The following is a 57,671-nucleotide window of genomic DNA, read 5'->3' as shown; positions in this document are numbered from 1 at the left end:
TGCTACCTGGTGCGCCGGATACTTTTCTTTACACCATTTTATAAATCTTTCGTCGCGGGTTTCGGTTTGTACATTGGCTCGATAATGCTCGTTGGTATTAAAATATACCGTTTCACATTGAGTCATTACTTCAAAGAAAATTTTTTCAAAATCCTGAAGCCAGTAAACCGTTTCAATACCGCTAACTTCTAAAGCCTTTTTCTTATCTAATTTTGCACCTTCCCACACGGCAATATGCGCATTGGTTTCGGTTAAAAATAAAATTTCTCGATGTTCCGGTTTTGGAGCATCTGGGAAAAGCACTAAAATTGCTTCTTCCTGGTCTACACCGCTTAAGTAAAATAAGTCCCTGTTCTGTTGAAAAGGCATGGTGCTATCTGCCCCAATAGGGTAAATATCGTTTGCATTAAAAACCGCCAGACTGTTAGGTTTCATCCCTGCCATAAAGCTTTTGCGGTTTTTTATAAATAACTTACTGTCTATTTGATCGTATCTCATATTTATTAATTTAAAACCTTTAGGTTTATATTTGGTTTTCTTAGTTAAAAAAGTATTTTGTAACGTCATCCTGAATTTATTTCAGAGCCTGCCCCGATTATTTTCTCGGGGATCTAAGTTTTAGTATTAAAAACATATTAGAAGCTAAAACAAGTTCAACTTGACGGGAAATAATTTATTTAGTTTTTTGTTGTGTTTGCAAAGTTATCAATATAATACAGAGGAAAAAACCTCTCAATAAGCCCATAAATTCTTATCTAAAGACTATAATTTGATTTTGTGTCAAGTTTTGGTGTGTTTAATTTCGATTATTGGATGAACAGTTCCTTGCTTATTCAAATATATTCAGCCTGTTTTTAAGCGCTAAATTTTCCTTTTGTAGTTTTCTTACCTGTCCTAATAAATGCTGAATAGCTTCCAGTCCCTCTAAGTTTATGTCCAGATCGTAATGCAATCTTCGCAAGCTTTCAAATTCTGAAATAGTATCACAATGCACATATTGGGTTTCTTCCACGGTAATAATTTCTATAAGTCCGCTTTCGTGTAATGAACGCACAAAAGTGCTTTCTACCCGGTACTTTGCGCAAATCTCATTGGTGGGTATTAAATCTTCTAAATTCATGAGCGTAATTTTTGAAGTTCTTTAAATAATTCTTTTTCACGAGTACTTAAATTATCGGGCATTTTTACATTGTAGGTAATTATTAAGTCTCCAAACTGATTCTCTTTTTTGTACTTAGGAAAACCTTTGCCTTTTAATTTCACTTTGGTTCCGGTTTGGGTCTCGGGTTTCACTTTTAATTTCACTTTTCCATTAAAAGTATCCACGGTAATTTCTCCCCCCAGTAAGGCGGTATATAAATCCAGGTCTACCTGGCTAAACAAATGCTCTTTTTCACGTTTAAATTTGGTGTTATTTATAATATTAAAAGTAATATAGAGATCGCCTTTTGGCCCGCCCTGAACGCCGGGACCGCCGTGTCCTTTAATTTTAATGGTTTGTCCGTTTTCAACACCTGCAGGAATTGTAAGCCTAATGCTCTTTCCGTTTACACTAAGAGTTTGTTTGTGGCTGGTGTATACGTCGCTTATTTTTAGTTGAAGCTCGGCATTAAAATCCTGACCTTTAAAATGATGGCCGCGACCTGAACCATGGGCCCTCGCCCTGCTGCCAAACATTTCCTCAAAAAAATCTGAAAAAGTATCTTCGTCAAAATTTCCCGAATAGGAATAACTTCCATGGCTGCCTCCAAATCCGGTATTTCCAAACCCGCCGCCGGTATAGGTTCTGCCGCCGGAGGCTTGTTGCTGTTTTCGGGCTTCTTCATAGGCATCGGCGTGTTGCCAATCTTTTCCGTATTGGTCGTATTTTTTTCGTTTTTCAGGATCGCTCAACACCTCGTTGGCTTCATTTATCTGCTGAAACCTTAGCTGTGCTTCTTTATTATTGGGGTTGAGGTCTGGATGATACTTTCGGGCCAGTTTACGATAAGCTTTTTTAATATCGGCCTGGCTGGCAGATTTGTCTAATTCCAATAATTTGTAATAGTCTATAAAATCCATAAAATTTTATGTTGAAATTATATCTCCTGAAATTACTAAAAAGCTGGCTTACTTTCCATTAAGTTTTCGTGAAATAAGGTGTGTCGTATTAGCAAGGGAAATGCTGGGATTATTCTTTCTTTTGTAAATCTTTTGTGATTTTTATAAGAAATAATATTCGAAAACACAGGATTTAATGGCTGAAAAAGAGTTGGTTATTGGTTTTTGGGCTTCAATTTTACAGGTGATTTATTAAGCGTTTTCTAAAATTTTTACTGTTGAAATTAAATTGTAGCTATTGCTGGGTTTAATTTTTAATATGAAGTTAATTTGTGTTTTTTAATTTTCATTTGTAATCAAATGTGATTTATTAGCTTTTTTTATGAAATATTAGTTCAATATTTGTTTCAACATTAATACTTAAAACTTTAAAATTGTGTGTGGAATTGTTTGTGCTTTCGATTTAAAAGAAAGGTCTGAAGATTTAAGACCTCAGATATTAGAAATGGCTAAAAGTTTAAGGCATCGTGGCCCGGACTGGAGTGGAATTTATAGTGATGAAAAAGCTATTTTGGCGCATGAGCGACTGGCCATTGTAGATCCAATTTCTGGAGGACAGCCTTTACTGTCTGAGGATAAGCAGCTTGTACTTGCTGCGAATGGGGAAATCTATAACCATAAAGATTTAAGAAGTCAATTTCCAAATTATAATTTTCAAACAGAATCTGATTGCGAGGTTATTCTTGCGCTTTATAAAGATAAAGGCGATAGCTTTTTAGATGAATTAAACGGGATCTTTGGTTTTGCTATCTATGATGCCGAAAATGATGAGTATCTTATTGCTCGCGACCATATGGGGATTATTCCTTTATATATAGGTTGGGATCAAAATGGAACTTTTTATGTGGCTTCAGAATTAAAAGCTTTGGAAGGGAAATGTGCTAAGATTGAATTATTTCCTCCGGGGCATTATCTATCAAGTAAGAAAGAAGGTTTTCAAAAGTGGTATGAGCGTGACTGGATGGAGTATGATGCCGTAAAGGACAATGAAACCAGTATTGAAGATTTAAAGGAGGCTCTTGAAAGAGCAGTGCACCGTCAATTAATGAGTGATGTACCGTATGGTGTATTGCTTTCGGGTGGCTTAGATTCTTCAATTACTTCAGCAGTTGCTAAACTGTATGCTGAAAAAAGGATAGAGAGCGACGATAAAGATGCGGCCTGGTACCCAAGATTACACTCTTTTGCCATTGGCTTAGAGGGATCGCCAGACCTTGCTGCTGCTCAAAAAGTAGCCGATCATTTAGATACAGTACATCATGAGGTGAAATTTACCATTCAAGAAGGTTTGGATGCTATTAAAGATGTTATTTATCATTTAGAAACTTATGATGTAACTACGATTAGAGCGTCTACGCCTATGTATTTAATGGCTAGAACTATTAAATCTTTGGGGATTAAGATGGTGCTTTCGGGTGAAGGATCTGATGAATTGTTTGGTGGGTATCTTTACTTCCATAAGGCCCCCAATGCCAAAGAATTTCACGAAGAGACCGTTAGGAAATTAGATAAATTACATCAATATGATTGTTTGCGGGCAAATAAATCTCTTTCTGCCTGGGGAATTGAAGGACGTGTTCCATTCCTAGACAAAGAGTTTATGGATGTGGCCATGAGAATAAACCCTAAGGATAAGATGATTACCGGCGAACGCATTGAAAAATGGGTGCTAAGAAAGGCATTTGAAGATTATTTGCCAGAAAGTGTAGCCTGGAGACAAAAAGAACAATTTTCTGACGGGGTTGGTTATAGTTGGATAGATACTCTTAAAGAATTGGTGAATGCAGAGGTAAGTGATGAACAGCTTGAAAATGCACACTTTAAATTCCCAATTCAGCCACCATCTAGCAAGGAAGAATATTATTACCGTACTATTTTTGCGAATCATTTTCCAAGCGATGCCGCAGCAAAATCTGTACCTTCTGTACCTTCTGTAGCTTGCAGTACTCCAACTGCCTTAGAGTGGGATGAGTCTTTTAAAAATATGAACGATCCATCGGGTAGAGCAGTAGCCAATGTTCACTCCGATAGTTATTAAAAGATTGGTAAATCCAATTGAAACTTAGGTTTTATTGGCACAGTCAAATAATATAATACCTCGAAGTTTGCCTCGAGATAGTTTACTAAAAAGCTACCTGAATCCAGGTAGCTTTTTTATTGGTACGCCTAAGAGTGTAATGTCCCTAAGTAGTTTACGAAGTTTTTTACCGGGTAGTTCAGATTTAAACATTACCGATCTTCGTTGGGTAATTTAATCTTAACATAGTTTGTGAATTGTGGAAGCGGCATCTCTTTGAATTCTACCAAAAAACTGCATTTACTTTATGAGACATATTGGTTAACTAAAGGTTTTAGCTCTTGGTAATATAGGAAATGCAAATAATGATATTCAACAAAATTATTGCTTACTTATATTTATTCTAAATAGCCCTATAAACAGGCTTGAAAGTTTGTCAGTAAGTGATTTGCAGTGTATTTTTGCTGTTAAATTTCTATAAAATTATCAAACCAATGGGTGGATTTCTAAATTCAACCATAGCAAGAAAATTTGCTATGGCCTTATCGGGACTATTTCTGGTCTTATTTTTAGCTCAGCATTTTAGCATCAATTTTATTTCGGTATTTAGTAAAGACGTATTTAATGAGGTTTCCCACTTTATGGGGACCAACTTCTTTGTGCAGGCTTTATTGCAACCCATATTGATTTTTGGGGTAATTTTCCATTTTATAATGGGTTTTATCCTGGAAGCGAAAAACCGTGGAGCAAGAAACGTTAAGTATATTAAGTTTGCCGGAAATGAAAACTCAAGTTGGGTATCAAGAAATATGATTTACTCAGGCCTTGTAGTTTTAGCTTTTTTAGCACTTCACTTCTACGATTTTTGGTTTCCGGAAATGATACACAAATACGTAGAGTCTCATCCCGAAGATGCTACTCGTTATTACGGTGAGTTGGTTGCGAAATTCGAAAGCCCGGTTAGAACAATATTATACGTGGTTTCATTTGTATTTTTGGCCCTACACCTTTATCATGGGTTTTCTTCTTCTTTTCAGTCTATGGGATGGAGAAATAAATATGCCAAAGGACTTAGAGGATTCACCAAAGCTTATGCAATCGTTATACCGCTAGGATTTATTTTTATAGCCCTTTTTCACTATATTAATAACCTTTAATAAGTAAGATTTATGTCAGTTTTAGATTCAAAAATACCTAAAGGGCCTCTAGCAGAGAAGTGGACCAATCATAAAAACAATATCGATCTTGTTAACCCTGCCAACAAGCGTAATATAGACGTTATTGTAGTAGGAACAGGACTTGCAGGAGGAGCTGCAGCTGCAACCCTTGCAGAGTTAGGTTATAATGTAAAAACATTTTGTTATCAGGATTCTCCAAGACGTGCACACTCTATTGCGGCTCAGGGAGGAATTAACGCCTCTAAGAATTACCAGGGCGATGGAGATTCAGATTATCGCTTGTTTTACGATACCGTAAAAGGTGGTGATTACCGCTCCCGTGAAGCAAACGTTTACCGTCTTGCTGAGGTGTCAGGAAATATTATAGATCAATGTGTGGCACAGGGAGTTCCTTTTGCCCGTGAATATGGTGGTTATCTTGACAACCGTTCTTTTGGAGGAGTATTGGTATCCCGTACTTTTTACGCAAAAGGGCAAACAGGACAACAGTTGTTGTTGGGAGCATATTCGGCAATGAACCGCCAAATTAACCGTGGGAAAATCAAGCCTTATAACCGTCACGAAATGATGGATTTGGTATTGGTAGGCGGTAAAGCGCGTGGAATAATTGCGAGAAATATGGTTACCGGCGAGATTGAGCGCCACTCGGCACACGCCGTGGTATTGGCTTCCGGTGGTTACGGAAATGTATTCTTCCTTTCTACAAATGCGATGGGAAGTAACGTAACAGCTGCCTGGAGAGCACACCGTAGAGGAGCTTATTTTGCCAACCCTTGTTATACACAAATTCACCCAACTTGTATTCCGGTTTCCGGAGATCATCAGTCTAAATTAACATTGATGTCTGAGTCTCTAAGGAATGATGGACGAATTTGGGTGCCTAAGAAAAAAGAAGATGCTGAGGCTATAAGGGCAGGGAAGAAAAAACCAACCGAGCTTTCAGAAGAAGAAAGAGATTACTATTTAGAGCGTCGCTATCCGGCTTTTGGTAACCTTGTACCACGTGATGTGGCTTCAAGAGCGGCTAAAGAGCGTTGTGATGCCGGTTTTGGAGTTAATAAAACCGGGCAGGCAGTATTTCTTGATTTCTCCAGTGCCATTGAACGCTACGGAAAAGAAAAAGCTTTTACTTCGGGACATAAAAACCCTTCGAAAGAAGAAGTTACAAAACTTGGAAAAGAAGTTGTGGCTGCAAAATATGGAAACCTCTTCGATATGTATAACAAGATCGTAGACCAGAACCCATATGAAACCCCAATGATGATATACCCGGCTGTGCACTATACTATGGGTGGTCTTTGGGTAGATTATAACCTGCAAACAACCATTCCCGGTTGCTATGCTGCAGGAGAAGCCAACTTCTCTGACCATGGTGCCAATAGGCTTGGTGCTTCGGCATTAATGCAAGGTTTGGCAGATGGTTATTTCGTGCTGCCTTATACTATTGGTAATTATTTATCGGATGATATTCGTACCGGAGCAATTTCTACAGATTCTCCAGAATTTGAGGAAACCGAAAAAGCCGTAAAAGAACGTATCGAGAAGTTAATGAATGCCAACGGAAACAAATCTGTAGATTCCTATCATAAGGAATTAGGTTTGATTATGTGGAACAAATGCGGAATGGCTCGTAATGAAAAGGGACTAAAGGAAGCTGTTGAAGAAATTGCGGCTTTAAGAGAAGATTTCTGGAAGAATGTAAAAGTTCCCGGAAGTGCTACTTCTAAGAACGCAGAGCTTGAGAAGGCCGGACGTGTAGCAGATTTTCTGGAGTTAGGTGAGTTATTTGCTAAAGATGCTTTGCATAGAAATGAATCATGTGGAGGGCATTTTAGGGAAGAATACCAAACCGAAGAGGGAGAAGCATTAAGGGACGATGAAAACTTTAAATATGTTGCTGCCTGGGAATATAAAGGAAAACCCGCAGATGCAGTTCTTCACAAAGAAGACCTGGTATTTGAAAATATAGAATTGAAAACAAGAAGTTACAAGTAAGTTCATAGTGAATGGTTAATTGTTAATGGAAAAGATAAAATCATTCGAAGATTTAGTCTGCTGGCAAAAAGGTAGGGCTATTCGAATGGAGATTTCTCAACTTATTAAACAATTTCCTGCTGAAGAAAAATTTGAATTGGTTTCCCAAATGAGAAGGGCTTCTCGATCGGTAACTCATAATTTAGCTGAAGGGTATGGAAGATTTCATTTTAAGGAAAATATCCAGTTCTGTAGAGTTTCCAGAGGCTCGCTTTATGAAATAAAGGATCAGTTAATCACTGCACTGGATGAACAGTATATTGACGAGAAAAAATTTGAAAAATTAAAGAAAAAAGTTGAAGAAGGAATAGTTGTTTTGAATGGCTATATTAATTATTTGAAAAAAGCAGATAAATCCTATTAACTTTTAACACTTAACTTTTAACGATTATGAAGTTAACACTTAAAATATGGCGTCAGGAAAGTGCCACGGCTAAAGGAAAAATGGTAGATTATCCTATAGATGGGATAGACGGGGATATGTCTTTTCTTGAAATGCTGGATATACTTAACGAGCAGTTGGTAGAGAAAGGAGAAGATACTATTCAGTTTGATCACGATTGTCGTGAAGGAATTTGTGGTTCTTGTTCACTCCAAATTAATGGAGAGCCTCACGGGCCTGATAAACTAATCGCTACCTGCCAGTTGCATATGCGTTCTTTTAAGGATGGAGATACTATTTATATAGAACCATTTAGAGCCAAGGCGTTTCCGGTAGTAAAAGATCTTATTGTAGACAGGAGTGCTTTTGACCGAATTCAGCAGGCCTGGGGTTATGTTTCGGTAAATACATCAGGAAACACCGTAGATGCCAACACGATTCCGGTAGAAAAAGAAAAAGCCGATGAGTCTTTTAACGCAGCAACCTGTATTGGCTGTGGAGCTTGTGTAGCGGCTTGTAAAAATGCAAGTGCTATGCTTTTCACTTCGGCAAAAGTTTCTCAATATGCCTTGCTACCTCAGGGTCAGGTAGAAGCTACTGAGCGTGTTCAGGCCATGGTTAGGCAAATGGACGAGGAAGGTTTTGGAAACTGTAGTAATACGGGAGCTTGTGAAATTGAATGTCCAAAAGGAATTTCTTTAGACAATATTGCACGTATGAACCGTGAATATCTTTCGGCCAGTACCAAAGGATAAAACTTCCTTAAATAAGAACAAATCAATCCCAAATTCTTTTCGAATTTGGGATTTTTTATGCAACTTATTTGAAAATTGACTACATGCCAAATTTTAAAAACCTTCCCTCAAAACTTCCAGCCGGGAAAACCAGTATATTTTCGGTAATGAGTGGGCTTGCAAGAAAGCATAAAGCCATAGATCTCTCTCAAGGCTTCCCAAATTTTGAAACCGATAATCATTTAAAAGACTTGGTTTGTAAAGCGATGAAAGATGGCTATAACCAATATCCGCCAATGAGTGGTATCCCGGAGCTGCGAGAGCAAATAGTTTCTAAAATTGAAAATCTCTACGGAAAGAAGTATAACGAAGCTTCTGAAATTGTTTTAACTGCTGGTGCAACCCAGGCTTTATATGGCGCTATAACTGCTTTTGTACACCCCGGTGATGAGGTGATTGTTTTTAAGCCGGCTTACGATTCTTATGAGCCCGATATTAAACTAGCCGGAGGAAAACCTGTTTTAGTAGAACTAAAAGGAAAAGATTTTAAAATAGACTGGCAGGAAGTTGAGGCAAAAATCACTTCCAAAACTAGGATGATCATAATTAATACTCCACATAACCCCACAGGTACGGTACTTTCAAAAGGTGATATGCAGCAACTGGAAGCATTGCTTAAAAAAACCAATATTATCTTATTAAGTGATGAAGTTTATGAGCACCTTATCTACGATGATGAAGTACATGAAAGTGCGTCAAAATTCCCTGGTTTAGCTGAAAGAGCTATTGTTTGTGCTTCTTTTGGGAAAACTTTTCATAATACCGGTTGGAAAATGGGCTACTGTGTTGCTCCCGAAGTTTTAATGAAAGAAATCATAAAACTTCACCAAGCTACCGTGTTTTGTGTAAATCATCCTATGCAGCGTGCTTTTGCAGAGTACCTGAAAAAACCAGAGCATTATCTGCAATTAGGTGATTTTTATCAGCAAAAACGGGATAAATTTTTCGACTTAATGCAAGGTTCAGGGTTTAAGGGAACTCCTTCTAAAGGAACTTATTTTCAGGTAATGGATTATTCAAAAATTACCGACGAGCCCGATGTTGATTTTGCAAAACGATTAATTACTGAACATGGACTTGCTACCATACCGGTTTCTGTATTTCATAAAAATGGGAAAGATCATAAACAGTTGCGTTTCTGCTTTGCCAAAACAGACGAAACCCTGGAAAAAGCAGCTGAGATTTTACATAAATTATAACACCAGGTTTGTCTGAAAAGCCTGGTTGCGTCAAGCTGAACTCGTTTCAACTTCTGTCTTGTTTTTAATTATCAACATCTTAGATCCCCGAAAAAATAATTGGGGCAGGCTCTGAGATAACTTCAGGATGCCGATTTTTTAATTACGTTACTCAAAAACCAATGACTATAAACCTCCAAAACCAAAGCTTTGAACTCCATCCAAGCGGTGCAGCTTTTTGGAAGGAGCAAGAAATCCTCCTTATTAGCGATGTTCATTTAGGGAAGATTTCGCATTTTAGGAAATTTGGAAGCGCTGTGCCTCATAAGGCAATTCATGCCAATTTTTTGAGATTAAGCGAGGTTGTAGGAAAGTTTCAGCCCAAAGTTGTTTGCTTTTTAGGCGATCTTTTTCATAGTGATCTTAATAGTGAATGGAAATTATTTGAAGACTGGCTTGGGTTTGTAGAAGCTAAGGTGATCCTAATAGCGGGTAATCACGATATAATTTCTCCTTTAAAATATGAAGAATTGGGGGTGGAAATTCATTCAGAATGGCAATTGAAAGATTTTTTACTTACGCATCACCCCGAAACCAGGGAAGGTTTCTTTAACCTGTGCGGTCATGTTCACCCGGCCTATAAACTTAACGGAAAAGGAAAGCAAAGCCTCAAACTGCCCTGTTTTTTCCGAAAAATAGATCAATTTATTTTTCCTGCTTTTGGCGAATTTACAGGGAATTTTTTGATGAAGCTAAATGATGGGGGAAAAGCATACGCGATTACACAAAATGAAGTAATTTTAATAGAAAACACCTAAAAATGGAAAAACGACTTGCAATATTGAACTTTATCTCGGTAATCCTAATCATTGCAGTGAGCTATATTTCCCAAACAGGAATTATTAATGGCAATACAATGGGAAGTCTTAGCGCCGAATATTACAACCTTTTTACTCCGGCAGGTTATGCTTTTGCTATTTGGGGAATAATCTTTCTTTCGCTTTTGGCCTTTTCCGGATATCAGGTTTATCAGGCCTTTTCAGCTAAAGAAGATTTAAAGTTTTTAAGGGATTCAGGTTATTGGTTTTTAACTGCCAACCTGGCCAATGCCGGCTGGGTACTTGTTTGGTTGTATGAGTTTACCGGAATCTCGGTCTTGTTCATGTTTTTAATCCTTTTTGCACTAATAAAGGTGATTTTGAACACCAATATGGAGCGTTGGGATGCTCCCCTAAAAATTCTGGCGTTTAGCTGGTGGCCTATTTGTCTTTATTCGGGTTGGATAGCTGTGGCCAGTATTGCTAATGTTTCAGCTTATTTAGCTAAAATTGAATGGACGGCACCTTTTTTTGGAGAGGAAATTTGGACGGTTGTGATGATTGTTGTGGCGACTTTTCTAAATATCGCAATCATTTGGCGAAGAAATATGCGTGAATTTGCCGCTGTTGGAGTTTGGGCATTGGTTGCAATCTATTTTAGGCATTTTGGGGATTTTCCCCTCATTGCTTATTCAGCTTTAATAGGTGCAATTGCCATTTTTTCGAATATTATTTACCACGGTTGGTTAAACAAGGAAACCAATCCCATGACCCGACTTTTGAAGAAAAATGAAGCTTAAAATTTGTATTCTTTCGACTTTTGTCTTAATTTAATAGTCAATTTTCTGAACTATGATAACTGAATATAAAATAGATAAAAGTGATAAGTTGGATGACGCCATCCGGGATTATTTGCAGAATTTAGAAGAAAGTCCTGAAATTAGGCTAATACATAAGGATTTGGATTTTCCCGAATTTCTGCAAAATAAAATTCTAGTAAGCCGCAGTATAAGAAAGGGCTTTCCATTTTCTTTATTTGAAGAAATAAAATCCCTAATTCCTTTTTCAGAAACCGATTGGGCAAAACTTTTCAATATTTCCCACAAATCCCTTCAGCGTTATAAAAATGAAAAAGATTTTTATTTTAAACCAATTCATACTGAAAAGATTATAGAAATCGCAGAAGTAGCTATTCTCGGAAATGAAATATTTGATAGCTCAAAGAAGTTCGAAAAATGGTTAAACACACCATCTTTGGCCCTTGGTAATTTGCCACCTTTGGACTTACTAATGGATTCCTACGGAAAAGAGTTGGTAATGGCCGAATTAAATAGAATTGATCACGGAATTTTTGTTTAAATGAAAGTTTATCGCCTCGCCAGAAAGAAGTATGCAGGTGAACTCAGTGGTGTTGGCGCGGCAAAATATGGAAACAGATGGAATACCAAAGGTGTTGAAATGATTTACACCGCCCAAAGCAGGGCCCTGGCAATGGCTGAGGTACTTGTACATTTAAGTCTGGAAACCCTGCCTTCCGATTTCCAGATGATCCAAATTGAAATACCCGATTCTATAAAGATTGAATCCTTATCTATAAGACAGCTTCAAACAAATTGGAATAGTTTTCCAACGTCTGTTGTAACTCAGCAACTTGGAGACGCTTTTATTGAAAACAATAAAAACCTTGTTTTAAAAGTACCATCTGCGGTTGTAAAAGGAGATTATAATTATCTAATAAACCCTAAGCATCCAAAGTTCAATCAAATTAAAATAACTGAAATTTCAGACTTTCCTTTTGATCACAGAATATTTAAATAGAAGGTCAAAATTGGGACTATCTAAAAAACTTCCTTCCTTCGGAGGGGGGCAGATTAATTTTTCCTAAACCATTCCCTTTATATCACTTCCCCAACTGGGATACGTGAAAATCATCTTTTTTAAAGTCTCGCAATCCAGTTTGCCACACATAGCCATAACAAACATATTGATGATTTCTGACGCTTCAGGGCCAACCAGGTGCGCCCCAATTACAAGTCCGGTTTTATTGTCTACTAATGTTTTGTAGGCATATATTTTTTCATTGATATGCTTGGGATTAAACCAATCTGGAACCAATTTATGCTCTAGAGTATAATCGTAGCCCTGTTCTTTTGCTTCTTTTTCTAAAAGCCCCACCGAAGCCAATTTGGGGAGGGTAAATACCACGGTAGGTTGAGGCGGAAAATCTGTTTTTTTAGATGCTTTTTCGTTTAGAAGATTTGCTGCGACAATCTTCGATTCCTGCGAAGAAAGTGGGGTTAGCGGTAAGCCGGGACTTGCCGAAACATCACCACAAGCATAAACATTTTCGTTGGTGGTATTTTGAAGAAATTCGTTCACAGTAATCCCTTTGTTGCTAAAAGCGACCTCGCCTTTTTCCAATGCTAAATCGTCTATAGATGGTACACGGCCCGCAGTATTAAAAACCATTTCGGCTTTTGCTGAAATTTCTTTTCCATCTTGCATTGCCTTCACCCTAAAATTCTTTTGTAGTTTTTCAATTTCATTTACTTCAGCATTAAAAATAAACTCGATGCCCAGGTCTTCTTCTGAAACCTGTTGAATATGGTTTACCATATCTTTATCGAAGTTGGAAAGTGGTCGCGGTGCAAAATCCATCATCGTAACTTTCACCCCAAATCTTGCAGCAATATGGGCAAATTCCATCCCAATATAGCCGGCGCCTATAAAAAGCATGGTTTCCGGTAATTTTTCTAATTTCAGAAAGTCTTCACTTAATAGCACATGTTCTTCCCCGGGTATTTTTAAAGGCATCGGTTTTTGGCCGGTGGCGATTACAATTTTATCGGCTGTTACCGTTTTTCCTTCTACCGAAAGTGTGTTTTTATCTAAAAATCTTGGGGACTGATGATACATTTTTATGCCCAAACCGGTAAGATCTTTTTCGGTAGCGGCAGGAATGGCATCTACAAAAGTTTCTTTAAATGTCATAAGTTCGCTCCAGCTTACCTGAGGTGTTTTTGTAATTCCCTTTCCTTTCATTTTTTGAGCCCTATCGATAATTTCGGTAAAGCCTACTAAAACTTTTTTAGGATCGCAACCCCTGTTAGGGCAGGTGCCGCCATATTCCCTATTATCGGCTATAGCTACTTTCCACCCGGCTTTTGTACAGTCTTTGGCCACGCCTTTGCCTGCAGTTCCTGTTCCTATTACAAATACATCAAAATGCTCAAATCCCATAATAATTATTTATCATAGCAAATTAGCCATCTTCAGTTGCATTTGCTGTTATGGAAATGGTAAAAGTGGAAAATGGGTGAAACTTTAAAAGTTCTAAAGTATAAAATTTGTAATTTTATATTATCAATAACATTCTGATTATGGAAACAATAGCGTTAAAAAAAACGGTCCTGAAATATGTTGAAGAAGCAGATGAACGTCTATTAGAAATGATGCTTTCTCTCGCCGAAAGTTATGAAAATAACGACTCTTCAGTTCTCTCCGAATCAGATTACCAGGAAATGGATAAGCGTAGGTTGAATCATCTAAAAGAGAAAAGTGAATCCTATTCCTGGGAAGAAGTGCAGCAAAGAGCTAAAGATTCTTTGAAGAAATGACTTTTAAACTTATAATTAAAGAGGAAGCTCAGTTAGAAGTAATGGAAGCTTTTCTTTATTATGAGCGAAAACAAAATGGGCTGGGCGATTTGTTTTTAGATCATCTTACTTCTTATTTTAGGTGGATTAGAAATTATCCGCTTCATTTTTCGCAAAAAAGAAAACCATTTAGGGAAGCTGTAGTTAAGCGTTTCCCGTATATTATTATCTACGAAGTTCTGGAAAGTGAGGTAATTGTTTATTCTGTGTTTAATACATGGCAAGATCCCGCAAAGAAAAAAGTATAAACCCACTAACGTTAAAAAAATGTTGAGAGGTTGCGGGACAATGTTTCTGCAATTATCTTTGCGCCAATGAGTACATCTATGATCGCCCAGAGCTTTGCACAATCCCCGCAACAGCAGGAATTGAGGAAATCCCTTGCCTCTTTCGACTCTGCTCAGGAGGACAAAAAAGAAAAAAATAGAACTAAAATTCAATTAAAAGGTCTTGTTGGTTCTGCCTTTTCTTTCGCTGCTGCTAATGCATTTAAAGAGGCAGAAAAACCCTTTTTGCTAATTTTTAATGATAAGGAAGAAGCCGCTTATTATCTTAACGATCTCGAGCAATTGGTTGGAGAAAAAAACGTGCTTTTTTATCCCGGCAGTTACCGGCGCCCATATCAAATTGAAGAAACCGATAATGCAAACGTACTTTTAAGGGCCGAGGTTTTAAACCGAATTAATTCACGAAAGAAACCGGCGATTGTTGTTACCTATCCTGACGCTTTATTTGAAAAAGTAGTAACCCGCAAAGAGCTGGATCGCAGTACCCTTAAAATATCTGTTGAAGACGAACTTTCTATAGATTTTGTAAATGAAGTACTTTTTGAATACAAATTTAAGCGAGTAGATTTTGTAACCGAACCGGGAGAATTCTCTGTGCGTGGAGGGATTATAGATGTTTTTTCCTTTAGTAACGACGAGCCCTACCGTATCGAGTTTTTTGGAGACGAGGTAGATAGCATTCGAAGTTTTGATGTAGAGACCCAACTTTCTACAGATAAAGTGAAGAAAATTTCGGTAATGCCTAATGTTGAAAACAAGCACCTGGACGAAATCAGGGAGAGTTTTCTAAAATATATTGCTGAAAATACAGTGGTTTTTGTGAAAAACCTTGATTTGCTTACAGCACAGGCCGATAAACTTTTTGGTAAGGCCGAAGAAGCTTTTCAAAAACTCTCTGAAGAAGTAAAACACAGCGAGCCCAAAGAGCTGTTCTGTAACGGACAGTTAATTAAAAGTCAGTTGGAGCTCTTTTCTGTGGTAGAATTGAGTAACCAGGCGTATCTAGAGCCTCAAAAAAGTATAGAATTTCAAACAACACCTCAGCCTTCGTTTAATAAGCAATTCGATTTACTCATTGATAACTTAATTGAAAACCAGGAAAACGGGTATACCAATTATATTTTCTGTGTAAGTGAACAGCAAGCCAAACGTTTTCATGATATCTTCGACGATCAGGACCGTATCGTGAAATATCAAACCGTCGCTTTGTCTTTGTTCCAGGGTTTTATAGATGAAACCGGAAAAAATATTTGCTATACAGATCACCAGATTTTTGAGCGCTATCATAAGTTTCATCTAAAGAATGGCTATGCCAAAAAACAGGCAATTACCATCAAGGAATTGAGTAATCTTGAAGTAGGCGATTATGTTACTCATATTGATCACGGAATTGGGAAGTTTGGAGGCCTGCAAAAAATTGATGTAGAAGGAAAGAAGCAGGAAGCCATTAAGCTTTTTTACGGTGAGCGTGATATTTTATATCTCAGCATCCATTCCTTACATAAAATCTCAAAGTATAACGGGAAGGATGGTAAGGAGCCCAAAATCTTTAAATTGGGAAGTAATGCCTGGAAGAAACTAAAGCAAAAGACCAAAGCCCGGGTAAAGCATATTGCTTATAATTTAATTGAATTGTATGCAAAACGCCGATTGCAAAAGGGATTTGCATTTGGCCCCGATTCTTATTTACAACACGAGCTGGAAGCCTCTTTTATGTATGAAGATACTCCAGACCAAAGTACTGCCACCCAGGCGGTGAAAGAAGATATGGAAAGCGAACGGCCCATGGATAGGTTGGTTTGTGGGGATGTTGGATTTGGAAAAACAGAGGTGGCCATTCGGGCAGCTTTTAAAGCCGTAGACAACGGCAAGCAAGTGGCGGTTTTAGTACCCACCACCATATTGGCTTTTCAACACCATGAAACTTTTTCTGAACGTTTAAAAGATTTTCCGGTCACTGTAGATTATTTAAATAGGTTTAGAACGGCCAAAGAACGTAGGGAAACCCTCGCAGATCTCGAAAATGGTAAAGTAGATATTATAATTGGTACGCACCAATTAGTAAACAAAGCTGTAAAATTTAAGGATCTCGGACTTTTAATTGTAGATGAAGAACAGAAATTCGGGGTTTCGGTAAAAGATAAACTAAAAACCATAAAGGAAAACGTAGATACCTTAACTTTAACGGCAACTCCTATTCCACGAACGCTTCAGTTTAGTTTGATGGCCGCAAGAGATTTATCTACCATAACTACGCCACCACCCAACAGATACCCAATAGAAACCAATGTGATACGGTTTTCTGAAGAAACTATTCGGGATGCTGTTTCTTATGAAATTCAGCGGGGAGGGCAGGTTTTCTTTATCCATAACAGGATTGAAAACATTAAGGAAGTTGCCGGCATGATTCAGCGTGTAGTGCCCGATGCTAAGATTGGTGTGGGACATGGGCAAATGGAAGGTAAGAAGCTGGAAAAGCTGATGTTGAGTTTTATAAACGGTGAATTTGATGTTTTGGTCTCTACCACTATTGTAGAAAGTGGACTGGATGTAACCAATGCCAATACTATTTTTATCAATAATGCCAATAACTTTGGAGTTTCAGATCTTCACCAAATGCGGGGTAGGGTAGGCCGAAGCAATAAAAAGGCTTTTTGCTACTTTATAACACCGCCATATTCGGTAATGACCGAAGATGCCCGGAAACGAATGAGCGCACTGGAACAGTTTTCAGATCTTGGGAGTGGGATAAATATCGCGATGAAAGATTTGGAAATTCGGGGTGCTGGAGATTTACTGGGCGGTGAGCAAAGCGGGTTTATCAATGAAATAGGTTTTGATACTTACCAAAAAATCCTAAATGAGGCGATTGAAGAATTAAAAGAAAATGAGTTCCAGGAATTGTATAACGAAGCAGAAAACATAGAGGATAAAACCTTTGTAAAGGATACGCAAATAGATACCGATTTTGAGATTTTATTCCCTGATGATTATATCAATAATATTACAGAAAGACTAAATTTATATACGCAGCTGAATAAAATCACTTCGGAAGAAGAATTGCTAAAATTTGAAGCTGAACTTGTAGATCGTTTTGGAGAATTACCGGCACAGGCAGTAGATTTATTGAATAGTGTGCGTATAAAATGGATTGCCGCTGCTATAGGTATAGAAAAAATTATCCTAAAACAAGGCAAGCTGGTGGGCTACTTTATTTCCGATCAACAATCCAGGTTTTATCAAACCAAAACTTTTACCAGAGTGTTGCAATATGTGCAATCCCATAGGCATAAATGTACTATGAAGGAGAAGAAAACCAGAAATGGCCTGAGATTACTCTTAACTTTTGATAAAATTACTTCTATTGAAAGTGCATTAAAAGTTTTGGAACCTTTAGATTTTAGGACGAAAGAAGAAGAGGTAGAGACCCTTTCTAAGTAAATTCGGGACAAGCTCTAACTCCCGAAGAAGGATTTATTCTGAATAATGTTCCCCTCCTTTCTAAGGAGGGGTGGCCGATAGGCCGGGGTGGTTAAGCCCTTACCACATTCTGAACTTGTTTTCGCAATCTATGCTGTTAAATAGTTTCCTTAAACTCATAACCTAAAACTTCCTTCAAATTTACCGAGCTAATCTTTTTCCCTTTAGAAATTCCATTCTGGTCAAAATCGGGAATATTTAAATTCTTTTCTTTAGCGGTTTTCATGTAATAATCTTCTTTGGTGGGATGGTCGGGATAAGCAGCGTTAAAGATCTTTCCCCAGGCTTCTTTTTTGATGATCTGGTTTATAATTTCAATACAATCTATCTGTTGAATAAGATTTACAGGTGCCTTTGGGTTTTTAATGCCGGTTTTATTCGCAAGGAAATTTACAGGATGCCTTCCCGGGCCAATTAAACCCCCAAACCGAATAACGGTGGTTTGAAAATGCTTATTTTTTAATACCATTTTTTCAGAAGAAATTAGTTGTTTCGCCGCTTCTGAAATTCCGTTGGCTTCATTTTCCTCGGTATATTCCGGTATATCTTCTTCATCTTTATAAACTGAAGTAGAGCTTACAAAAAGCACTTTTTCAATAGGAGATTTTTCAATATAATCAATGATTCGCCCAATTTTTCCTACGAAATCGGCTTTGGGATCGCTGCGTAATCCCGGCGGAATATCAATAATTAAAATTTCAGAATGGGCAAGGAAAGAAGTAAGGTCTCCCTGGATACCTTCTGTAAAAATTTTAATCTGATAAGGTGTAACCCCGGCTTCCCGTAGCTTTTGCATTTTTTTCCTGCCGGTTACCGAGCCTTTTACAGTATGCTCTTCTTTTAGTTTTTTTGCTAGTTGCAATCCCAGCCAACCGGTTCCTAGTATAGATATATTCATAATTAATAGTTCTCTTGATAGGCTATTTGAAGATTGATGGAACGTCATCCTGAATTATTTTCAGGATCTAATTTGTTTTAAACTAAGAACATGTTAGAAGCTGAAACAAGTTTAGCTTGACGAAACCTGGAAAATATTTAAACAATTTTAATGATCTTAAAAAATATTCGTATTCGGGGCAAAAAACCACTTAACCCAAAGCTACAAAACCAAATTCTACTCAGGACTTATGGTTTTCTTAAAAATTACAGCATCATTTAGTACAAAGGGTCTCGGAATCATAGTTTCTGGCCTTGGTTTTACATTTAAGGCTTCATTTTCAAGTAAATCGTAGCTAGACTCGTAAAGTGTAAATTGAGGTTTTTTATCCTTCTTTAAACTAAATTCCAATTGTAAAGTATCCCTGCCTGAAACGTGATAAGTTAAAATCCGGTTGTGCCATCTTCGGGTATGAATATGAAATTTATTATTGCCAAGTGCCACCGAATCAGCCTCAAGCCCGTTTACCTTAAAACTTTCAAAATCTGTTTCCCTATCAGCAAAGAGTTCTATTCTCCCGGCATTGCGGTTGGTAGCTATTTTTAGGGAATAGGAGTTAAAGGCCGGGGTAGAATCGGTTTGTTTCCAAATTATGCCGGGCGATTTCAGTTTAATTTTTGGTGCACTGGTACGCCAGGTGAAATTTGATTTGTATTTACTGCTAAATGTGTTGTTTTCGGAAGGAGCAATTAGAGGCTCTTTTCCAAAGTATAAAGCCGTCCATTCATCGGGCATTTTATCGTATGAATACCAATTGGTTTTATCCTTATCGGCATCAAAAAGATACACCAGGGAATTGGGTTTGGGATGTTCTTTGGTGAATTCGGCTTTAAAATGAGCGGTAATTAAAAGGATATTGAACAGAAGAAAGAAGAATACCGCAATTTTTTTATTACTCTTAAAATAGGCGAAAACCGGCAATAAAAGCTGGAATAATAATACGCTAAGCAAAGCCGAAACAAATAAGATTTTTAAGCCTAAAGCTACCGGGAACATTTTTATAAAGGGTGCCAAAATAAAGATAGCCGGAAGGCTTAAGAAAGCCATCAACAATGAGTTAGGCGATTCTTGCCGTAGCATTATAAAAAATTGTAACAAGGCAAATAGGCCGGGGATAATAAAATAGGCCGCACCTTTTAAAAAGAAAGCGAGTAAAGTACAAAGCAGTAGCCAGAAGAATAGGGGGGTAACAAATAGATTTGCCTTGTTTTCTATATGTCGAAATCGAAAATAGCTAAAAAAGGCAATCAATAAACTTAGTGAAACAAATGCAGCGATATAATAATAGCCGTTATAGGTGAAGCCATGTTCCATCTCTGAATATTCCGGATAGCTGTAGAGGAGAAGTTTCCAAAAAAGAAAAACCAATAGGCCAGAGAAGACAAGGCTTACAATAAAAGGAATACTACTCTTTGCAATCTCTTTAAAATCAAGTTTGTTTTGAGAAACCCCATAAGCCAAGAGACCAAAAAATAAGATAAAAGCCAGAATAAGCATTGGGAAAATCCACGAAAATGGATAACTAATAATTTCCCCGCCAGGAAAATTAAAGAACAATACTTCTTTCTGCGATTTAACTTCATTCAAATTGGCATCTTTGAAATACTGAAGCAATGGCATAAGGTAGCTGCCCTGGTGTGCCAGGCTTTCTTTATCTAAATTTTTGGGAGTGTCTGTTGCGGTATGATAATCAAAATGATCGTCTATAAATGCGAAATTATATCCTGGGATATTGCCTTGTTCACGTAAAACCGTTAGATCTGTATCGTTAGGCAACATTTTATAAACGCTGTAGACCAGGGAATTGGTAACAGGGAATTTGGGATTAGCTTCTTTAAAAGCTTTTATGAGTCCGGCGTTACCTGTGTTGGTTTCCAGGAACATAAAGGAATCGCCCCCACTACCACGAGCTTCAAAATTAAGGGCAAGTTTTGCATCTTTAGCCCAGGGATGGTCTTTTATAAAAAGTTCGGCACCATTTAAACCTAATTCTTCGGCATCGGTAAATAGGATGATAATATCGTTTTTATGGCTTGGGTTTTTGGTTAAAAAAGCGCGTATTCCTTCTAAGATTGTTCCCACACCGCTGCCGGCATCGCTGGCTCCCAATGAAGAATGCGGATTACTATCATAATGCGTCATAATCACTAAAGCCTCACCGTTTCCGTTGCCTTCTATACGGGCCATGATATTTTGAGGGCGAACCAATACGCCATGTTTATTAAGGGTATAATCTTCATGGGTTTGCGCCTGTAAACCCATTTCCTGTAGGCGGGACACAATATAATTTCTAACACGACTATGTGATGCGGTTCCTAAGTAATGTGGTTTTTGGGCTATTGCTTCAACGCGCTTAAAAGCGCGTTGGGTTGAAAACGTGTTTTCTAGAGCGTCTTCAGCTTCAATAGTTTTTGGCTGGCTGCTGTAAAAACTAAACCAAATTGCAACAGCAATAAAAATAAGTGAGAAAAAACGAGGTATATTTTTCAGCATAATTCAGAAAAGAACAAAAGATTTCACAGGGTTTAAAGATACTTAAGATTTTAAGGAATTGTAGCACTGCTAAGTAAGCTTTCAAAATAATTAAATTTTACTTATATTTAAGTTATTAGTAATCAAAAAATTGGGCTATGGGTATTAAAAGTTTTCAGGGAAAAAGGGCAGCGCCGGAAAAACCGAAAAGCGCGCCTATGTTGGTTAGGGATTATATGAGTACTTCGCTTATAACTTTTAAGGAGCATGAGAATATTATGGATGTTGCCGAAAAACTTACCAAGCATAAGATCTCTGGTGGGTGTGTTGTAGACGATAATAATAGGTTATTGGGTCTTATTTCTGAAGGAGATTGCATGAAACAAATTTCTGACAGCCGGTATTACAATATGCCTTTAGATGATGCTACGGTTGGAAAGCGAATGACTTGCAATGTAGATACCATAGATGCTAATATGAATGTGATGGATGCGGCTAAACTCTTTATTGAAAAGCGTTTTAGACGTTTTCCCATTGTAGAAAACGGAAAGCTTGTCGGACAAATTAGTCAGAGTGATGTTTTGCGGGCAGCAGTAAAATTAAAAGGAAATAATTGGCACCAGGTTTAATTGCGTTTTACCAGCGCATAAACGTCGTTTTCTAAAGGGAGATAGCCCTGGTTGTACACAAAATAATAGACTTTTCCTGTTTTTGTAGTATAAATACTGGTAATATATTCAAAACTAAAACCACGAGATAGTAATTTATTTTTACGAATCGTGGTTTTTTCGTTTGGATTAAATTCCTCTAAAATGCGATAATTTTTACGCAGTTGGTTGTTTACATTCCTTACAAGGTTTTTCCTGTCTTTGTTGCGGTTATTGTGATAGGAATTGCGGCAGTAATCGCTGCAGAATTTTTTATCTACACGCCCCACCATTTTTTCGCCACATTCCAAACAGGATTTTTGCATATTAGCTTGATAATCGAGATTTAAACCTTTGAGTAAATTCTCTCTAAGCCTATTTCAAGATAGTTAGTTTACATTAAATATAAGAAAAACCTTAATAAATGCTGAAATTCAGTTTTTTAAGGTTTTTTATTGGTGCCGCCCCCGAGGTAGTTTACTGTTTGTTTTTTTGCATTTCTGCCTGGCGCATGGGCATACTATCTATAATATTGAAGAGTTTTTTTGCTGAAAGCATTTTAGTTTGATCCAGTTTTTTACCGCCGTCTAAACCAATAAGCAATACCCGAAAATCACTTTTTTTACCATTAAATGCTTCAAAGAGCTCGGTTGATTTTTTCCAGTTTTTCTCCTTAAAGCCAGTTTTATATTTTTCGGGTAGAATTTGGTAAATTACCAGTTTTCGTTCTTTTAAGCCCTCAGGCTCTTTTTGAAGTTCTTTATATTGTTGTTGAAATTTTTGGTTGTTTTTTGAAGCAATAATTAAAATGAGACGGTCTTTCCATTGGTGTTTAGAAAGATCCTGGGCGTATAAACTCACGCTGAAGAAAATTAGAATATAGCAGCTTATAAATTTTCGCATATTCTAAAATACAAAATAACTATTATACCTTAAGCCTAAGCGTTTCTGCACGAGCCATAAAAGAATCTTTTAAGCGTTCTATTTTTGGACTCATATTGGATGCAAAAACCAAATATTGACATCTTGAAATATGCTGGGGAATTCTAATTAGATCGTTATAATCACTGTTCTTAGTTAAAAATTCGGCGTCTTCTACGGCAAGAACTTTTAACTGACTTACATTAATACCGGTGATTTTAAAAAGCTTGAATAGCTTTTTAGGAGTAGCAATAACAATATCAACACCGGCATAAATATCATCTTTTTGTTTACTGATGTCTGGAGCATCGTAGGCACTATATACACGCAAATCCATATATTTAGTGAATTTGTCGAATTCTTCCTCCAAAGCAAGGGCAGCCTCTTTGTCCTGCACAAAAATCAATGCTCTTGGAGCATCTTCAAATGCCGCACTATCTAATTTCTGAATGGTACTAATTACAAGTGCCGTAGTTTTTCCCGAACCCTCTGGAGCTACGATAAATAAATCCCTTCCACTTTTAATTTTGGGTAAAATTTGCTTTTGAAAAGGAAGCAGCTTTTCAATTTTCAGTCTTTCCAAAGCTTCTTTAAGCGGAACATTCAGTTTTTTTAATGACATACAATTTGATTTAAGCCAGATGCTTTTTTATTAAAAATCAAAGACTTCCGGGACTTACAAAGATAAGGTTCCCTACAGTTATAGCGTTATAAAAATATAATTGCTTTTAAATTACTTCAGGTTTGAAACAAAAGGTTTGTTATTTATACAATAAGTGAGATTTTTAACCACTCTGGTGTCTAGACTTTTGCAATAAAAATTCTTTAGGCTTTTATGAGTTGCTGTAATCTGGTTTCAATGGGGAAGCCTTTAATTCCTTCTTTAGTTTTTAAATAATTCTCAATTTCTGTATTGGTCATACAGTAGGTTTCTTTTAGGCCCTCAATAATAATTTTTAAATAGAATTCGTGCGGAGAATTGATTTCATCTTTTAAGTATTCTTCATTGGTGAAGGTGAAAATAGGGCAGTTTTCTTCCTGCCCCAGGTAAATAATTTTCCCGTACCAGGAGTTATTTTTCATATCCAGGCTAGCATTTTTAATTACCTGTTTCAGATCTATATCAAAATCGCCTTCAAATTTTATTTCCTGTTGCACCAAATCCACAAATTGTTGTTGGGTAATGAGGTACATCCTGCCCAGGGTTTTAATATTTTGATTAAAGTCGGGTTTTATAAATCCGGCACCGCCTCCACTCCAGGTTTTTGAAGATTTAGCGAAATAAAGTTCACCGCCAATACTAATACTTTTAGATTTTTCGGGAAGGGTTTTATTAGTACAACCGGGATAAACACGCTTAGCATTTGCAGGTTTGCCGCCACTAATATAGCAGCTAAAACGTTCTTTTAGTAAATTGGAACCATAACATGCATACCAAACTTTGGGCTCTTCTTGTAGCATCTTTTTTCTATAATAAAAGCTTTCTTATACAAAATAGCAACTTCAGTTTGTGATTTTAATTTTTTAGAAAACGGTAGCGTATACCAAAACTCCCTCTAAGTATATCGGCATCAAGCAAAATTGGAGCAGCTTCTATATGAAACCCGAATTTCTTCTTATTAAACGGATAAAAGTTAAGTCCAACGGGAGCTACAAGTCCTTCAGAAATATTGATCCTGTATCCCAAACCCGCATAAAAATCATAATCTTCTTTTCTAATAAACTTATAATTAAGTACAGCTTCTAATGATAAATCTGAAATAAATTGATCGGTGCCCAGTCTAAATTCTGGAGTAAAACGTTCATTTATATCGTAGCCCACCGCTATAAATGGAAGATTAGATTGATGATAGCTAACATTTAACTGGCCATAAGATTTTGGGATAAAGAAAAGAGCAAAAGCTAAAAAGAGTAGTTTTTTATGCATAAATATTTTGGTTGGTTAAATTCTATTTAATTGTGTTTTTAGTTAAGATATCTGCAATATTAAATAGAAAATATTATATAAAAGAAGAATGTATCTGTATTTCAAAGAAAATAAATCTATAAAGCATGAAAATATTTACAAACGTTTACAAACGTCTTTAAACGTAAATAAATAATTACCAGACGATTATAATTTGTTTTAAGATATATGTTTGTATTGTTGAAATGAACCAACGATTTTCAGCTTTTTAAATGAATATGTTATGAGCACTATTAGAAACAAAGTACAATTGATCGGGAATGTAGGAAAGGAACCTGAAATCGTAAATCTTGATTCGGGCAAAAAGCTCGCGAAATTCTCGGTTGCTACTAACGAGAATTACAAAAATGGAAATGGGGATCGCATTACCGATACCCAATGGCATAACATTATAGCCTGGGGTAAAACTGCCGAATTAGTAGAAAAATATGTAGGTAAAGGGAAAGAAGTTGGGGTAGAGGGAAAGCTTACCAACCGGAGTTGGGATGACAAAGATGGCAATAAACGTTATATTACTGAAATTGTTTGCAATGAGTTGTTGCTGTTAGGTCAAAAATAGATCTCGTGGGCCAGGCGATAGGTATTGGCGTGAGCTTCTATAATCACTCTTATTTCTTTAGAGTAGCCGCCGCCCATACTGCATTGCACGGGAATATTTAGATCGTGGCAGGTTTCTAAAACAAACCTGTCTCTTTCTTTACAGCCATTTACAGTGCAGGAAAGTCGGCCTAGCTTATCGGTTTCTAAAATATCTACGCCGCTTAGGTAAAAGATGAAATCTGGTTTCTGTTTTTCAATTAAACCGGGTAAGGTTTCTTTTAATAGTTTTAGGTAATTGTCGTCGCCACTACCGTCCGGTACTTCAATGTCGAGGTCTGACTTCTCTTTTTTGAAGGGATAATTGCCTTTTCCGTGCATAGAAAAAGTAAAAACCGAAGGGTCATCCTGAAAAATTTCAGCTGTACCGTTTCCCTGATGAACGTCCAGGTCTACGATAAGAATTTTATCAGCTAATTTTTTATGCTGAAGATACCTGGCGGCAATTGCCTGGTCGTTTAGCAGGCAAAAAGCTTCTGCACGATTGGTATAAGCGTGGTGGGTACCACCGGCAATATTAAAAGAGATTCCATTTTCTAAAGAATAATGAACAGCTTTCATGGTCCCATCGGCAATAATCATTTCCCGTTTTACCAAAGCTTCAGACAGTGGAAAGCCGCTTCTTCTAATTTCTTTTCTGCTAAGATTTAAGTTGCGTAATCGTTCAAAGTAATCTTCATCGTGAACATTTAGAATATACTTTTCTTCGGGGAACCCCGGTTCAAAAAAGTTGTCTTCGCTACAGGTTCCCTCATGCATTAATTGCCTTGGAAGCAACTCATATTTTTCCATAGGGAAACGGTGGCCTTCGGGTAAAGGATGTTTATAGATGGGATGGTAAGCGATTTTGAGCATGAACTAACTTTCTAATCATTCCCAATGGCCATATTTACCTGCATTGCGTGGTTGAAAATTATATTTTGTAAATATTATAAACACTAGCAAAATTGTTATAACCGCCCCAGTAATAATTTCCGTTTTTTTCAAAAATCGTTTCGGCGAATACATTTCTATATTTTTCAGAAACTTTTTTAATTTTATTAAAAATATTTGGTTCTATATCGCCTTCAATGTGTTTATAATTTTTATCAAATAAACCATTAATTTCCACTGTTCTACTATAGCCATAAGAAATATATCCGGTTAACATTGGGTTAAATCCTATAGTCATGGCACTTGCCATTCCTGCACCTAAGGCACCACCCATCATGCCCATGCCCATGGCAGGATTACTTTTGACCTCTAGTGAGCTTCCTAGATTTATTTGATATACCTCGCCCTTTTTTCTAGCAGTTATGGCAATAGGTAGATTTTTCATTTTTCGGATAAATTTGGCTGTTTTTTCATATTCACGATATGATGTATACATACCTCCTTCTTGAACTATAGGAGTATTCTTAAAGTAAATCTCTTCACCCTTACTAACTTCATGGGAGTTTAAAACAGAGTTGTTTTTAAGATTTACAATGTGAAACTTCAGAGCATCTTTAGTTGTAATTACCTGATATATGTTATGATCTAAAACAAAGCTGTTCGAAGCTTTATGATTCATCTCTTTTCCAAAACGTGGTTTGGCAATCCTACTTATATCACCAGTCAATTCATCCAAATTTATTTGTAAAAGATAGGTGAAATAATGATTTTTATCGAGGTTAACCAAAAGCTGATTTTCTTGCTTTAAGATCTTTACGTTTTTGGAAGCTTCTTCAATACTATTGGGTTGTCCCTCCTGCATTATACCAATGTCAGTGATTTTTGAGAATCCCTCATAAGATGTGAAAAGATCATTGAATTTTATTGGTCTATTATTCTCGTTGAGGTAGTTACTTTCGCTAAAATCTATTAGGGTGGTAGAAGGAGAGTTGTCTTTTGTATATTTATATAACTTAATGGCTTCAGAGCTATTAGGAAGAGAGAAAATAAAAAAACTGTTTTTGTAATTTATACTTCCTAAAAACCTTTCTTCTTTTAATCTAATTTCTAATTCTGTGAAATTAGTTTCTCCGGAATCAAAATGAAAAACTATTTTCGAAAATTTAGTTTTAGTTGTATTGGATAAAAAAAGGCTCACTTCCTTATCCTTGATAATATATCCAGAGAAAATGTCGAATTTATTAGGAATTTTTAAAGGCTTTATATGGCCAATTTTTTTAAAATTGTTATCAAATAAAAGCGCCTCAATTTTTCTTCCTTTAAGAGTGAATAATGCAAGGTTATCATTCTCTTCATCTACAATATTAAATACCTCTGAATTTTGGTTAAGCTCTGTTTTAAATTCTAATACTCTTTCTTGTGCATACGAAAACTGAAAAAGAATAAGTAAAAAGAGAGAAATTTTCTTCATAATTATTTAATGTTTGATGAATTTAGTCAATCCGAATGCATTTTGGGGAAGTATTAATTTATCGTAGTTCCCGGCTCAACCCCATCTTCATCCGGATTTACAAAAACTAATTTTCCGGCTGCATTTTCGGTCATTAAAATCATTCCCTGGCTTTCTACACCACGTAGTTTTCTAGGTGCCAAGTTGGCTAAAACAGTTACCTTTTTACCAATAATTTCTTCAGCTTTATAATGCTCGGCGATTCCGGAAACCACTGTTCTTTGATCTAAGCCCGTATCTACTTTTATCACCATTAATTTTTTGGTTTTTGGCATTTTATGGGCTTCTATAATAGTGCCCACACGTAAATCCATTTTGGTGAAATCCTCAAAAGTAGCGGTTTTTTTCTGCGGTTCTACTGCTTTGTTTTCGGCAGCATTGGCTGTTTTTGTTGCTTCCAGTTTATCCAATTGTTGTTGTATTTGTGCGTCTTCTATTTTACTGAAAAGTAATTGCGCTTTATCGATTTGATGACCTGCGGGAAGTAAAGAATCCCGTGTGGCTATTTTATCCCATTGTGAATGTTCCTTTGCAGAAAGCTTGCTTTCTGCATCGGTGAAATTCAGCATTTTTTGAAGTTTTGCCGAAGTAAACGGTAAAAATGGTTCGCTTAAGGTGGCTAAAGCCGAAGCGATTTGTAAGGCCACATACATAATGGTTTTTACGCGTTCTTCATCGGTTTTAATCAATTTCCAGGGCTCTTCATCGGCCAGGTATTTATTTCCTAAACGAGCTAAATTCATTAATTCGCCCTGCGCTTCACGGAAACGGTATTTTTCAATAGAACTTGCTATAACGGCAGGATAGGCCTTTAGTTCGGCAATGGTTTGCTCATCTACTTCCGTATAATTATTTGGCTTTGGAACAATGCCCGAGTAATATTTATTGGTTAATACAATAACACGATTGATAAAATTACCGAAAATAGCCACCAATTCATTATTGTTTCTTGCCTGAAAATCTTTCCAGGTAAAATCATTATCCTTGGCTTCAGGTGCATTTGCAGTTAGAACATAACGCAACACATCCTGTTGATTAGGGAATTCTTCTAAATACTCGTGTAACCAAACCGCCCAATTTTTGGAGGTAGAAAGCTTTTTTCCTTCCAGATTAAGGAATTCGTTTGCAGGAACGTTTTCCGGCAAAATATATTCTCCGTGAGCTTTAAGCATGGTTGGAAAAATTATACAGTGAAATACTATATTATCTTTTCCTATAAAATGAATTAGTTTGGTGTTTTCGTCTTTCCAATAAGGTTCCCAGTCTTTGCCTTCGCGCTCGGCCCATTCTTTGGTAGAAGAAATATAACCAATGGGTGCATCAAACCAAACGTAAAGTACTTTGCCTTCCCCGCCTTCTACCGGTACCGGAATCCCCCAGTCGAGGTCTCGGGTTACCGCTCTTGCGCGTAAACCATCGTTTAACCATGATTTTACCTGCCCATGCACATTGCTTTTCCAATCGTGGGCATGGCCTTTTACAATCCATTCGTCTAGCCACTCCTGGTATTGGTCCAGTGGTAAAAACCAGTGGCGGGTTTCTTTTAAGGTAGGAACTTCACCAGTAATGGCCGATTTTGGATTAATTAGGTCTGTAGCGTTTAATGAGGTTCCGCAGCTTTCACACTGGTCGCCATAGGCTTCCTCGTTTCCACATTTAGGACAGGTTCCCGTTACAAATCTATCGGCCAGGAATTGGCCTGCCTTTTCATCGTAAAGTTGTTGAGTGGTTTCTTCTACGAACTTTCCGGCTTCATACATTTTTTTAAAAAATGCAGAAGCAGTGTCGTGATGTACCTTTGCAGAAGTTCTGGAATAATTATTAAATGAAACTCCAAAATCTTCAAAAGATTTCTTGATAATACCATCGTACTTATCTACAATATCCTGCGGGCTAACACCTTCTTTTTTTGCTTTTATGGTAATAGGTACTCCGTGCTCATCACTTCCACATACAAAAGCCACATCATTACCCTGCATTCGTAAGTATCGGGCATAAATATCGGCTGGAACATAAACACCGGCAAGATGGCCAATGTGAATAGGGCCGTTGGTGTATGGTAATGCTGCGGTAATAGTGTATCGCTGTGGAGTATTGTTCATTTATCTTAAAATTTATTGAGGCAGCAAAGGTAAGCAACTCCATAAAAATACGCGTTAAATTCTTGTAAAACACAGCATGACTGCCACAAATGTTTCTGATTTTAGCCTTTTAAAACTATTTCTAATAACTAACCAATGAAAAAATTAAGCTTACTAATTTTTGTGCTGAGTTTAGCGGCTTGTGGAAGTTCTAAGCATAAAGCCTCTAAAGATAAATTTGTAGTAGAAAACCTTACAGGATATAGCGCCGAAGATTTGATAAATAATTATCCGGACGCTAATTTCTATGAAGATAGCGGGATGTTTGAAGAAGGGACCGTAGAGAGAGCCTATACCATAATGTACCCGGAAACTACCGATGAGTTGCATATTAGCTGGAAAAGTGAAAAGCGAGAGGAAATTTTTGACATTCGTTTTTCAGGAAAGGGAAGATGGAAATCTGCACAGGGAATTGAAATTGGAACTTCTTATGATGCTTTAAATGAACTTAATGGCCAAAAAATCTCTTTTTATGGGTTTGGCTGGGATTATGGAGGAGCAGTACTTTGGAATGATGGAAAATTAGAAGACTCTAATTTAAGAGTGTTTCTTGCTCCAAACGTTGATATGCCAAATAAATACTATAAAGACAGCATTATTGAAGTGAACGAAGAGGAAGTAAAGAAAATGGATTTAAAGGTCTCAAGTATTATGCTTATGAACTAGGTGCTTTTTACAGGGAAACCCCTAGGTTGAAAGCCCCTGTAAAATTTTAAATTCACATATGGCTCAGCATAATGCTTTGGGGGAATTGGGTGAACGCCTTGCTGAAGAACTTCTTTTGAAAAAGGGATATGAAATTCTGGCTAAAAATTATGTTTATGACAAAGCGGAAATAGACATTTTAGCCCGGAAGCATGAGGTTCTGGTAGTAGTGGAAGTGAAGACAAGAAGCACACCCGATTTTGGGGACCCACAAAGTTTTGTAAAGCCTAAACAAATTCGGCAGCTGGTAAAAGCTGCCGATTTCTTTTTAAATGATCATCAATTAGAACTGGACACTCGCTTTGATATTATCGCTATCATTAAAAATAAAGCCGGAATACAGGTTGAACATTTGGAAGATGCTTTTCTACATTTTGGGTGAGCCAACTTGATCTAAATAAAAAGACCTCCCAGGTTTTTGAAACCTGGGAGGTCTATATTTTTATAGATTTTCTTTTAAAGAAGTTTAATTACCAAATCCTAACCCGCTCTTCCGGGGCCACATACATTTTATCTCCTTCTTTAATATCGAAAGCAGTATAAAAAGCATCTATATTCTGTAGCGGTACATAAGCACGGTACATTCCCGGAGAATGAGGATCTGTTTTAATTTTGTTTTTTAGAGCTTCGTCTCGCATTTTTGTTCGCCAAACGGTGGCCCAGGACATAAAGAAACGCTGTTCTGGTGTGTAACCATCTATTTTTCCAGGATTTCCATGTTCTTCTAAATGAATTTGTAGGCCATCGTAAGCAGCATTCACGCCGCCAAGGTCGCCAATATTTTCACCCAGGGTAAACTGTCCGTTTATATAAACACTATCCAATACTTCAATGCTGCTGTATTGATCTGCAAGGTCTTTGCCAAGTGCTTCAAATTGTTTTAAGTCTTCATCTGTCCACCAGTTGTTTAGGTTTCCTTCAGCATCAAAACGAGCACCACTATCATCAAATCCGTGAGATATTTCGTGGCCAATTACCGCTCCAATTCCACCGTAGTTTACAGCGGCATCGGCTTTATAATCGTAAAAAGGTGGTTGTAAAATAGCTGCCGGGAATACAATTTCGTTGTAACTTGGGTTGTAATATGCATTTACGGTTTGTGGTGGCATAAACCATTTGCTTTTATCTACCGGTTGGCCTAGTTCTGCCATGTTTTCGGCAACTCTCCATTTGCTTGAGTTCATCATATTTTGGAAATACGACCCACCTTCTTCAGTATTTACAATCTCAAGCTTGCTATAATCTTCCCACTCGTCGGGATATCCAACTTTAATAGTGGTAGTTCCCAGTTTTTCTTTGGCTTTTTTCTTAGTCTCTTCGCCCATCCAGCTTAAGTTATCAATCCTGTTTTCGTAAGCTTTGATAAGGTTAGCTATCATTTCCTGGGCTTTTTCTTTAGCTTCGGCCGGAAAATGTTCTTCTACATAAAGTTTGCCTAAGGCCTCTCCAAGTGTTCTGTTTACGGTTTGTAAAGCCCGCTCGTCACGTGGGCGTTGTTCCTGTGCTCCTCTTAGGGTTTTACTGTAGAATTCCCAGTTTGCAGTTTCAATATCTGTAGAAAGGGTTCCGGCGGCATCATTAAAAATGCTCCATTTTAAATAATCTTTCCAGTCTTCAACCGCATTTTTAGCAATCACTTCTTGTAGTGATTTCATATATTCAGGTTGTGAAACTATAATGGTATCTAAATTTTTTGCACCAATTTTTTCAAAATAGGTATTCCACTTAAAAGCAGGAACCATATTTTGAAGCTCGGCTAGCGTTTTTGGATTGTAAGTTTTACGGGCATCGCGACGTTCTACTTTATCCAGCCTGGGTTCTGCAAGCTTGGTTTCAAAGGCCAGGATTCGTGCTGCGGCATTAGCAGCTTCTTCTTTAGAGTAATCTATATACTGAAGCATCCTGGTAATATGCTGCTTGTATTTTTCCCTTTTTTCTTTAGAATCTGCATCATCGGCTACATAGTAGTCACGATCTGGTAATCCTAAACCTGAAGGATAGATATATGCTGCATTCATATTACTATTTTTAGCATCTGAACTTACACCAAAAGCGAAAAATCCGGCGCCACCATATTGTTGCATTTCGCTAAGAAATTCCTGTAAATCTTCTTTATTATTTATTGCGTCTACTTTTTCCAAATATGGTTTTACCGGTTCCACGCCTTTTTCGTTTCTGGCAAGGGTGTCCATAATGGTATTGTAAAGATAAACCGCCTTAGCCTGGTCGCTGGAAGGGTCTAAACTATCATTTTTAGAAGCACCTTCAAGGATAGCCATGGCATCTTCATCGGTTCGCTCACGAAGCTCCATAAAACTTCCCCAGGTAGTCTGGTCTGATGGGATTTCGGTAGCATCTACCCATTTCCCGTTTACGTACTTAAAAAAGTCGTCCTGCGGTGCTACCGTGGTATCCATGTAAGCAAGGTTAATACCGTGAACTTCTTCTTTTTTAGATTGCTCCTTTTCGTTATCCTGACAACTGCTAAGCGTAGCAGTCCCCAAAACCGAAAGCAACATTACTTTGGTTATTTTTTTCATGTGTGGTTTAAATTATTATAAATTCTTTGGCTAAAATACTAAAAAGTAGCATATATAATAACGAACAATAAATTGATATATGTAGCTGATTATTATTAATTTATCTAGAGCGAATCCAGATATTGTAAGAAGTAGTTAGCTTATTGTTTTTCTTCTATAAGCTTTTGGTCAAATTCTTTTTTAAGTTGGGTTATTTCGGCAACATTTTCATTAGGGATGGTGATTGAAAGCACATAGTGGGCAATTTTCCAACCATTTGCTGTTTTTTGAAGCACGCCCGAGCCACGACAAATGCCCATTTGGGTAATTAATAATTCATCAAACCAGGCAGTTTTAGCATTTTCTTCGGTATAGATATTTCGTTCTAAAGTTTTAAAACTCCAGGCTTTTCCGCGGTCAAAATAAGGTTTAGAAAACTCCCTGAAATCTTTATTTTGCCAGTTTTCTGTTGCATCTGTGCCTATAAAAACACCGTCTTTGGTCATTAAATCAAAATAATCCTGAAAATTAGCTTCTGCCGCCGCTTTATGCCATTGTGTTAATATATGGTCTATTTTAGATTTGTCTTGTGCAAAACCAGTTATACTGAAAAACAGGAAAATAATTACTGCAATCTTTTTCATGCTAATACTTTTTAATTTTTTCGGTAATTAAATTTTATGTTCCGGGGCCTGCCTCGATATAAAAAACCTTTTCTTTTAATACTTCGCTGGCTTACCACAAGGTAATTTATTCTATAGAGATAGAATCGGCAGGAGTAGAAATGGTATCTCTTTCGGCTTTAAATTCATCCAGTTCTTCTTCAAAATCCTCCAGGGTTTTCAGAAAAAGTTCATTTAGCTGAATTTTAAAATTATTAAATTCTTCCGGGATTTCCCCTGCAACTTCGGCAATTGCTTCTGCGTCTAAATGTCTACGATGGGAGAGTTGCTCCAAAACCTTTGCTTTGGTGGCCAACACATTGGCGCGGGCACTTACTGCATTAGAATTTAGTGAATCTGGAATGCTGGAGACAAGGGATCCCATAACCTGCGAGATAGGTTTAGAGCTTTCAATGGTTTGTTGCAGGTTATAGTTTTTTAATTGGTCTACTTCATTTTGTGCAGCGATATAAGCCAACCACTTTATGGCTTGCTCCCTGGCTTCAGGAAGTAAAACTATTTCCTGGTTAGTGGTTTTTATAGGTTGCTTTAAGGTTATAGAGTCTAATTTCGTATTGAAATTGTCTTTATTAGAAGACTTTTCGGCACAAGACCAAAAGAGAATTATTGATATAAAAACCAGTTTTTTCATATAAACACAAAGTTAGTCTAAATTACTTCAGTTTTCATAGAATTTATGCTGATAAAACTAAATACATGAAAATTGTCTAATAGAAGTGAAGGTTTCAGAAGCTTTTTTACGAATACCTCTATGTATTTAAATATATTTGCGGAAAAATGAATACCATGGCCGGAAAAATTTTAATTATTGGTGCTTGCGGACAAATTGGAACCGAATTAACGCTGAAATTACGGGATCTTTATGGAAATGATCAGGTGGTGGCGAGTGATATTAGAGAAGGAAATGAAGAGCTGATGAGTTCTGGCCCGTTTGAGCTTGCCAATGCAACCGACGCTGCAAAAATTGAAGCTTTGATAGACACATATAATATTAGTGAAGTCTACTTAATGGCTGCTATGTTAAGTGCTACCGCAGAAAAGGCCCCAATGAAGGCCTGGAACCTTAATATGGATTCGCTTTTTCATATTTTGAATTTCGCTAAGGATAAAAAGATTGAAAAGGTATTTTGGCCCTCAAGTATAGCAGTTTTTGGTCCGACTACTCCTAAAAACGATACCCCGCAAACTACCATTATGGAGCCTTCTACGGTGTACGGTATCAGTAAGCAAACCGGAGAACGTTGGTGCGAATATTATCATGATAAATACGGCGTAGATGTAAGAAGTATACGTTATCCGGGAATTATAAGCTATAAAACCCTTCCCGGTGGTGGAACTACCGATTATGCAATTGAAATTTTTCATGAAGCACTAAAGAACAAAGAGTATACTTCTTTTTTGGCTGAAGATGCCGGCTTGCCTATGATGTACATGGATGATGCAATAAAGGCTACTGTAGATATTATGGCAGCAGCTTCAGAAAAAATAAAAGTAAGGTCTTCTTATAATTTATCGGCTTTAAGTTTTACACCAAAAATTCTTGCTGAAGCTATTCAAAAGGAAATTCCTGAGTTTAAAATAGCATATCAACCAGATTTTAGACAGAAAATAGCCGATTCCTGGCCCTCAAGTATAAACGATTCTGAGGCAAGAAAAGACTGGAACTGGAAGCACGAATTTGATTTACAAAACCTGGTTAAAGAGATGCTTACCGGTGTTTCAGGCCAGTTAAAAAATTCGAAATAAAAGCCTGTAATCTATACCCCGGATTATTTTTTCTTTTTCTTCATTTTATTGAGCCAAATAAAGGTTCCGGTAATTGGTAAGCTGGTAGCAATTAAACACGCCAGGAAATAAAGTATTTTTGAAAAAGTACCGAAAATTTCGCCGGTATGAATTGGTTTTATTAATGAAGCTACCTGCACGTTTACAGGTTTTTCTGAAAAAATTTCTTTTTTAAGTACTTTCCCATCACGATCTATAACCAACATATCGTAGGTATTGGGCGACCAATTGCCAGTCTCATATTTCCTAATAGAAAAAACACCTTTTTCATCTTGCGGAAAAGAGATTGAAGTCTCTCCCGGATACTCCAGGTTTAGATTGGCAATATTAACAATTTCGGCAATTTCCAGGGTTTTAGTGTCGGTATTAGCTTCCGAAGCAATTTTGGGTCCACCGCGGCCACCAAAAACCTGGGTTCCTAAAACTTCACTTCCTAAATCCCTATACCACTGAAATGACCAGAATAATCCGGTTAGTGTCATTATAATTAATAAAAGACAGGAGTAAAAACCAAGGGTGTTATGGAGATCGTGGTTAATCCTTTTCCAGTTGGCAGACCATTTAATCTTAAAACCCGGTTTTAGAGTTTTCCACTTTATTTTTTTCTTCGGAAACCAAAGTACAATTCCGCTTATAGACAAAAATAGAAAGATTAATGTGGCAATTCCCACAATGGGTCTTCCTATTGCAGAATCAAATAACAACCAGCGGTGCATTCTAAACATTGTAAAGAAGAACTCATCTGTAGGGTTCTCACCCAATCTTTGGTATTCACCTGTATATTGGTTTACAAAAAAGGTTGTGCCACGCCTGTCTTCAGGAGATGTTTTTACCTTAAACTCATAGGCTTTTTTGCCATTTTCAGATAATGTAACACCGGTAACGGTTCCTAGATCCTGGAGGTTTTGTTGCAGGCTCTCAATAGTCTTTACTTCTCCCTGCCCGGGGGCTATTTTTAATTCTTCAGCAAAAAGTGATTTTATTTCTTTTTGGAAGGTGAGTATGGTTCCGCTTAGGCAAACCAGGAAAAGGATAATCCCACTGGCAAGTCCTAACCATAAATGCAGATCGTTTAGTAATTTCCTAAACGTATAGTTTTTCTTTTTTTGCTTCTTCTTTGTCATAGATTTCGGTATAAAACTTGAAATAGGGCTGACCGAAAACAGGATTTTCGGTCAGCTCTTTGGGCAACTTTAAATATTTTCTATGTTCTTAAAACACTCCTATAAAGTGGCTTCCTTCTACATTTACCAGTTCAGCTCCTTTAGTTACTTTTCCTGTTTGAGTATCTATAATGTAAATATTTCCATTTTCTCCAACGGGAGCTTCGGTTACATACACTTCATCTCCATCTACTACAAACCCCTGATATTGGAATAAGTAAAAATTTTCGCTATATGGGATTTCGTTTATTTTTTGTGCTGTTTTTGCTTCTAAATCTACCAATGCAAAATATCCCTGAGCTCCTGCCACGCCTTCTGTAGAACCTGCGTGTCGGTATGCTATTACTGCTTTTCCGCTTGCTGTAGGCCTCCAGGCAAGAATATAAGCATCTTCTACTCCTAAGGCTTCGTCTAGATTGAAAACGTATGAATTGTCATAATCGTTATTTGCATCAATTTTTAAAATATGAGAGCCGTTTGGATCGCCTTGATTTGCCTGGTATACGCTGCCATTCACTAAAAATGAATTAATGCTTCGGTAACCGTTGGTATTTCCTTTTCCAACTTGAGAAGTAATAACTGTGGGGTTTTCTAAAGAAGGGTAGTCTAGCACAATGGTTTTAGATTCTAAGGTTTCGGCGTCTCGATCTCTTTCTCCGGTTTCAGGGTTTACCTTACTTATTCTTGCACCTATGTACAATTTGTCTCCGGCAGCATTTAAAGTAGGCATATCAATTCTACCAATATAATAGCCCTGGGCTTCCAGTTCATCGCTTAACCGAAGGCTTGATTCTTTGAATTCTTTTATGGCAGAATTCTGTAAATCTAAGGTAACAATCCCCATAGTAGCTTCGGTGCGCTCATAAAAATCATCGCTTTCATCGTCTGGAGTGCCGTTATCATTAAACTGGTTCTCGGTATTTACATACACAGCAGCGCCTGTTTGATCTCTGTCAAATAACTTGATCCATCTTGGGGCAGAACCAACATAAGGAGCAATGCTTATTTCACTTCCGGTTTGTTCAAAATCCTGCCCGCCATTTACCGTATATTTAGTGTAATTGCCACCGGTATCTCCGGCATAACTAATGTTGAATATAGTACTACCGTCTTCAGAAGATTGTAAACGTGCAGTTCTATTAGAAGGTACTATAAATCCGTTATCAAAAGGCTCTATAGATACAGTTGGGTCTTTAGCATCTTTACTGCTTATGGAGTATATTAACGTACCTCCATTGCCATCTCCAGGATTTTCCCCCATTCTTGCGGCGGCTACTGTAATCCATCTGCCGTCTTCATTTTCACCAGGTTCCTGGCCCTGGTCTATTGCAGAGTCGTCACTACTACAAGAAGCCAGTAAACCTGTTGCGATCGCAATTGTTGCTAAAGTTTTAATGCTGAAAAAATTACGTTTCATATTATTATCTTTAATAATTGGTTAAAATTTGTTGATTGAATAATTTAGTTTTAGGTAAAAAGCCGTTCCCGGTTTTTGTACTGATAAATTGTCGTAAACAGGTTTGTCAAAAAGGTTTTTAACATCGAAACTCACAATGAAATTTTGGTTTGGAAAGCTGTAACTAAAGCCTAAATCTTGTGCTAGTTGTTGAGGTACTTTAAAGAAATCGTCTCCTGCCGTGTTAGAACCTTGCGGAACTATATATGAAAATTGGTCGGTAAAGTACATTGTGTAAAATAGATTTAACCTGGAGTTTTTCTGAATTAAATCTTTAATTGAATAGCGTAAATTTCCATTCATAGTGAGAAATGGTGTGTTTGGCACATCTATTTCTACTCCCTTGTTTTTAATTTTTAAATCGAATCGGGATATATTGAAATTAAGTCCGAAATTATTATTGTACGTATAACCGAACTGGGCATCTATACCTTTTGAAGTACCACTTCCCTGATTTACATAAACAATTAATTCTTCATCTACGTTTAAGGAAGTCTCTATAGGTAAGCCAATTCTATCTTTAATATTTCGTGTAAAAAGATTGGTTGATGCGTTAAATTGATGTTTTTGAAAAGTAAAGCTGCCTAGTTTAATTCCGAAATTATAATTATTGCTTTGCTCGGGGTTAATACTCGCGTTAGCGACAACATTATCGCCATCGTTGCCAAAAATTTCGGTTTCGTTTGGAAGCCGCACGGCTTTTTCTGCCGAGACCAAAAAGCTTACAGTGGGGCTAAGCTCGTAAGAAGCTGCAAAACCATAACCTTCATATTTCTTGTTGCTGCTTACAACCTTGTCTACAATTTGCCTGTTTCCGTCTGAATTTCTTTGAATTTCAGGATCTACACTTATGGTTTTTTGGTGGTAATATTTTCCGAAGAGATTTGTTTTTAGCCTGTCATTAAAGGCATTTAATTCATAGGTTAGTGAAAGTATGTTTTTGCGTAAGTCTCTAGTTCCTAAAAAGGTATTTTCTAAAACAGATTGTAGCTCGTCGCTATCTTCTCTGTCAATTCCGCTATAGAGATGGTTTGCCAAAATCTTATGCTTATCGTTAATGGCAAAGGCCAGGCCGGTTCTAATGGAAGCAACTTTACGCTTAATGTTTGCAAGCGTTGGCCCGCCTTCTTGCTGTGAGCCCCAGATATATTTGTAGTGATCACCTCTAAAATCTATAGCCTTTTTACCGTTCCAGCTATAAGCCCAGGGTACCGTATCATTAACCTGGCGATTACGATTTCCGTAATATCCGGTTACATTTACATCTAATCCTGGCGTAAACAAATCTTCTTTTTGATAAGTTAAATTAGCTAGCGAGGCGTCAGATTCAAGAAATCTTCCTTTGTATGGCATTGTGGTCATAAAGGCGCCGTGCTGCACTTCTTTGTAATCATCGGAACCTGTAAAACCTACAAAAAACTGGTCGGCCCACTTTACATCAGTGTAGCCTAATTTTACCGTTCCCCCCGTAGACCTATAGGCGTCATTAAAGCGTCTTGCGGTAATAGGGGTTTGTTGGCCACCTAAACCTGTTACTACAATACTTCGGCCTGAAACTTTATAATCGTTATTAGAATTATTATGAAAGGCCGATGCCTTTACGGTAAAACCAGAATTATCAAATCGGTATAATCCATTTACATTAGTTTGAAAGGTGTTGAATGAACCATATGAAACTGACGCATTAATATTTTTATTAGACTGTTTGTTCAATACAATATTAATTGCACCACCCAGGGCGTCGTCGGCCAAATGGCCGGGAACAACACCTTTATAGACCTCAATGCGCTCTATCATTGAGGGTGGAATACTGTTTAAGTTATAAGAAGAGCCAAAGGTGGTAATTGGAATTCCGTCTATAAAAATACGTACAGCACTTCCCGACAATCCATTTAAACTGTATTCTGCACGTGAACCTAAACCACCGTTTTGCCGAATTTTCACTCCCACAGTAGTATTTAGTAATTCATTAGTTTGAATATTTCTAATACCTGACTCTCCGGTTTCCGCAATATTAAGTGCAAAACCTTTTTTCTCCATTTTAGTTTTAAACGATTCAGCTTTTAGGTGTACCTCTTCTAATTCGTTTCCGGAGGTGTTTATCGTGATATTATGTTCTAGATTTTTTGGATCTACCGCTATTTGATGATGGGTTAGAAAATTGCCTTTACGAATTTCCAGTAGAAAAATGCCTGTTTCTAAGTCTTTGAACTGGTAGTTTCCTTCGGAATTTGATTTAGTACTTAGAGTCCTATTTAAATTGGAAGCTGTAATGCTTACGCCCTTTAACGCTTTGTTATTTTCGTCTTTAATTTTCCCGAAAATATCGAAACTTTTAGCTTCTTTTTGCTGAGCATGCAGGGAGAAAATACTTGTTGCTAACAACAGTAAAATAAAGACTATAGGGGATTTTTTAACCACAATTTTGTTTTATTATCCTTATTTAAACTAATTTTAAATAACTTGCGGCAAATTTATGTTTTGAAACACTAAGCCGGTTTCGGTTTTGGAAATAAAAATTACGGAAAACGTATTATGTATATTGAGTCTAAATTAATAGAGGTGAATGAAACTTTGTTTTCACAGGATTTTTCACACGATAGAGCACCTACTCTTATTAAAGAAGAAGTAAATATTCAATCGTATTCCTGGTTACAGGCAAGGTGTAAAATTCAGGCTTCAAAGGGGCTGTTTATAGTTGAAACTTTCTTTGAAAACGAAAAGGATATTACCGATATTTTTAGTGTTAGTGGGGAATATATTCAAATTTCGTATTTAGGGCAGGGAGATTCTCATTTGATATCTGTAAAAGGGAAAAAGCCTATTGGGATGGGGAGAATTAACTGCTGCTACAATCGTGATACAGTAAGTACCATAGAAATGCCGGCTAATATACCTACTCACTATCAGGCGGTTTACCTCTCAAAAGAATATTACCTTGAATTGTTAAAAAACGAAACCTGGGTAGCAGAAAGCTCTTTTCATAAGCATATTGTTCAGGGAGATTTTCAAGAATGGGGAGCCTGCAATTTTCCTATAGATTATAGTTTGTACCATATCTTAAGTGAAATCACAAAAAAAGATTGGGATAGCGATTTTAAAAAGTATTTTCTTGAATTGAGACTTAAAGAGTTGTTCCTTTCTTTGCATTTCTGCCAGCACAAATTGTACTCTGGGGTTGGAAAAGGTATTACTGAAGAAAATCTTGAAAAAATAAGAACCGCCCACGCTTATTTAATTGAGAACTTTAAAAATCCGCCAACTATAAAATCATTGGCAAGAAAAGTGCTTTTGAATGAGCTTCAGTTAAAAAAGGATTTTAAAAAAATGTATGGTAAAACTATTAGAAGCTTTATTATAGATTTACGCATGAAGAAAGCTAAAAGTTTATTAGGAAAATATACAGTAACCGAAATGGCGGCGATATTAGGGTATAAAAGCGTTCCGCATTTTATTGATACTTTTAAAAAACATTACGGATATACTCCCAAACAAGGTTTAAACCAATAAATTTAGCCATAAAAAAAGCCGCTTATAAAGCGGCTTTCCAGTTCTTGAAATAGGATAATATATATTATTCTATAACGCGTACTTCTGCAGCGTTAACTCCTTTTCTTCCTTCTACTTCAACGTACTCAACTTTATCACCTTCGTTCAAGCTCTCGCCATCTAATCCAGTAATGTGTACGAAGATATCTCTTCCTGTTTCGTCGTTGGTAATGAATCCGTATCCTTTAGACTCATTGAAAAATTTAACTGTACCTTCCATTGTAATAATAAAATAAATAATTAATAGAGAACAAAGTTAGTACAATATTATTGAAGACAATGCAATAATACTATTTTTCTTTTGAAAGTATTCTAAAACAAGTGTTTAATCTATGCCTTTGTCTCGCATTTTATCCATGTTCTCTTTAGTAAGAGTGTAGTCTTTAAGGCGTTTTCCTTTCCATCTAACATAAAGGAAAATGGGCATTAAAATAAATGCACTCGCCAAAACAGCAAGACCAATTATTTGGTCTCCTAAGAGAACATCCTCAAAAGTGCGGTAATAAAATCCCACTCCAATGGCAATTAGTATCGATATTCCTAAAATCTTTAAAACGGTATTCATAGCATTAAACGGTTACTTCAATTAATTTTTGGCGGTAAGCGGTAAGTAGCTTAGATTTAGAGATAAACCCAACATATTTCCCGTCTTCTACCACTGGTAAATTCCAGGCATTTGTTTCCTGAAATTTGCGCATCGTATCTTTTGGCCGGTCTTTTTTAAGATCTATAACGGTTGGAGCCCTTTGCATTACATCGCTTACTTTTACTTCGTTATACATTTTTTGATCAAACATTATGGGACGTATGTCGTCTAAAAGTATAATTCCTAGAAAGTTACGATCTTCATCGATAACAGGAAAAAGATTTCGGGAAGATTTTATAACACCTTTATGAATAATATCGCCAAGATTCATGTCTATGTTTAGACTTATAAAGTTCTTTTCAATAATTTGTTGAATATTCAAGAGGGTTAAAACCGCCTGGTCTTTATTATGAGTTAATAAATCCCCTCGTTTTGCAAGTTCCATTGTGTACACCGAGTGCGGTTGAAACTGGTTTGTAATCATAAACGAAATTGCCGCAGTGATCATTAAGGGAACAAAAAGCTCGTAGCCACCGGTTAATTCTGCGATAAGGAAAATTGCCGTGAGTGGGGCGTGTAAAACTCCAGCCATAAGCCCGGCCATACCTACCATTGTAAAGCTACTTACCGAGATGGGATTTCTTAATATTCCCATGTTATTTACCAGTAAGGCAAAACAGTGCCCCATGGCACTTCCCATAAATAATACCGGGGCAAAAATACCACCAATACCACCAGTACCAAAAGTTAAGGAGGTAGCAACGATTTTAAAAATCACAAGGCCTGCCAGTAGGATAATCACAATCCAAATATTATCCAAGTATTCGTTAAAGAAATTGGTTCCCAGTGCTTGTATGTAGTCTTCAGCAAGTAAATTGTTTATAACATTATAGCCTTCGCCATAAAGAGGCGGAATTAAATAAATTAGAAACCCCAGGCCAAGTCCACCTAATAATAATCTAAAAAAAAGCGAATCTATTTTTTTAAAAGCATCGGCAATTTTAAAATAAATATGAGTGAAATACATAGAACAACCTGCAGCAAGAACTCCCAGGATGATGTAAAAAGGAACTTCAGAAATCGTGAAATTATCCTGTAATTCAAAAGGTAGAATAATATCAGAGCCAAAGAAAAAATAGGAAGTGAGGATTGCTGAGACCGATGCAATTAACAAAGGGACCATGGAGATTAGGGTAAGGTCTAAACTAAATACTTCAATGGCAAAAATAATAGCCGCAATAGGTGCCTTAAAGATAGAAGACATAGCGCCGGCTGCTGCACAACCAATTAATAGGGTGCGGGAGCTTTGGTTCATCTTAAAAAACCTGGAGATATTAGATCCCAGGGAAGCACCGGTGGCAACGGTAGGACCTTCTAAACCAACAGATCCCCCAAAGCCTACAGTTAATGGAGCGGTAATAAGCGACGCGTACATTTGAAAGCTTCGCATAATTCCTTTTCGGCGTGAAATAGCATAGAGAGTAGATGGAATGCCGTGACCAATTTTTTTTCTAAGAACTACCTTTACTATAAACAAGCTAAGGCTTAAGCCAATTAATGGAAAAATAAAGTAAAACGCATGGTGGTAATTTACGATAAGGTTTCCTTCAAGTAATCGCTGTATAAAGTGGGTAAGGTTTTTAATCGCTACCGCACCCAATCCGGCTGTAAAGCCAATAATGGCACTTAATAACATCAGAAATTGCTGATGGCTTAAGTGTTTATTGCTCCACTTAGAAAAACGTATTAGCAATTTTGTAGCTTTAGTCCCCACTCAAAAATTATTTAAATGAAGATAAAAAAATCCCGGTGCGAAACCGGGATTTTTTATCAATAATTATTTTGTTCGATAGTTAAATACCCCGGAAGTTGATTTAGAACTAAAATCATTCTCCAAGAATTTCTTTTTAGCTTTCTACTTGCTGGTTTATTTGAAGATGAAGTTCTTTTAATTGTGCTTCATCAAGTTTTGCCGGAGCATCTATCATTACATCCCTGCCATTATTGTTTTTTGGGAAAGCAATAAAATCCCTGATACTTTCCTGTCCTCCAAGAATGGCAACCAAACGGTCAAAGCCAAAGGCAATACCTCCATGAGGAGGAGCACCATATTGAAAAGCATCCATTAAAAATCCAAATTGTGCTTTAGCTTCTTCTGGTGTGAAACCAAGATAATCGAACATTTTAGACTGAGTTTCTTTATCGTGAATACGTATAGAACCTCCACCAATCTCATTACCATTTAAAACTAAATCATAGGCATTGGCACGTACTTCACCCGGCTTTGTTTCCAATAAAGCGAAATCTTCTTTTTTTGGCGAAGTAAAGGGATGGTGCATGGCGTGAAAACGCTCTGTTTCTTCGTCCCATTCCAATAGTGGGAAATCTATAACCCAAAGTGGTGCAAACTCATTAGTCTTTCTAAGGCCAAGTTCGTTACCCAAATACATTCTTAATGCACTAAGCTGCGTTCTGGTTTTGGCTGTGTCTCCAGCCATAACCAAAATAAGGTCTCCTGGTTTAGCGCCGGTTTCCTTTGCCCAGGATTTTAAATCTTCTTCTGAATAAAACTTATCTACCGAAGACTTTAGAGTACCATCTTCATTATATTTTGCCCATACAAGTCCGTTGGCCCCTACCTGTGGTCTTTTTACCCAGGATATTAATTTATCTATTTCTTTTCTGGTAAACGAAGCCGCACCCGGAACCGCAATACCCACAATTAATTCCTGCTGGTCAAAAACATTAAAGCCTTTGTTTTTGGCCAGGCTATTCAATTCGGCAAACTCCATCCCAAACCTAATGTCTGGTTTGTCGTTTCCGTATTTTTTCATCGCTTCATCATAGGTTATTCTAGGGAATTTTTCAACTTCCACACCGTTGATTTCTTTCAATAAATGCCTGGTTAAACCTTCAAAAATGTTTAAGATGTCTTCCTGTTCAACAAAAGCCATTTCGCAATCAATTTGCGTAAACTCAGGCTGTCTGTCTGCTCTTAGATCTTCATCCCTAAAACATTTTACAATCTGGAAATATTTATCCATTCCACCAACCATTAATAATTGCTTAAAGGTTTGTGGCGATTGGGGTAGGGCATAAAATTGCCCTTCGTTCATTCTGCTTGGTACCACAAAATCGCGAGCACCTTCTGGTGTAGATTTTATTAGGTATGGTGTCTCTACTTCAATAAAATCCTGGTTAGAAAGGTAATTTCTAACCTCCATTCCTACTTTATGGCGAAATTTAAGCTTATTTTTTACCGGGTTTCTTCTTATGTCAAGATAGCGGTATTTCATTCTAAGGTCTTCACCTCCATCGGTGTCTTCTTCAATAGTAAATGGAGGCGTAAGGGAAGTATTTAGAATGGTAAGCTCAGTAACCAAAACCTCGATCTCCCCGGTTGGAATATTTGTATTTTTAGATTCCCGCTCAATCACTTTTCCGCTAACCTGGATTACAAATTCGCGCCCCAGGCCCTGTGCTTTCTCCATAAGTTCTTTTGAAGAGCGTTCTTCATCAAAAATAAGTTGGGTAATGCCATAGCGGTCGCGTAAATCTACCCAAACCATAAAGCCTTTATCCCTTATTTTCTGCACCCAGCCAGAAAGTTTTACTTCCTTACCAATTGAAGTTGCGTTCAATTCCCCGCAGGTATGACTTCTATACATAATATTCCTAAAATTTTAAGTAGCGCAAAAGTAAGAAGTTCAATTGGGTTTCCCGATATAATAGTCTCAGAAAATATTATGCATTAATTTATTGGCATTGCCAAAGGGTATAATATCCCGAGGCTTGCCCCTTGGTTAGTTTACTTTTTGATTAAAAACAAAACGCAAAACGCTGAAAAACAACGATATTTGTTTTCAATGTTAAATTAATGTTACGTGATTGTTGTTTTAAGGTAAAGTTTTGGCTATATTCGTAGAGAGAATTATAAATAAAAAAGCTATGAAGAAGATAAAAAACATATTGATGGCTGCCATTTTTACTATTGGTGCAGCTGCTATGGCGCAGGAAGGCCCGGAACCAAAGTTTGAAAAGGAAGGAGACCTTATTAAAGGAACTTTTTTTTATGAAGATGGAACTATAAGACAGCAGGGAACTTATAAGAATGGAAAACTGCATGGAGAATGGGTGGCTTATGATACTGAAGGAAAAAAGCAAAGTTTAGCCAATTATACCGAAGGGAAAAAAACCGGAAAATGGTTTTTTTGGAGTTCAGATAAACTTACTGAAATAGATTACGATAATAATCAAATTGCCGGGGTAAATACCTGGAAAAGTGATGCGGCTTTAGCTGAGAACTAGAGCTTAATATCTATATAATATAAGTGTAAAAGCTGTCTAAATTAGGCGGCTTTTTTTGTGTCCATACTTCTAATCTTTTTCAATAGGCATAGCATCTATAGGCTCTTCAAAAGCAATAAAAAGAACGCAGGGAGAATCTCCGCATTTGGCTGAATGTGGCTTGCCGGCAGGGCCGTAGGCATACGTGCCCTCTTTTAAAGTTTGGGATTGCTCCCCTTCATAAGTTACTTCTAACTCGCCGGCAATAAGAACCATTCTTTCTGCCGAGGTGTGAGTGTGGGCAGGGATATAAGCATTTGCTGGAACTTTAAAAAAGATGTCTGTATTCTTTTCGGTAGGATTGCCTTGTAGTACAGCGATATTACAACCTTCAGGCATAAAATCTGGACAGGGGCTCCATTTCAGGTTTGAGTCACTTTTTGAAAAAGAAATTGAATTTTCATAGGTTTCCTGTGCAAAAATTCCGCAGGAAAAGAAAAATATTAACAGGATTGAAATTTTTTGTAAACTGGTAAATTGATGTTTTGTTTTCATGATTCCCGCTTGTTTTGGTTAATACTTATTGGAATAAGTTTGCTAGTATAAGCTAGCTAATTGAAACGGAAAATGAAATAAGGGGCTTCCTGTAAAAAGTAGAATAAAATTAGTTTTTTGCTAAGCTAGGAGTAATTAGTAGATGATAGATTTATAGAGTTTTTTAGTTGAAAAAAATGGCTGTTTAAAATTTTTAAACAGCCATTTTTAATTTTTAAGCCTGTGCTTCCAGTTTTCTTTGTTTACGCGCTTTGCGTTTGTCGGCGGCTTTTACCTTGGCTCTATTTACCAGGTAAAACATAACCGGAACTACTACCAGTGTAAGGAAGGTGGCAAACACCAATCCAAAGATTACCGTCCAGGCCAATGGCCCCCAGAAAACTACATTATCACCACCAATAAATATTTTGGGGTCGTAATCTGTAAACAGGCTAAAGAAATCAATATTTAGTCCTACTGCTAATGGAATTAGACCAAGAACCGTAGTGATTGCAGTAAGCAATACAGGTCTTAACCTGGATTTTCCACCCCTAACAATACAGTCGAAATACTGTGCACGGGTAAGCAATTCATCTTCATCTATATTAAGTTCCCGTTTTTTACGGTCTATCAGGATTTGCGTGTAATCTATTAGAACAATGGCATTGTTTACCACAATTCCGGCAAGTGAGATAATTCCCATCATTGTCATAATGATTATGAAATCCATTTGGAAGATAATTAGACCAAGAAATACTCCCACCAAACTCAATACCACTGCCATAACAATAATAATTGGTTTTGAAAGCGAGTTAAATTGGGCTACAAGAATTAGTAGAATACCACCCATGGCAATCAATAAGGCTTTTAATAGGAAAGCCATATTTTCTTCCTGTTCTTCCTGTTCCCCGGTAAACTCCAGGGTAATATCTTTTGGAAGATCGTAACTTCTAAGTGCTGTTTTTAACTGGCCAACAATTTCATTGCCGTTATAGCCCTGAAGCACATTAGAGTATAGGGTGATTACTCTTTTTAGATCTTTCCTTTTAATAGAACTAAAAGAAGAAGAAGACTCGGTATTCACTAAAGATGAAATTGGTACTTGAATTATTTCTCCCGTGTTCTGGTCTTTAAAAGTAACTGGTTGATTGAACAATACATTTTCATTGTAGCGGTATTCATCACCAAATCTTACGTTTATTTCGTAATCGTCGTCACCGTCTTTATAAGTTGAAACCTCTTCCCCGTAGATTGCACGTCGCAGCGTTTGGCCTACCTGTGAGGTAGAAACTCCAAGTTGTCCTGCTTTTTTACGATCTACTTCTACGCTTAACTCGGGTTTAGATTTGTTTACATCTATTTTTAACTCTTCAATCCCTGCAATGCTAAGGTCATTAATATAGGTTCGCAGGTTCTCTGCTTCCATTAGCATTTGCTCATAGTCTTCACCTTTTAGTTCCATGTTAATTGGGTAACCTGTAGGTGGGCCGGCTGCATCTTTTTCAACTACAATAGAAGCACCGGGGAACCCCTGTACTGCTTCCCGAACTACAGATAGAACTTCACTACTGCTTACGCCGCGTCGTTCAGTAAATTCGCGCATAGAGAGTGTGACCTTGGCTTTATGTGGCATTTCATTTTGCTGCCCACCATCGGTTTGTGGGTTTCCTGCACCTTCACCAACCTGGGAAATGGCCGACTCTACCATAAAGTTATAGCCGTCTTTATCTTCATATTGTTCTATGGCTTCAAAGATGCGTTGCTCTACTTTTTTGGTAAGGGTATTTGTCTTATGAATATCGGTTCCCTGAGGGTATTCAATATAAGTGATTACCTGGTTGGGTTCATTTTCAGGAAAGAACAATACTTTTGGTTGTACCAATGCAATTAATACAAAAGAAAGGAATAGCAAAAGTAGGGTTCCGAAGAAAACTAAATAAGCTTTTTTTCCGCGTAGCGAGAACTTAAGGGTTTTTTCATAAATATTCTCCATCCATTTAAGGGCGGTATATTGAAAGTAATCTACACCTTTTGATATAAAATATTTATAAGCCCAAAGCAGGATAGCTGCCAGGATTAATATATTTCCAAAAGCCCTTAAAGCACCAGCATCTATCAGGAATCCAATTAGGAGTAATAAACCTCCAAACCCGGCTAGAATAGAGCTTATTCTTATAAGTTTTTTCTTAGTGAACTCACCTTCTTCTGTTTTCATAAACTGAGAAGTAAGCATCGAGTTAATTATAAGGGCTACAAAAAGCGATGAACCTAAGACTATAGACAGTGTAATAGGGAAAATTACCATAAAACTTCCTATAATTCCCGGCCAGAGTCCCAGTGGGAAAAATGCGGCTAATGTAGTTGCTGTTGAAGCTATAATTGGCCAGGCAATTTCTCCTAAACCTTGCTTGGCCGCCTGTTTTCGTGGCATTCCCTCGTCCATTAAGGTGTAGACGTTTTCTACTACCACAATACCGTTATCTACAAGCATTCCAAGTCCCATTACCAGGGCGAAAAGCACCATGGTATTTAGGGTGTATCCCATACTGGATAGAATAATGTAAGAAAGGAACATAGATAGTGGGATTGCAATTCCTACAAACAGGGCATTTCTAAAGCCAAGGAAAAACATTAAGACTAAAACAACCAGAATTACCCCAAAAATAATGTTGTTCACCAAATCGTCTACCTGACTCTTGGTATTGGTAGAAAGGTCGTTGGTAATGCTTATCCCAAGGCTTTCAGGAAGGTATTCTTCCTGTTCTGTCTTTACAATTTCTTTAATTTGGTCTACGGCCTCGATCATATTTTTACCGGCACGCTTTTTTACATCAAGCATTACTACCGGCTTACCGTATTCCCGTGCAAAGGTGGTAGCGTCTTTTTCCCTAAAATTAATATTCGCGATATCTTTTAAGAAGATATTGCCCCCATCGGTCTTGACTACAACATTTTGAAGTTCTTTTGGATCTTCGATTTCTCCAACTATCCGTATGTTTTTTTGAACGCCACTATTAATAACATTTCCGCCTGAAATTGTTCTGTTTTCTGCACTTACCGCATTTATTACATCTGAAAAACTAACCTTAGAAGCCGTCATTTTATAGATGTCTACCGCGATTTCAACTTCCATTTCTTCAGCCCCACGAATACTGGCTTCTTTTATCTGCGGAAGCAATTCAATGCGTTCCTGAAGATATTCGGCATATTCTTTTAATTGCTGAACGGTATAATCTCCGGTAAGGTTGATGTTTAAAATTGGTTGTTCTTCTGAAATATTAAGGTCGAATACATTGGGTTCTACCTTGGCGCCATTATCTAAGGTAGGCCAGGTAGTTTCGGCTTTCACCATATCTACCTTGTCCTTTACTTTTGTCTTGGCACTTTCAATTTCTACATCTTCTTCAAACTCAACAATTACCAGGGAATAATCCTGAAATGTAGAAGAAGAAATTTCTTTTACTCCGGCAACATCGTTAAACTCTTCCTCCAGCGGTTCGGTAATAAATTTTTCTACATCTTCGGCCGAGTTTCCGGGGTTAATAGAGCTTACATATATCTTAGTTTCTACAACCTCAGGAAAAGTTTCCCTTGGCATATTGTAGTAAGACATGAGTCCACCAATCATGATAATGGCGATAATTACATATACCGTCATTTTATTATTGATGGCCCAGGACGAAAGCTTAAATTCTTTATCTAAATTCATTGTAGCTTAGTTTCTTATTTTAACTTCCTGACCATCTCTAAGGTTTTTTGCACCTTCTACGATCAGTGTTTCTCCGGCTTTTAAGCCACTGGTAATTTCTACCTGACTATTATAGGTATACCCTGTTTCTACTATTTGTCTTTTAGCAATACCTATATTGCCTTCGGTTGCTTCTTTCTCCTTGTATATAAACACTACACTTTGGCCCTGCGCATTTTTTAACAATGCATTTTCAGGAATAATTACAGCGTTTTCTGCCGTGTAGTCATTTAGTTTAAGGGTGGCAATTTGGTTGGGTTTAAGCATGCCGTTTTCGTTAGGAACCGTAACCTGTATGCTAAAAGAACGGTTGTTAGGATTAATTGTATTACCAACTCTTCTTACTTCACCTTCAAATTCACGGCCTAAAGAGCTTATTTCTACAATTACCTCGGTGCCCTTGTTTATTTTGTTTAAATAACCCTCGGGAACATCGGCCTCTACATACATATTCTTTAAGCTTACCAGGCGAAATAACCGACTTTGCCCAGGGCTTACTACTTCCCCTTCTTCGGTAATTACCTCGTCTATAATTCCGCTAAAGGGAGCTCTTACAATAGTTTTGTTTAGTTGGGATTTTAATCTGTTTACAGAATTCTGCATAGATTCGTAATTGGTTTTGGCTTCTAAATACTGCATCTCAGATCCAATATTTTGCTCCCACAAACGCTGCTGGCGCTCAAAAGTGGTTTTTGCTAAAGTAGCCTGGGTTTCTAATTGAGCTAATTCGCTTGAGAGTCCGCCATCATCTATTTTAGCAAGTACCTGGCCTTTGCTTACCTGGGCTCCTTCTTTTACGCGTACGTCCTGAAGAATTCCTGAAAACTCGGCATAGATTACAATATTTTCATCAGTTGCAACATCCCCCTGTACTTCTGCATAATGCTTAAATAGAGTGTCAGTTATTTCTTGCGTCATAATGAGATCAAGACGTCTACTCTTGTCCAATCTATTTATAGCCTGGTCAAGTTTATCAAGCTTTTGTGTAAGGCCGCTTTGCTCTTTGCTCAATTCTGTTTTTTTGGCTTTAATCTCTGTGAGGTTCTCACTTTCTATAAGTTCATCTATAGATTTTCCTTCTTCTTTATTTCCACAGGAGAGCAAAAAAAGCGGAATACTTATTAAAACAGCTAACTTTTTCATTGTTGTTATTTGATGGGTATATTTAATCTTCATTGTTATATTTTCTGGTGTCCAGGAGGTTTTCTAATTCTACTTTGGCAGTTATTACATCAAGCATAGACTGTAAAAAGTCTTGTTGTGCCTGGTAGAGTTGGCGTTGTGCTTCGCTTAACTCAAAACTACTGGCAATTCCTTCAAAAAACTTTATTTGATTTTTACTCTCTATCCTTTCTGCAAGTTCAAGATTTTTCTTTTGGTTTTGGTAATTTTCCAGGCTAAACTCATAATCGCTTTTGGCCGAATTGATCTTGCGTTTTACTTCGTTTTCTGTTTGTTCCAGTTCTATCATGGCCTGTTCGTAGGCAATTTGTTTTTGCTGTGTTCTGGCACTACGCATACCGCTACTTAAAATTGGGATGTTTAAGCTTAAGCCTAAAATAGATTGCCCAAAATATTCCTGGTCTTCATTTAAAAAAGTGAATTCCTGGCTAAACCCCTGTACGCCGTAATTTAGAAATCCGGTAAGTGAAGGAAGTGCTTTAGATTTTTCCAGCTTTACCTCTATTTCACGAGACTCTGCTGTATTCGCAGCAATGCGGTAATCTATATTTTCTTCTACCGGAACTTCTTTTTGTAATAGAGACAGGTCGAAATATTCCATCGCCAGGTTATCCAGTTCTTCGGTTAGGTTAACGGGAATTTCAACGGGAATCCCAAGTGTTAAATTAAACATTTCATAAGCAATATCCCGCATACGTTTGCTTCGGCTTAAATTGTTTTTTAAGTTAAGTAAGGTGATTTCCAGTTGTTCTACATCCTCCTGTTCTGTAAGCCCGTTTTTATAGATTTCGTTGGTCTCATCGTAGTTCTTCTGTACGTTTTCTACATTTTTTTGAAGAATAGCTACATTTTCCTCGGCCAGTAACACATTGCCGTAGGCATTAATTACCGCCTTCTTTATCTCAAGATTGGTTTTCGTTTTGGCATTTTCGGAAATTTGAAGCAAAGTTCTGGCTGATTGAATACCTACTATATAAGACCCGTCAAAAATTAATTGGTTCCAGGTGGCCGTAGCATTTACATTTTGCTCGGTACCAAAAGTTACCGGGGTAAAAGTGCCGGGTTCGCCGCCGGTTATTTCAGCCGGAAGTAAGGTGACGGGCTGTTTGAGATAATTTTGATAATCGGCAGTAGCACTTATTTGCGGTAATCCCTGGGCAATAATTTCCCATTTTTGTTTAAGGGCTATCTCAATATCTTTTTGTGCATTTACCGATGTGTAATTATTTTCTAAACCAAATTCAATGGCTTCCTCCATGGAGAAACTGTAACTTTGGGAAGTTTCCTGGGCCATACTGCTTATAGAAATCAGTAAAAGTAACAGGTGTCTATATTTCATTTTTTTCTTTGTTCTTGATTAGTAAATCTTCTAAAACTTTTAGGCCTTTTGGAGTACATATAGCTCTTAAATGATATTCCAGTAAATAATCCATGAGTTTATTGTTGCTGTACTCTTCCTCTGGAAAAAGGTTTTTATCCTTAATGGCTAATAAGCTGGCAAAATAAAGCCTGCTCACAAAAGAAATGGAAATGTTAGGGCGGTAATGACCACTTTTAATACCTCGCTCCAAATTCTCTATTATAGAATGTTGTGCGATTTCAAATTTCTTGTTGCGAATTGTGTTATATATCTTGGGGTAATACTTTTTAAGTTGAAATTGGGGTGATGTCTTTTCATTTTTAAGCATACGCTGTACATATACTTTTACCTCAAAATTCTCTACGATGGGATTTAGTTTTTTTGCGCGTAAAGACTTTATACCAGTGTTTATTTCTTCCATTAGTTGCCAAACACTGCCTTCAATAAGCATAGACTTGTTGCTGTAATGCGCATAAATAGTTTTTTTGGAAATGCCCATTTCTTCTGCAATGTCGTCCATAGTTACACTCTTAAAACCTAGTTTTAAGAAGAGGTTGGTAGCTGTAGTTTGAATTGCTTCTTTCACGTTATTTCTCTTGAAATTTTTGTGCAAAATTAGGTCATGGAAACTTATGATACAAGAAAAGTTTCTAAGGTTTAAGATAATTTAACTTATTCTACGAATTTGAAATAGTTTCAATTAATGTATTTTAGCCGGAAAATTTTTTGGTATGAAGTCTATTTCTCAATATAGAGAAGCTTTTCAGGAATATCTGGATTATAAAATAGAGGTGAAAGAGCCCGAGAACCTTTATAACCCTATGCGTTATATTCTTGGTTTGGGAGGAAAGCGTTTAAGGCCGGTGTTAGTATTGATGTCTGCTGAAATTTTTGAAGCCAATTATGAAAAAGCCCTGGATGCTGCCCTGGCCATAGAGATATTTCACAATTTCTCTTTGGTTCACGACGATATTATGGATGATGCGCCTTTGCGCAGGGGGAAGCAGACCGTGCACGAGCGGTGGGATATTAACACCGGAATTTTATCGGGTGATGCTATGTTGATAAATGCCTATCAACTATTTGAAAATTATGGGAGTGAGACTTTTCAGGAATTGGCAAAATTGTTTAGTAAAACTGCTATGCAGGTTTGTGAAGGTCAGCAATATGATATAGATTTTGAGTCTAGAGATGATGTTACCATTGAGGACTATCTTAAAATGATAGAGTACAAAACTGCTGTGCTGGTAGGGGCTTCATTGCAAATGGGCGCCATTGTGGCCAATACTTCGGCCGTAAATAAAGAATCTGTATATGAATTTGGACGCTTATTGGGTATTGCATTCCAGCTTCAAGACGATTATTTAGATGCTTTTGGAGACCCTGAGACTTTTGGGAAGCAGCCTGGAGGAGATATTATAGAAAATAAAAAGACTTTTCTTTATTTAAAATCTCTGGAGGCTTCAGGAGAAAGCGAGGCGCGCCAGTTGGAACATTTGTATACTATAAATCCTGTTGAGACTGCGGGTAAAATTGATGCGGTAAAAAGCCTTTTTAGAAGTAGTGGGGCCGCAGCTTTAACAAAGCTTGAAATAGAAAAATATACTGAAATGGCTTTTAAGGTGCTTGATGAAATTGAAATCTCTGAAGAAAAAAAGCGCCCTTTACGAGAATTTGGGGAAATGCTTATGAATCGTACGGTTTAATTTTTGAAAAACCTGGATTAAGAATTTCTTAATACTTTTGCTCTTATATCTGCATATTTATAAGCAATAGATATTTTTAACAACCTCCTGAAGTTTTTAGGATGTTAAACTTCTTATAATTCATAAGATAATTCTATGGTTTACTACAGGCTGTTTTTTTTAAAATCGTATTTTTGCTTAGTTTTACACTTAAAAGAAACATTAGTTTCAAACTATGGATAGATTTTCATTTCTAAATGCTGCGCACACAGCATATTTTGCCGAACTTTACGATCAATACCTTCAGTACCCCGATAGTGTAGAGCCCAGTTGGAGGGCTTTTTTTCAAGGCTTTGATTTTGGAATGCAACAAAACGGAGTTTCCGCAGAAAACCTGGAAGAAGCTCCAGTTAATTTTCAAGAAGGGGAGATTCCAGATCATGTTGTGAAGGAATTTAAGGTTATACGCCTTATAGACGGTTACCGAACCCGCGGGCATTTGTTTACAAAAACAAATCCGGTTAGGGAGCGTCGTCAATATCGTCCAACCCTGGATATAGAAAACTTTGGGCTTGAAAAAGCTGATCTTGATACAAAATTTAATGCGGGTGACATGTTGGGTCTTGGCCCAAGCAGCCTTCGTGAGATAATAAACCATCTCGAGAAAATTTATTGCGAATCTATCGGAATCGAATATATGTTTATTCGTAAACCAGAGGAAATTAAATGGATTCAGGATAAATTAAATACAAACGAAAATCATCCTAATTTTAATAATGAGGAGAAAAAGAAAATCCTGAAGAAATTAAATCAGGCGGTTTCTTTTGAATCATTTTTGCATAGAAAATATGTGGGTCAAAAACGTTTTTCGTTAGAAGGTGGCGAAAGCCTTATTCCAGCCCTCGATGTGCTTATCGAAAAAGCTTCAGATTACGGGGTGAGGGATTTTGTGATGGGTATGGCTCATAGAGGTAGGTTAAATACTCTAACCAATATTTTTGGTAAAAGTGCAAAGGATATTTTCAGCGAGTTTGACGGGAAAGATTACGAACAGGATATTTTTGATGGTGATGTAAAATATCATCTTGGGTGGACTTCTTGCCGACTTACAGATAATGGAAAAGGAATAAATATAAATATTGCACCAAACCCTTCACATTTAGAAACAGTAGGGCCTGTGGTTCAGGGAATATCCAGAGCCAAACAAGATAGGCACTATGGAGGCGACAATATGAAGGTGTTGCCTATTCTGGTGCATGGCGATGCTGCTATTGCAGGGCAGGGTGTAGTGTACGAAGTGGTGCAAATGGCCCAATTAGAAGGCTATGAAACCGGAGGTACAATACATATTGTAGTGAACAATCAAATAGGTTTTACCACAAATTATTTAGATGCGCGATCTTCTACCTACTGTACCGACGTAGGGAAAGTAACACATTCTCCTGTATTGCATGTAAATGCCGATGATGTAGAAGCTGTTGTGCATGCAGTTTCATTTGCGCTGGATTTTAGAATGAAATTTAAGCGAGATGTTTTTATAGATTTATTGGGCTATAGAAAATATGGCCACAATGAAGGAGATGAGCCTAAGTTTACACAACCTAAACTGTATAAGGCTATTTCAAAACATAAGAATGCACGAGATATTTATGCTGAAAAATTAAAAGCAGCCGGGGTAATTGATGAAGCTTATCTTACGAAGCTTGAAGAAGAATATAAGGCAGACCTGGAAGAAAACCTCGAGGATTCTAAAAAGGAGAAAAACACAAGAATTACTCCATTTATGCAAGATGAATGGGAAGGCTTCGAAAATGTCTTTGAAGATGAAATGATCAAGGATATAGATACTACCTACAAATTAGAGGATCTTGATTTGGTTGCCGATGCTATTTCTAAATTACCTGAGGATAAAAAGTTTATGCGTAAGGTGAAAAAGATTATAGAGCTTCGTAATAAACAATATTTTGAGGAAGATAAGCTGGATTGGGCTATGGGAGAGCACTTGGCCTACGGTTCGCTTCTAAAAGAAGGATTTAATATTCGAATTAGTGGTCAGGATAGTGAAAGAGGTACTTTTTCTCACCGCCACGCAGTAGTAAAAGTAGAAGATAGTGAAGAGGAAATCATTTTGCACAATAATATAGAAGGTCGGGATGGCGATTTCTTTGTGTATAACTCTCCGCTTTCAGAATATGGTGTTATGGGGTTTGATTATGGTTATGCGATGGCAAGCCCTAAAACCTTAACTATTTGGGAAGCTCAATTTGGGGACTTTGTAAATGGTGCGCAAATAATGATAGACCAGTATCTTTCTGCTGCAGAAGATAAGTGGAAATTACAAAACGGCCTTGTGCTTTTCTTGCCACATGGGTATGAAGGCCAGGGGGCAGAACACTCTTCAGGAAGAATGGAGCGTTTTCTTCAACTTTGTGCCAAGGATA

51 protein-coding genes (2 of these 51 cut by a window edge) are annotated in these 57,671 nt (G+C 37.2%); 22 read left to right on the top strand and 29 right to left on the bottom strand.

What is annotated here, in order from left to right; translation table 11 throughout:
- The 3 genes from I6U49_RS06365 to I6U49_RS06355 all read right to left on the bottom strand — a co-directional run.
- On the bottom strand, positions 1-498 hold the 5' portion of the coding sequence (locus tag I6U49_RS06365) for an aminopeptidase P family protein (RefSeq protein WP_198628022.1). Its footprint begins 795 nt before the window's first position; the window shows 498 of its 1,293 coding nt (coding positions 1-498); the start codon lies at positions 496-498; its stop codon lies off the left edge, out of view.
- A 331-nt stretch (positions 499-829) separates the two neighbouring features.
- Complete coding sequence (locus I6U49_RS06360) at positions 830-1,120, bottom strand: chaperone modulator CbpM (RefSeq protein WP_198628021.1); 291 nt, start codon at positions 1,118-1,120, stop codon at positions 830-832.
- Positions 1,117-2,061, bottom strand: a complete 945-nt coding sequence (locus I6U49_RS06355; protein ID WP_198628020.1) for a DnaJ C-terminal domain-containing protein — start codon at positions 2,059-2,061, stop codon at positions 1,117-1,119. The genes I6U49_RS06360 and I6U49_RS06355 overlap by 4 nt, the downstream gene beginning before the upstream one ends.
- Before the next feature lie 415 nt (positions 2,062-2,476).
- Between I6U49_RS06355 and asnB the strand changes: the two genes are divergently transcribed.
- The 10 genes from asnB (at position 2,477) to I6U49_RS06305 (ending at position 12,319) form a co-directional block, all read left to right on the top strand.
- Positions 2,477-4,138, top strand: a complete 1,662-nt coding sequence (gene asnB, locus I6U49_RS06350) for an asparagine synthase B (protein WP_198628019.1) — start codon at positions 2,477-2,479, stop codon at positions 4,136-4,138.
- A 473-nt stretch (positions 4,139-4,611) separates the two neighbouring features.
- Positions 4,612-5,274, top strand: a complete 663-nt coding sequence (locus tag I6U49_RS06345; protein WP_198628018.1) for a succinate dehydrogenase cytochrome b subunit — start codon at positions 4,612-4,614, stop codon at positions 5,272-5,274.
- Between the two features lie 12 nt (positions 5,275-5,286).
- Positions 5,287-7,290 carry a fumarate reductase/succinate dehydrogenase flavoprotein subunit gene (locus I6U49_RS06340; protein WP_193710084.1) on the top strand — a complete coding sequence of 668 codons (2,004 nt, stop codon included), beginning with the start codon at positions 5,287-5,289 and terminating at the stop codon, positions 7,288-7,290.
- A gap of 25 nt (positions 7,291-7,315) precedes the next feature.
- Entirely contained in the window at positions 7,316-7,693 is a 378-nt protein-coding gene (locus I6U49_RS06335; protein ID WP_193710085.1) for a four helix bundle protein, read from the top strand.
- Between the two features lie 26 nt (positions 7,694-7,719).
- Positions 7,720-8,466 carry a succinate dehydrogenase/fumarate reductase iron-sulfur subunit gene (locus I6U49_RS06330; protein WP_193710086.1) on the top strand — a complete coding sequence of 249 codons (747 nt, stop codon included), beginning with the start codon at positions 7,720-7,722 and terminating at the stop codon, positions 8,464-8,466.
- An 83-nt stretch (positions 8,467-8,549) separates the two neighbouring features.
- Complete coding sequence (locus I6U49_RS06325; protein WP_198628017.1) at positions 8,550-9,704, top strand: methionine aminotransferase; 1,155 nt, start codon at positions 8,550-8,552, stop codon at positions 9,702-9,704.
- A 161-nt stretch (positions 9,705-9,865) separates the two neighbouring features.
- Positions 9,866-10,501 (top strand): ligase-associated DNA damage response endonuclease PdeM, encoded by a 636-nt coding sequence (gene pdeM / locus I6U49_RS06320; RefSeq protein ID WP_198628016.1) that lies wholly within the window; start codon positions 9,866-9,868, stop codon positions 10,499-10,501.
- Positions 10,502-10,503: 2 nt separating this feature from the next.
- A complete protein-coding gene (locus I6U49_RS06315) occupies positions 10,504-11,301 on the top strand; it encodes a tryptophan-rich sensory protein (protein WP_198628015.1) in 798 nt (265 codons plus the stop codon).
- Between the two features lie 52 nt (positions 11,302-11,353).
- Entirely contained in the window at positions 11,354-11,860 is a 507-nt protein-coding gene (gene parS / locus I6U49_RS06310) for a type II RES/Xre toxin-antitoxin system antitoxin (RefSeq protein WP_198628014.1), read from the top strand.
- On the top strand, positions 11,861-12,319 hold the full coding sequence (locus I6U49_RS06305; protein ID WP_198628013.1) for an RES family NAD+ phosphorylase: 459 nt from the start codon (positions 11,861-11,863) through the stop codon (positions 12,317-12,319). It begins immediately after the preceding gene.
- A gap of 63 nt (positions 12,320-12,382) precedes the next feature.
- Here the strand turns inward: I6U49_RS06305 and I6U49_RS06300 are convergent, their stop codons facing one another.
- Positions 12,383-13,741 (bottom strand): dihydrolipoyl dehydrogenase family protein, encoded by a 1,359-nt coding sequence (locus I6U49_RS06300; RefSeq protein ID WP_198628012.1) that lies wholly within the window; start codon positions 13,739-13,741, stop codon positions 12,383-12,385.
- A gap of 140 nt (positions 13,742-13,881) precedes the next feature.
- Here I6U49_RS06300 and I6U49_RS06295 point away from each other — a divergent pair, with 140 nt between their 5' ends.
- The 3 genes from I6U49_RS06295 (at position 13,882) to mfd (ending at position 17,885) form a co-directional block, all read left to right on the top strand.
- The gene (locus I6U49_RS06295) at positions 13,882-14,118 is read left to right on the top strand and encodes a hypothetical protein (RefSeq protein ID WP_198628011.1); all 237 of its coding nucleotides are present in this window, start codon (positions 13,882-13,884) and stop codon (positions 14,116-14,118) included.
- Positions 14,115-14,405 carry a type II toxin-antitoxin system RelE/ParE family toxin gene (locus tag I6U49_RS06290; protein ID WP_198628010.1) on the top strand — a complete coding sequence of 97 codons (291 nt, stop codon included), beginning with the start codon at positions 14,115-14,117 and terminating at the stop codon, positions 14,403-14,405. Before I6U49_RS06295 ends, I6U49_RS06290 begins: the two co-directional genes overlap by 4 nt.
- A gap of 66 nt (positions 14,406-14,471) precedes the next feature.
- Complete coding sequence (gene mfd, locus I6U49_RS06285; RefSeq protein WP_198628009.1) at positions 14,472-17,885, top strand: transcription-repair coupling factor; 3,414 nt, start codon at positions 14,472-14,474, stop codon at positions 17,883-17,885.
- Positions 17,886-18,021: 136 nt separating this feature from the next.
- Here the strand turns inward: mfd and I6U49_RS06280 are convergent, their stop codons facing one another.
- Complete coding sequence (locus tag I6U49_RS06280) at positions 18,022-18,822, bottom strand: NAD(P)H-binding protein (protein ID WP_198628008.1); 801 nt, start codon at positions 18,820-18,822, stop codon at positions 18,022-18,024.
- Between the two features lie 216 nt (positions 18,823-19,038).
- Positions 19,039-21,354, bottom strand: coding sequence for a M28 family peptidase (locus tag I6U49_RS06275; RefSeq protein ID WP_198628007.1), 2,316 nt, complete (start codon positions 21,352-21,354; stop codon positions 19,039-19,041).
- Positions 21,355-21,491: 137 nt separating this feature from the next.
- Between I6U49_RS06275 and I6U49_RS06270 the strand changes: the two genes are divergently transcribed.
- Positions 21,492-21,962, top strand: a complete 471-nt coding sequence (locus I6U49_RS06270; RefSeq protein WP_193710096.1) for a CBS domain-containing protein — start codon at positions 21,492-21,494, stop codon at positions 21,960-21,962.
- On the opposite strand, the gene I6U49_RS06265 is transcribed toward I6U49_RS06270, so the two are convergent.
- From I6U49_RS06265 to I6U49_RS06245, 5 genes are all read right to left on the bottom strand, one after another.
- Entirely contained in the window at positions 21,959-22,306 is a 348-nt protein-coding gene (locus I6U49_RS06265; RefSeq protein ID WP_193710097.1) for a hypothetical protein, read from the bottom strand. The genes I6U49_RS06270 and I6U49_RS06265 overlap by 4 nt on opposite strands.
- Before the next feature lie 151 nt (positions 22,307-22,457).
- Positions 22,458-22,841: a DUF4174 domain-containing protein gene (locus tag I6U49_RS06260; RefSeq protein WP_198628006.1), complete on the bottom strand. Its 384-nt coding sequence runs from the start codon at positions 22,839-22,841 to the stop codon at positions 22,458-22,460.
- Positions 22,842-22,905: 64 nt separating this feature from the next.
- On the bottom strand, positions 22,906-23,523 hold the full coding sequence (locus tag I6U49_RS06255) for a DEAD/DEAH box helicase (RefSeq protein ID WP_198628005.1): 618 nt from the start codon (positions 23,521-23,523) through the stop codon (positions 22,906-22,908).
- Between the two features lie 203 nt (positions 23,524-23,726).
- Positions 23,727-24,362, bottom strand: a complete 636-nt coding sequence (locus tag I6U49_RS06250; RefSeq protein ID WP_198628004.1) for a hypothetical protein — start codon at positions 24,360-24,362, stop codon at positions 23,727-23,729.
- A gap of 55 nt (positions 24,363-24,417) precedes the next feature.
- Positions 24,418-24,828: a hypothetical protein gene (locus I6U49_RS06245; RefSeq protein ID WP_198628003.1), complete on the bottom strand. Its 411-nt coding sequence runs from the start codon at positions 24,826-24,828 to the stop codon at positions 24,418-24,420.
- A 262-nt stretch (positions 24,829-25,090) separates the two neighbouring features.
- Here I6U49_RS06245 and I6U49_RS06240 point away from each other — a divergent pair, with 262 nt between their 5' ends.
- Positions 25,091-25,426 carry a single-stranded DNA-binding protein gene (locus I6U49_RS06240; RefSeq protein ID WP_193710102.1) on the top strand — a complete coding sequence of 112 codons (336 nt, stop codon included), beginning with the start codon at positions 25,091-25,093 and terminating at the stop codon, positions 25,424-25,426.
- On the opposite strand, the gene I6U49_RS06235 is transcribed toward I6U49_RS06240, so the two are convergent.
- Genes I6U49_RS06235 through metG form a run of 3 tightly spaced genes read right to left on the bottom strand, consistent with a single transcriptional unit; the run spans position 25,417 to position 29,949 of the window.
- On the bottom strand, positions 25,417-26,319 hold the full coding sequence (locus I6U49_RS06235) for a histone deacetylase family protein (RefSeq protein ID WP_198628002.1): 903 nt from the start codon (positions 26,317-26,319) through the stop codon (positions 25,417-25,419). The two genes, I6U49_RS06240 and I6U49_RS06235, sit on opposite strands and share 10 nt — an antisense overlap.
- Positions 26,320-26,377: 58 nt before the next feature.
- Positions 26,378-27,808 (bottom strand): hypothetical protein, encoded by a 1,431-nt coding sequence (locus tag I6U49_RS06230; RefSeq protein WP_198628001.1) that lies wholly within the window; start codon positions 27,806-27,808, stop codon positions 26,378-26,380.
- A 53-nt stretch (positions 27,809-27,861) separates the two neighbouring features.
- Positions 27,862-29,949 (bottom strand): methionine--tRNA ligase, encoded by a 2,088-nt coding sequence (metG, locus tag I6U49_RS06225; RefSeq protein ID WP_198628000.1) that lies wholly within the window; start codon positions 29,947-29,949, stop codon positions 27,862-27,864.
- 135 nt (positions 29,950-30,084) lie between these two features.
- Between metG and I6U49_RS06220 the strand changes: the two genes are divergently transcribed.
- Positions 30,085-30,654: a hypothetical protein gene (locus I6U49_RS06220; protein WP_193710106.1), complete on the top strand. Its 570-nt coding sequence runs from the start codon at positions 30,085-30,087 to the stop codon at positions 30,652-30,654.
- A 58-nt stretch (positions 30,655-30,712) separates the two neighbouring features.
- Positions 30,713-31,075, top strand: a complete 363-nt coding sequence (locus I6U49_RS06215; protein ID WP_198627999.1) for a YraN family protein — start codon at positions 30,713-30,715, stop codon at positions 31,073-31,075.
- Positions 31,076-31,163: 88 nt separating this feature from the next.
- On the opposite strand, the gene I6U49_RS06210 is transcribed toward I6U49_RS06215, so the two are convergent.
- The 3 genes from I6U49_RS06210 to I6U49_RS06200 form a co-directional block, all read right to left on the bottom strand.
- Positions 31,164-33,233 carry a M13 family metallopeptidase gene (locus tag I6U49_RS06210; protein ID WP_198627998.1) on the bottom strand — a complete coding sequence of 690 codons (2,070 nt, stop codon included), beginning with the start codon at positions 33,231-33,233 and terminating at the stop codon, positions 31,164-31,166.
- A gap of 140 nt (positions 33,234-33,373) precedes the next feature.
- A complete protein-coding gene (locus tag I6U49_RS06205; RefSeq protein ID WP_198627997.1) occupies positions 33,374-33,856 on the bottom strand; it encodes a nuclear transport factor 2 family protein in 483 nt (160 codons plus the stop codon).
- A gap of 106 nt (positions 33,857-33,962) precedes the next feature.
- Complete coding sequence (locus I6U49_RS06200; protein WP_198627996.1) at positions 33,963-34,526, bottom strand: hypothetical protein; 564 nt, start codon at positions 34,524-34,526, stop codon at positions 33,963-33,965.
- A 155-nt stretch (positions 34,527-34,681) separates the two neighbouring features.
- On the opposite strand from I6U49_RS06200, the gene I6U49_RS06195 reads away from it, so the two are divergent.
- Entirely contained in the window at positions 34,682-35,641 is a 960-nt protein-coding gene (locus I6U49_RS06195; RefSeq protein ID WP_198627995.1) for an NAD-dependent epimerase/dehydratase family protein, read from the top strand.
- A gap of 23 nt (positions 35,642-35,664) precedes the next feature.
- Here I6U49_RS06195 and I6U49_RS06190 read toward each other — a convergent pair whose 3' ends face one another.
- From I6U49_RS06190 to I6U49_RS06180, 3 genes are all read right to left on the bottom strand, one after another.
- Complete coding sequence (locus I6U49_RS06190) at positions 35,665-36,804, bottom strand: PepSY-associated TM helix domain-containing protein (RefSeq protein WP_198627994.1); 1,140 nt, start codon at positions 36,802-36,804, stop codon at positions 35,665-35,667.
- Positions 36,805-36,892: 88 nt separating this feature from the next.
- Complete coding sequence (locus tag I6U49_RS06185) at positions 36,893-38,260, bottom strand: hypothetical protein (RefSeq protein ID WP_198627993.1); 1,368 nt, start codon at positions 38,258-38,260, stop codon at positions 36,893-36,895.
- A 21-nt stretch (positions 38,261-38,281) separates the two neighbouring features.
- Positions 38,282-40,720, bottom strand: a complete 2,439-nt coding sequence (locus I6U49_RS06180) for a TonB-dependent receptor plug domain-containing protein (protein ID WP_317191849.1) — start codon at positions 40,718-40,720, stop codon at positions 38,282-38,284.
- A 114-nt stretch (positions 40,721-40,834) separates the two neighbouring features.
- Between I6U49_RS06180 and I6U49_RS06175 the strand changes: the two genes are divergently transcribed.
- Positions 40,835-41,809: a helix-turn-helix transcriptional regulator gene (locus I6U49_RS06175; RefSeq protein ID WP_198627992.1), complete on the top strand. Its 975-nt coding sequence runs from the start codon at positions 40,835-40,837 to the stop codon at positions 41,807-41,809.
- 64 nt (positions 41,810-41,873) lie between these two features.
- Here I6U49_RS06175 and I6U49_RS06170 read toward each other — a convergent pair whose 3' ends face one another.
- The 4 genes from I6U49_RS06170 to aspS form a co-directional block, all read right to left on the bottom strand.
- A complete protein-coding gene (locus I6U49_RS06170) occupies positions 41,874-42,068 on the bottom strand; it encodes a cold-shock protein (protein ID WP_037318850.1) in 195 nt (64 codons plus the stop codon).
- A 105-nt stretch (positions 42,069-42,173) separates the two neighbouring features.
- Positions 42,174-42,413, bottom strand: coding sequence for a hypothetical protein (locus tag I6U49_RS06165; protein ID WP_198627991.1), 240 nt, complete (start codon positions 42,411-42,413; stop codon positions 42,174-42,176).
- Positions 42,414-42,417: 4 nt separating this feature from the next.
- Positions 42,418-44,208 carry a chloride channel protein gene (locus I6U49_RS06160; protein WP_317191848.1) on the bottom strand — a complete coding sequence of 597 codons (1,791 nt, stop codon included), beginning with the start codon at positions 44,206-44,208 and terminating at the stop codon, positions 42,418-42,420.
- 133 nt (positions 44,209-44,341) lie between these two features.
- Complete coding sequence (gene aspS / locus I6U49_RS06155; RefSeq protein WP_198627990.1) at positions 44,342-46,102, bottom strand: aspartate--tRNA ligase; 1,761 nt, start codon at positions 46,100-46,102, stop codon at positions 44,342-44,344.
- 280 nt (positions 46,103-46,382) lie between these two features.
- Here aspS and I6U49_RS06150 point away from each other — a divergent pair, with 280 nt between their 5' ends.
- Entirely contained in the window at positions 46,383-46,742 is a 360-nt protein-coding gene (locus tag I6U49_RS06150) for a toxin-antitoxin system YwqK family antitoxin (protein WP_193710119.1), read from the top strand.
- Positions 46,743-46,811: 69 nt separating this feature from the next.
- Here I6U49_RS06150 and I6U49_RS06145 read toward each other — a convergent pair whose 3' ends face one another.
- From I6U49_RS06145 to I6U49_RS06125, 5 genes are all read right to left on the bottom strand, one after another.
- The gene (locus tag I6U49_RS06145; RefSeq protein WP_198627989.1) at positions 46,812-47,276 is read right to left on the bottom strand and encodes a cupin domain-containing protein; all 465 of its coding nucleotides are present in this window, start codon (positions 47,274-47,276) and stop codon (positions 46,812-46,814) included.
- A 214-nt stretch (positions 47,277-47,490) separates the two neighbouring features.
- Positions 47,491-50,964 carry an efflux RND transporter permease subunit gene (locus I6U49_RS06140; RefSeq protein WP_198627988.1) on the bottom strand — a complete coding sequence of 1,158 codons (3,474 nt, stop codon included), beginning with the start codon at positions 50,962-50,964 and terminating at the stop codon, positions 47,491-47,493.
- Positions 50,965-50,970: 6 nt separating this feature from the next.
- Positions 50,971-52,146, bottom strand: a complete 1,176-nt coding sequence (locus I6U49_RS06135) for an efflux RND transporter periplasmic adaptor subunit (protein WP_198627987.1) — start codon at positions 52,144-52,146, stop codon at positions 50,971-50,973.
- 22 nt (positions 52,147-52,168) lie between these two features.
- Positions 52,169-53,524, bottom strand: a complete 1,356-nt coding sequence (locus I6U49_RS06130) for a TolC family protein (protein WP_193710123.1) — start codon at positions 53,522-53,524, stop codon at positions 52,169-52,171.
- On the bottom strand, positions 53,514-54,131 hold the full coding sequence (locus tag I6U49_RS06125) for a TetR/AcrR family transcriptional regulator (RefSeq protein ID WP_193710124.1): 618 nt from the start codon (positions 54,129-54,131) through the stop codon (positions 53,514-53,516). Before I6U49_RS06125 ends, I6U49_RS06130 begins: the two co-directional genes overlap by 11 nt.
- Before the next feature lie 145 nt (positions 54,132-54,276).
- On the opposite strand from I6U49_RS06125, the gene I6U49_RS06120 reads away from it, so the two are divergent.
- Together I6U49_RS06120 and I6U49_RS06115 are read left to right on the top strand one after the other, a co-directional pair.
- Positions 54,277-55,251, top strand: a complete 975-nt coding sequence (locus I6U49_RS06120; RefSeq protein ID WP_198627986.1) for a polyprenyl synthetase family protein — start codon at positions 54,277-54,279, stop codon at positions 55,249-55,251.
- A gap of 214 nt (positions 55,252-55,465) precedes the next feature.
- On the top strand, positions 55,466-57,671 hold the 5' portion of the coding sequence (locus I6U49_RS06115; RefSeq protein WP_193710126.1) for a 2-oxoglutarate dehydrogenase E1 component. The gene runs 563 nt beyond the window's last position; the window shows 2,206 of its 2,769 coding nt (coding positions 1-2,206); it begins with the start codon at positions 55,466-55,468; its stop codon lies off the right edge, out of view.

Origin of the sequence: Salegentibacter maritimus, assembly GCF_016236915.1 — a bacterium.
Taxonomy (GTDB): Bacteria; Bacteroidota; Bacteroidia; order Flavobacteriales; family Flavobacteriaceae; genus Salegentibacter; species Salegentibacter maritimus.
Note: the sequence above shows the minus strand (reverse complement) of the source record. Positions and strands in the feature narration are given on the sequence as shown.

Coding starts and splice junctions, on each gene's coding strand:
- I6U49_RS06360 (WP_198628021.1), bottom strand. CDS start 1,120: ATGAATTTAGAAGATTTAATACCCACCAATGAGATTTGCGCAAAGTAC.
- I6U49_RS06355 (WP_198628020.1), bottom strand. CDS start 2,061: ATGGATTTTATAGACTATTACAAATTATTGGAATTAGACAAATCTGCC.
- I6U49_RS06345 (WP_198628018.1), top strand. CDS start 4,612: ATGGGTGGATTTCTAAATTCAACCATAGCAAGAAAATTTGCTATGGCC.
- I6U49_RS06340 (WP_193710084.1), top strand. CDS start 5,287: ATGTCAGTTTTAGATTCAAAAATACCTAAAGGGCCTCTAGCAGAGAAG.
- I6U49_RS06335 (WP_193710085.1), top strand. CDS start 7,316: ATGGAAAAGATAAAATCATTCGAAGATTTAGTCTGCTGGCAAAAAGGT.
- I6U49_RS06330 (WP_193710086.1), top strand. CDS start 7,720: ATGAAGTTAACACTTAAAATATGGCGTCAGGAAAGTGCCACGGCTAAA.
- I6U49_RS06325 (WP_198628017.1), top strand. CDS start 8,550: ATGCCAAATTTTAAAAACCTTCCCTCAAAACTTCCAGCCGGGAAAACC.
- pdeM (WP_198628016.1), top strand. CDS start 9,866: ATGACTATAAACCTCCAAAACCAAAGCTTTGAACTCCATCCAAGCGGT.
- I6U49_RS06315 (WP_198628015.1), top strand. CDS start 10,504: ATGGAAAAACGACTTGCAATATTGAACTTTATCTCGGTAATCCTAATC.
- parS (WP_198628014.1), top strand. CDS start 11,354: ATGATAACTGAATATAAAATAGATAAAAGTGATAAGTTGGATGACGCC.
- I6U49_RS06305 (WP_198628013.1), top strand. CDS start 11,861: ATGAAAGTTTATCGCCTCGCCAGAAAGAAGTATGCAGGTGAACTCAGT.
- I6U49_RS06300 (WP_198628012.1), bottom strand. CDS start 13,741: ATGGGATTTGAGCATTTTGATGTATTTGTAATAGGAACAGGAACTGCA.
- I6U49_RS06295 (WP_198628011.1), top strand. CDS start 13,882: ATGGAAACAATAGCGTTAAAAAAAACGGTCCTGAAATATGTTGAAGAA.
- I6U49_RS06290 (WP_198628010.1), top strand. CDS start 14,115: ATGACTTTTAAACTTATAATTAAAGAGGAAGCTCAGTTAGAAGTAATG.
- mfd (WP_198628009.1), top strand. CDS start 14,472: ATGAGTACATCTATGATCGCCCAGAGCTTTGCACAATCCCCGCAACAG.
- I6U49_RS06280 (WP_198628008.1), bottom strand. CDS start 18,822: ATGAATATATCTATACTAGGAACCGGTTGGCTGGGATTGCAACTAGCA.
- I6U49_RS06275 (WP_198628007.1), bottom strand. CDS start 21,354: ATGCTGAAAAATATACCTCGTTTTTTCTCACTTATTTTTATTGCTGTT.
- I6U49_RS06270 (WP_193710096.1), top strand. CDS start 21,492: ATGGGTATTAAAAGTTTTCAGGGAAAAAGGGCAGCGCCGGAAAAACCG.
- I6U49_RS06265 (WP_193710097.1), bottom strand. CDS start 22,306: ATGCAAAAATCCTGTTTGGAATGTGGCGAAAAAATGGTGGGGCGTGTA.
- I6U49_RS06255 (WP_198628005.1), bottom strand. CDS start 23,523: ATGTCATTAAAAAAACTGAATGTTCCGCTTAAAGAAGCTTTGGAAAGA.
- I6U49_RS06250 (WP_198628004.1), bottom strand. CDS start 24,362: ATGCTACAAGAAGAGCCCAAAGTTTGGTATGCATGTTATGGTTCCAAT.
- I6U49_RS06245 (WP_198628003.1), bottom strand. CDS start 24,828: ATGCATAAAAAACTACTCTTTTTAGCTTTTGCTCTTTTCTTTATCCCA.
- I6U49_RS06240 (WP_193710102.1), top strand. CDS start 25,091: ATGAGCACTATTAGAAACAAAGTACAATTGATCGGGAATGTAGGAAAG.
- I6U49_RS06235 (WP_198628002.1), bottom strand. CDS start 26,319: ATGCTCAAAATCGCTTACCATCCCATCTATAAACATCCTTTACCCGAA.
- I6U49_RS06230 (WP_198628001.1), bottom strand. CDS start 27,808: ATGAAGAAAATTTCTCTCTTTTTACTTATTCTTTTTCAGTTTTCGTAT.
- metG (WP_198628000.1), bottom strand. CDS start 29,949: ATGAACAATACTCCACAGCGATACACTATTACCGCAGCATTACCATAC.
- I6U49_RS06220 (WP_193710106.1), top strand. CDS start 30,085: ATGAAAAAATTAAGCTTACTAATTTTTGTGCTGAGTTTAGCGGCTTGT.
- I6U49_RS06215 (WP_198627999.1), top strand. CDS start 30,713: ATGGCTCAGCATAATGCTTTGGGGGAATTGGGTGAACGCCTTGCTGAA.
- I6U49_RS06210 (WP_198627998.1), bottom strand. CDS start 33,233: ATGAAAAAAATAACCAAAGTAATGTTGCTTTCGGTTTTGGGGACTGCT.
- I6U49_RS06205 (WP_198627997.1), bottom strand. CDS start 33,856: ATGAAAAAGATTGCAGTAATTATTTTCCTGTTTTTCAGTATAACTGGT.
- I6U49_RS06200 (WP_198627996.1), bottom strand. CDS start 34,526: ATGAAAAAACTGGTTTTTATATCAATAATTCTCTTTTGGTCTTGTGCC.
- I6U49_RS06195 (WP_198627995.1), top strand. CDS start 34,682: ATGGCCGGAAAAATTTTAATTATTGGTGCTTGCGGACAAATTGGAACC.
- I6U49_RS06190 (WP_198627994.1), bottom strand. CDS start 36,804: ATGACAAAGAAGAAGCAAAAAAAGAAAAACTATACGTTTAGGAAATTA.
- I6U49_RS06185 (WP_198627993.1), bottom strand. CDS start 38,260: ATGAAACGTAATTTTTTCAGCATTAAAACTTTAGCAACAATTGCGATC.
- I6U49_RS06175 (WP_198627992.1), top strand. CDS start 40,835: ATGTATATTGAGTCTAAATTAATAGAGGTGAATGAAACTTTGTTTTCA.
- I6U49_RS06170 (WP_037318850.1), bottom strand. CDS start 42,068: ATGGAAGGTACAGTTAAATTTTTCAATGAGTCTAAAGGATACGGATTC.
- I6U49_RS06165 (WP_198627991.1), bottom strand. CDS start 42,413: ATGAATACCGTTTTAAAGATTTTAGGAATATCGATACTAATTGCCATT.
- aspS (WP_198627990.1), bottom strand. CDS start 46,102: ATGTATAGAAGTCATACCTGCGGGGAATTGAACGCAACTTCAATTGGT.
- I6U49_RS06150 (WP_193710119.1), top strand. CDS start 46,383: ATGAAGAAGATAAAAAACATATTGATGGCTGCCATTTTTACTATTGGT.
- I6U49_RS06145 (WP_198627989.1), bottom strand. CDS start 47,276: ATGAAAACAAAACATCAATTTACCAGTTTACAAAAAATTTCAATCCTG.
- I6U49_RS06140 (WP_198627988.1), bottom strand. CDS start 50,964: ATGAATTTAGATAAAGAATTTAAGCTTTCGTCCTGGGCCATCAATAAT.
- I6U49_RS06135 (WP_198627987.1), bottom strand. CDS start 52,146: ATGAAAAAGTTAGCTGTTTTAATAAGTATTCCGCTTTTTTTGCTCTCC.
- I6U49_RS06130 (WP_193710123.1), bottom strand. CDS start 53,524: ATGAAATATAGACACCTGTTACTTTTACTGATTTCTATAAGCAGTATG.
- I6U49_RS06120 (WP_198627986.1), top strand. CDS start 54,277: ATGAAGTCTATTTCTCAATATAGAGAAGCTTTTCAGGAATATCTGGAT.